This is a genomic window from Stenotrophomonas mori, assembly GCF_023556335.1.
GTDB classification, from domain to species: domain Bacteria; phylum Pseudomonadota; class Gammaproteobacteria; order Xanthomonadales; family Xanthomonadaceae; genus Stenotrophomonas; species Stenotrophomonas mori.
In genome coordinates, this window is the sequence record NZ_JAIKTS010000006.1 from 56,149 (window position 1) to 111,848 (window position 55,700).

51 protein-coding genes, 1 tRNA gene and 1 CRISPR repeat array (2 of these 53 only partly in view) are annotated in these 55,700 nt (G+C 69.3%); of the genes, 16 read left to right on the top strand and 36 right to left on the bottom strand.

The annotated features are described in order from the left end of the window. Positions 1-432, bottom strand: partial view of a uroporphyrinogen-III synthase gene (locus K5L01_RS14215; RefSeq protein ID WP_250065265.1) — the 5' portion only. The gene continues 351 nt to the left of window position 1, outside the view; only the first 432 of its 783 coding nucleotides appear in the window; its start codon is at positions 430-432; its stop codon lies beyond the left edge, outside the window. 46 nt (positions 433-478) lie between these two features. Here K5L01_RS14215 and K5L01_RS14220 point away from each other — a divergent pair, with 46 nt between their 5' ends. The 5 genes from K5L01_RS14220 (at position 479) to K5L01_RS14240 (ending at position 3,567) form a co-directional block, all read left to right on the top strand. After that, on the top strand, positions 479-937 hold the full coding sequence (locus K5L01_RS14220; RefSeq protein ID WP_250065266.1) for a YiiD C-terminal domain-containing protein: 459 nt from the start codon (positions 479-481) through the stop codon (positions 935-937). Positions 938-965: 28 nt separating this feature from the next. Then, positions 966-1,394, top strand: coding sequence for a hypothetical protein (locus tag K5L01_RS14225; protein ID WP_250065267.1), 429 nt, complete (start codon positions 966-968; stop codon positions 1,392-1,394). 67 nt (positions 1,395-1,461) lie between these two features. Next, on the top strand, positions 1,462-1,899 hold the full coding sequence (locus tag K5L01_RS14230; RefSeq protein WP_250065268.1) for a rhodanese-like domain-containing protein: 438 nt from the start codon (positions 1,462-1,464) through the stop codon (positions 1,897-1,899). Positions 1,900-2,004: 105 nt separating this feature from the next. Continuing rightward, positions 2,005-2,520, top strand: coding sequence for a protein-export chaperone SecB (secB, locus tag K5L01_RS14235; protein WP_250065269.1), 516 nt, complete (start codon positions 2,005-2,007; stop codon positions 2,518-2,520). An 18-nt stretch (positions 2,521-2,538) separates the two neighbouring features. Then, positions 2,539-3,567, top strand: coding sequence for an NAD(P)H-dependent glycerol-3-phosphate dehydrogenase (locus K5L01_RS14240; RefSeq protein WP_250065270.1), 1,029 nt, complete (start codon positions 2,539-2,541; stop codon positions 3,565-3,567). 188 nt (positions 3,568-3,755) lie between these two features. Here the strand turns inward: K5L01_RS14240 and K5L01_RS14245 are convergent, their stop codons facing one another. The 3 genes from K5L01_RS14245 to K5L01_RS14255 all read right to left on the bottom strand — a co-directional run bounded on the left by K5L01_RS14245 (position 3,756) and on the right by K5L01_RS14255 (position 5,301). After that, complete coding sequence (locus K5L01_RS14245; protein WP_250065271.1) at positions 3,756-4,328, bottom strand: OmpO family porin; 573 nt, start codon at positions 4,326-4,328, stop codon at positions 3,756-3,758. Between the two features lie 336 nt (positions 4,329-4,664). Further along, positions 4,665-4,811, bottom strand: coding sequence for a hypothetical protein (locus K5L01_RS14250; RefSeq protein WP_250065272.1), 147 nt, complete (start codon positions 4,809-4,811; stop codon positions 4,665-4,667). Continuing rightward, positions 4,792-5,301 carry a hypothetical protein gene (locus K5L01_RS14255; RefSeq protein WP_250065273.1) on the bottom strand — a complete coding sequence of 170 codons (510 nt, stop codon included), beginning with the start codon at positions 5,299-5,301 and terminating at the stop codon, positions 4,792-4,794. The genes K5L01_RS14250 and K5L01_RS14255 overlap by 20 nt, the downstream gene beginning before the upstream one ends. Positions 5,302-5,567: 266 nt before the next feature. On the opposite strand from K5L01_RS14255, the gene K5L01_RS14260 reads away from it, so the two are divergent. Further along, a complete protein-coding gene (locus tag K5L01_RS14260; RefSeq protein ID WP_250065274.1) occupies positions 5,568-5,987 on the top strand; it encodes an H-NS histone family protein in 420 nt (139 codons plus the stop codon). Positions 5,988-6,467: 480 nt separating this feature from the next. On the opposite strand, the gene K5L01_RS14265 is transcribed toward K5L01_RS14260, so the two are convergent. The 9 genes from K5L01_RS14265 to K5L01_RS14305 form a co-directional block, all read right to left on the bottom strand. Beyond that, entirely contained in the window at positions 6,468-6,899 is a 432-nt protein-coding gene (locus K5L01_RS14265; protein WP_250065275.1) for a c-type cytochrome, read from the bottom strand. 18 nt (positions 6,900-6,917) lie between these two features. Next, complete coding sequence (locus K5L01_RS14270) at positions 6,918-8,597, bottom strand: electron transfer flavoprotein-ubiquinone oxidoreductase (RefSeq protein ID WP_250065276.1); 1,680 nt, start codon at positions 8,595-8,597, stop codon at positions 6,918-6,920. A gap of 184 nt (positions 8,598-8,781) precedes the next feature. Then, positions 8,782-9,162 (bottom strand): nuclear transport factor 2 family protein, encoded by a 381-nt coding sequence (locus tag K5L01_RS14275; RefSeq protein ID WP_250065277.1) that lies wholly within the window; start codon positions 9,160-9,162, stop codon positions 8,782-8,784. Positions 9,163-9,649: 487 nt separating this feature from the next. Next, entirely contained in the window at positions 9,650-10,447 is a 798-nt protein-coding gene (locus K5L01_RS14280) for an aminoglycoside adenylyltransferase family protein (protein ID WP_250065278.1), read from the bottom strand. Positions 10,448-10,478: 31 nt separating this feature from the next. Continuing rightward, complete coding sequence (locus K5L01_RS14285; RefSeq protein WP_250065279.1) at positions 10,479-10,922, bottom strand: hypothetical protein; 444 nt, start codon at positions 10,920-10,922, stop codon at positions 10,479-10,481. A gap of 240 nt (positions 10,923-11,162) precedes the next feature. Beyond that, positions 11,163-11,837, bottom strand: coding sequence for a hypothetical protein (locus K5L01_RS14290; RefSeq protein ID WP_250065280.1), 675 nt, complete (start codon positions 11,835-11,837; stop codon positions 11,163-11,165). Further along, entirely contained in the window at positions 11,834-12,379 is a 546-nt protein-coding gene (locus K5L01_RS14295; protein WP_250065281.1) for a GNAT family N-acetyltransferase, read from the bottom strand. The genes K5L01_RS14290 and K5L01_RS14295 overlap by 4 nt, the downstream gene beginning before the upstream one ends. A 192-nt stretch (positions 12,380-12,571) precedes the next feature. Continuing rightward, positions 12,572-13,018, bottom strand: a complete 447-nt coding sequence (locus K5L01_RS14300; RefSeq protein ID WP_250065282.1) for a hypothetical protein — start codon at positions 13,016-13,018, stop codon at positions 12,572-12,574. Between the two features lie 683 nt (positions 13,019-13,701). Next, positions 13,702-14,196, bottom strand: coding sequence for a hypothetical protein (locus tag K5L01_RS14305; protein ID WP_250065283.1), 495 nt, complete (start codon positions 14,194-14,196; stop codon positions 13,702-13,704). A 217-nt stretch (positions 14,197-14,413) separates the two neighbouring features. Between K5L01_RS14305 and K5L01_RS14310 the strand changes: the two genes are divergently transcribed. Beyond that, positions 14,414-14,626, top strand: coding sequence for a hypothetical protein (locus K5L01_RS14310; protein ID WP_250065284.1), 213 nt, complete (start codon positions 14,414-14,416; stop codon positions 14,624-14,626). Between the two features lie 347 nt (positions 14,627-14,973). On the opposite strand, the gene ilvD is transcribed toward K5L01_RS14310, so the two are convergent. Beyond that, positions 14,974-16,812 (bottom strand): dihydroxy-acid dehydratase, encoded by a 1,839-nt coding sequence (gene ilvD, locus K5L01_RS14315; protein ID WP_250065285.1) that lies wholly within the window; start codon positions 16,810-16,812, stop codon positions 14,974-14,976. A 182-nt stretch (positions 16,813-16,994) separates the two neighbouring features. On the opposite strand from ilvD, the gene K5L01_RS14320 reads away from it, so the two are divergent. Both K5L01_RS14320 and K5L01_RS14325 read left to right on the top strand, forming a co-directional pair. After that, entirely contained in the window at positions 16,995-17,558 is a 564-nt protein-coding gene (locus K5L01_RS14320; protein WP_250065286.1) for a DUF1190 domain-containing protein, read from the top strand. A gap of 4 nt (positions 17,559-17,562) precedes the next feature. Continuing rightward, a complete protein-coding gene (locus K5L01_RS14325) occupies positions 17,563-18,750 on the top strand; it encodes a glutathionylspermidine synthase family protein (protein ID WP_250065287.1) in 1,188 nt (395 codons plus the stop codon). Between the two features lie 234 nt (positions 18,751-18,984). On the opposite strand, the gene K5L01_RS14330 is transcribed toward K5L01_RS14325, so the two are convergent. The 16 genes from K5L01_RS14330 to K5L01_RS14405 form a co-directional block, all read right to left on the bottom strand. Then, positions 18,985-20,283, bottom strand: a complete 1,299-nt coding sequence (locus K5L01_RS14330) for a DUF58 domain-containing protein (RefSeq protein WP_250065288.1) — start codon at positions 20,281-20,283, stop codon at positions 18,985-18,987. 681 nt (positions 20,284-20,964) lie between these two features. After that, entirely contained in the window at positions 20,965-21,984 is a 1,020-nt protein-coding gene (locus K5L01_RS14335; protein WP_250065289.1) for an AAA family ATPase, read from the bottom strand. Further along, entirely contained in the window at positions 21,981-23,135 is a 1,155-nt protein-coding gene (locus tag K5L01_RS14340; protein WP_250065290.1) for a DUF4350 domain-containing protein, read from the bottom strand. Before K5L01_RS14340 ends, K5L01_RS14335 begins: the two co-directional genes overlap by 4 nt. Further along, on the bottom strand, positions 23,132-24,712 hold the full coding sequence (locus K5L01_RS14345) for a DUF4129 domain-containing protein (RefSeq protein ID WP_250065291.1): 1,581 nt from the start codon (positions 24,710-24,712) through the stop codon (positions 23,132-23,134). The genes K5L01_RS14340 and K5L01_RS14345 overlap by 4 nt, the downstream gene beginning before the upstream one ends. Further along, complete coding sequence (locus K5L01_RS14350; RefSeq protein WP_250065292.1) at positions 24,702-25,694, bottom strand: stage II sporulation protein M; 993 nt, start codon at positions 25,692-25,694, stop codon at positions 24,702-24,704. Before K5L01_RS14350 ends, K5L01_RS14345 begins: the two co-directional genes overlap by 11 nt. Beyond that, positions 25,691-26,368, bottom strand: a complete 678-nt coding sequence (locus K5L01_RS14355) for an RDD family protein (protein WP_250065293.1) — start codon at positions 26,366-26,368, stop codon at positions 25,691-25,693. The genes K5L01_RS14350 and K5L01_RS14355 overlap by 4 nt, the downstream gene beginning before the upstream one ends. A gap of 188 nt (positions 26,369-26,556) precedes the next feature. After that, positions 26,557-27,456, bottom strand: a complete 900-nt coding sequence (locus K5L01_RS14360; RefSeq protein WP_250065294.1) for a DUF2167 domain-containing protein — start codon at positions 27,454-27,456, stop codon at positions 26,557-26,559. Between the two features lie 129 nt (positions 27,457-27,585). Further along, positions 27,586-28,125, bottom strand: a complete 540-nt coding sequence (locus K5L01_RS14365) for a gamma carbonic anhydrase family protein (protein WP_250065295.1) — start codon at positions 28,123-28,125, stop codon at positions 27,586-27,588. 2,694 nt (positions 28,126-30,819) lie between these two features. Beyond that, a CRISPR array of direct repeats spans positions 30,820-32,047; the repeat unit is 28 nt; unit sequence TTTCTGAGCTGCCTACGCGGCAGCGAAC. A 130-nt stretch (positions 32,048-32,177) separates the two neighbouring features. Beyond that, on the bottom strand, positions 32,178-32,744 hold the full coding sequence (gene cas6f / locus K5L01_RS14370) for a type I-F CRISPR-associated endoribonuclease Cas6/Csy4 (protein ID WP_250065296.1): 567 nt from the start codon (positions 32,742-32,744) through the stop codon (positions 32,178-32,180). Positions 32,745-32,749: 5 nt separating this feature from the next. Beyond that, the gene (gene csy3 / locus K5L01_RS14375; RefSeq protein WP_250065297.1) at positions 32,750-33,766 is read right to left on the bottom strand and encodes a type I-F CRISPR-associated protein Csy3; all 1,017 of its coding nucleotides are present in this window, start codon (positions 33,764-33,766) and stop codon (positions 32,750-32,752) included. A gap of 42 nt (positions 33,767-33,808) precedes the next feature. Further along, positions 33,809-34,861 (bottom strand): type I-F CRISPR-associated protein Csy2, encoded by a 1,053-nt coding sequence (csy2, locus tag K5L01_RS14380; RefSeq protein WP_250065298.1) that lies wholly within the window; start codon positions 34,859-34,861, stop codon positions 33,809-33,811. Next, positions 34,858-36,261 carry a type I-F CRISPR-associated protein Csy1 gene (csy1, locus tag K5L01_RS14385; protein ID WP_250065299.1) on the bottom strand — a complete coding sequence of 468 codons (1,404 nt, stop codon included), beginning with the start codon at positions 36,259-36,261 and terminating at the stop codon, positions 34,858-34,860. The genes csy2 and csy1 overlap by 4 nt, the downstream gene beginning before the upstream one ends. A 336-nt stretch (positions 36,262-36,597) precedes the next feature. Then, complete coding sequence (gene cas3f, locus K5L01_RS14390; RefSeq protein WP_250065300.1) at positions 36,598-40,164, bottom strand: type I-F CRISPR-associated helicase Cas3f; 3,567 nt, start codon at positions 40,162-40,164, stop codon at positions 36,598-36,600. Then, positions 40,161-41,168: a type I-F CRISPR-associated endonuclease Cas1f gene (gene cas1f, locus K5L01_RS14395; protein WP_250065301.1), complete on the bottom strand. Its 1,008-nt coding sequence runs from the start codon at positions 41,166-41,168 to the stop codon at positions 40,161-40,163. The genes cas3f and cas1f overlap by 4 nt, the downstream gene beginning before the upstream one ends. Before the next feature lie 69 nt (positions 41,169-41,237). Then, positions 41,238-43,127 (bottom strand): tRNA uridine-5-carboxymethylaminomethyl(34) synthesis enzyme MnmG, encoded by a 1,890-nt coding sequence (gene mnmG, locus K5L01_RS14400; RefSeq protein WP_250065302.1) that lies wholly within the window; start codon positions 43,125-43,127, stop codon positions 41,238-41,240. 510 nt (positions 43,128-43,637) lie between these two features. Next, positions 43,638-44,186 (bottom strand): hypothetical protein, encoded by a 549-nt coding sequence (locus K5L01_RS14405; protein ID WP_250065303.1) that lies wholly within the window; start codon positions 44,184-44,186, stop codon positions 43,638-43,640. A gap of 140 nt (positions 44,187-44,326) precedes the next feature. Between K5L01_RS14405 and K5L01_RS14410 the strand changes: the two genes are divergently transcribed. Beyond that, positions 44,327-45,289 (top strand): pyridoxal-phosphate dependent enzyme, encoded by a 963-nt coding sequence (locus K5L01_RS14410; protein ID WP_250065304.1) that lies wholly within the window; start codon positions 44,327-44,329, stop codon positions 45,287-45,289. Then, positions 45,286-45,888: a YdcF family protein gene (locus K5L01_RS14415; protein WP_272494234.1), complete on the top strand. Its 603-nt coding sequence runs from the start codon at positions 45,286-45,288 to the stop codon at positions 45,886-45,888. Before K5L01_RS14410 ends, K5L01_RS14415 begins: the two co-directional genes overlap by 4 nt. 490 nt (positions 45,889-46,378) lie before the next feature. On the opposite strand, the gene bioC is transcribed toward K5L01_RS14415, so the two are convergent. From bioC to bioB, 5 genes are all read right to left on the bottom strand, one after another. After that, a complete protein-coding gene (gene bioC / locus K5L01_RS14420; protein WP_250065306.1) occupies positions 46,379-47,266 on the bottom strand; it encodes a malonyl-ACP O-methyltransferase BioC in 888 nt (295 codons plus the stop codon). Positions 47,267-47,298: 32 nt separating this feature from the next. Continuing rightward, complete coding sequence (locus K5L01_RS14425) at positions 47,299-48,081, bottom strand: SDR family oxidoreductase (RefSeq protein ID WP_250065307.1); 783 nt, start codon at positions 48,079-48,081, stop codon at positions 47,299-47,301. A gap of 58 nt (positions 48,082-48,139) precedes the next feature. Next, positions 48,140-48,907 (bottom strand): pimeloyl-ACP methyl ester esterase BioH, encoded by a 768-nt coding sequence (gene bioH, locus K5L01_RS14430; protein WP_250065308.1) that lies wholly within the window; start codon positions 48,905-48,907, stop codon positions 48,140-48,142. A 14-nt stretch (positions 48,908-48,921) separates the two neighbouring features. After that, a complete protein-coding gene (gene bioF, locus K5L01_RS14435; RefSeq protein ID WP_250065309.1) occupies positions 48,922-50,130 on the bottom strand; it encodes an 8-amino-7-oxononanoate synthase in 1,209 nt (402 codons plus the stop codon). Positions 50,131-50,205: 75 nt separating this feature from the next. Next, positions 50,206-51,234 (bottom strand): biotin synthase BioB, encoded by a 1,029-nt coding sequence (gene bioB, locus K5L01_RS14440; protein WP_250065310.1) that lies wholly within the window; start codon positions 51,232-51,234, stop codon positions 50,206-50,208. Positions 51,235-51,325: 91 nt separating this feature from the next. Here bioB and K5L01_RS14445 point away from each other — a divergent pair, with 91 nt between their 5' ends. Continuing rightward, complete coding sequence (locus K5L01_RS14445) at positions 51,326-52,012, top strand: ComF family protein (protein WP_250065311.1); 687 nt, start codon at positions 51,326-51,328, stop codon at positions 52,010-52,012. Between the two features lie 75 nt (positions 52,013-52,087). Then, a complete protein-coding gene (locus tag K5L01_RS14450; protein WP_250065312.1) occupies positions 52,088-52,663 on the top strand; it encodes an HdeD family acid-resistance protein in 576 nt (191 codons plus the stop codon). A 52-nt stretch (positions 52,664-52,715) separates the two neighbouring features. Here K5L01_RS14450 and ubiA read toward each other — a convergent pair whose 3' ends face one another. Further along, complete coding sequence (gene ubiA / locus K5L01_RS14455) at positions 52,716-53,612, bottom strand: 4-hydroxybenzoate octaprenyltransferase (RefSeq protein ID WP_250065313.1); 897 nt, start codon at positions 53,610-53,612, stop codon at positions 52,716-52,718. Between the two features lie 132 nt (positions 53,613-53,744). Here ubiA and K5L01_RS14460 point away from each other — a divergent pair. The 3 genes from K5L01_RS14460 to lexA all read left to right on the top strand — a co-directional run. Beyond that, positions 53,745-53,821, top strand: a tRNA-Arg gene (locus K5L01_RS14460). Positions 53,822-54,733: 912 nt separating this feature from the next. After that, entirely contained in the window at positions 54,734-55,399 is a 666-nt protein-coding gene (locus K5L01_RS14465; RefSeq protein WP_250065314.1) for a CatB-related O-acetyltransferase, read from the top strand. 117 nt (positions 55,400-55,516) lie between these two features. Next, positions 55,517-55,700: the 5' end (the start) of a transcriptional repressor LexA gene (gene lexA / locus K5L01_RS14470; RefSeq protein WP_250065315.1), read on the top strand. Its footprint extends 422 nt past the window's final position; the window shows 184 of its 606 coding nt (coding positions 1-184); its start codon is at positions 55,517-55,519; its stop codon lies beyond the right edge, outside the window.

The following is a 55,700-nucleotide window of genomic DNA, read 5'->3' on the forward strand; positions in this document are numbered from 1 at the left end:
GCCACCCGGCGCGGTGATCAGGGCGACCCGCCTGCCCCGCAGGTCGGCCATCGCCGGCAGCGCCAGCAGTCCCTCGCTGTCCATGCGCGCGGGGGCGTGCACGCTGTCCACGCCCTGGCGGCGCAAGGCGCGGGCGGTGCCCTCGCCCACCGCGACCAGGGTGCCGGTGGCGTGTTGCGCCAGCGGCAGCAGGCGGCCGGCGGCGTCGGCCGCCGCGGGGCTGGTGAAGACCACGCGGTCGCTGGACAGCGCCTGCTCCAGCTGCTCGCGGGTCGCGGCCTCCCCGCGCGGCTGCAGGCGCCAGGGCGAGACCGCCACCGTGCGCGCACCGAAACGGGCGCCGGCGCGGCGCAGCGGATCGTGCGCGCCGGAGGGGCGCAGGGAAATCAGGTACCAGGCAGTGCCGGTCGGCACATGGGCGCGGGTGTTCATTCCATGCATTATGCGGGCGCTTTCCGTTTCCTGTTCCCGGCCCGCCATGCTCGACATCCCCGACCGCAGTTCCCTGTTGCAGCAGTTGCAGGCCACGCTCGACGCGATGCCGCCGGTGGCGGCGATGGGCATCCGCATCGCCGCCTGCGACCACGAGTCGCTGTGCCTGCAGGCGCCGCTGGGCGTCAACGTCAACGACAAGGGCAATGCGTTCGGCGGCAGCCTGGCGTCGGTGATGACCCTGGCCGGCTGGGCACTGGTGAGCATGCGGCTTTCCGCGTCCGGCCGCGATGCCGAGGTGTACGTGGCGGACAGCAGCATCCGCTACCGCTCGCCGGTCTATGCCGACCTGGTGGCCACCGCGCGGGCCGCGCCGGACCAGGACTGGGCGGCTTTCCTGGCACTGTTCGACAAGCGCGGCCGGGCGCGCCTGACGGTGCATGCCCGGGTCGACGGCGGCGCGGCGGAGCTGGAAGGGCGTTTCGTTGCGCTGGCAAGGGGATAGGATGGAGCCTGGCTTGGGGAGGAGCGCCATGCATCGATGTTTTCCACGGTCCGTCGCGGCCCTGCTGTTGCTTGCCGCCGTCGCGGCGCAGGCGGCCGGGCCCAGTCGCAGCCAGCGCAACAAGCTCGCGCAGACCCAGGACGCCTATGTGGCGGCGGTGCGCTGGAGCGATTTCGAGGCCGCCGAAGGCTTCATCGACCCGGAGCGCCTGCGGACGCATCCGTTGACGGACATGGAGCGCGCGCGTTACGCCCAGGTCCAGGTGTCCGGCTACCGCGAGCGCGGCAGCGGCGCGGCGGCGGACGGCAGCATCGAGCGGCGCATGGAGATCGGCGTGATCAACCGCAACACCCTGGCCGAGCGCACCGTGATGGTGAGCGAGCGCTGGCGCTGGGATCCGGAGGCGCGGCGCTGGTGGCAGGCGCAAGGGCTGCCGGACCTGTGGCAGGGCCAGTAGCCGTCGCTGGCCGTGCCGGTGCCGGCTTGTGCGACAATCGCCGCCCGCTTGTCTACCCGTGACCTGAGTGAACTACGAAGAGCTGCTGGCCTTCGCGGGCCGAAACCCGATGCTGTCGCTGGCCTTCGCCGGCCTGACCGTCGCCCTCATCGCCACCGAGGTCGCGCGCCTGTTCCGCGGCTACAAGGCGCTCAAGCCGGCCGAGCTGACCCGCCTGATCAACAGCGGCGATGCCGTGGTGATCGACCTGTCGGCCAGCAGCGACTTCGAGAAGGGCCACATCACCGGCAGCCGCAACGTGCAGGCCGCGCAGCTGGTCCCGGGCCACAGGCTGCTGGCATCGGCCCGGCAGTCGCCGGTGGTGCTGGTGTGCCGCACCGGCAACGCCTCGGCCACGGCGGCCAAGGCCTTGAAGAAAGCGGGTTTCGAGCAGGTCTTCATCCTCGACGGCGGCCTTCCCGCCTGGCAGGGCGCGGACCTGCCGCTGGTCAAGGGCCGCGGCTGATTCCCCGATTTTTCCGTTAAGCCCTTGTGCAGGGGCGCGGCAGCCCCCATCGCTGGTCGGGTAACAATCCATTCACCGAACAAACCGTTCTGGAGTCCTAGAGAAATGTCCGAAGAGAACAACAACGCGGCCGCCCCGGCCGAAGCCGCCAACGGCCCGGCGTTCACCGTCGAGAAGGTCTACGTGAAGGACGTTTCCTTTGAAGCTCCGAATTCTCCGGGCATCTTCAACGAGAACGTGCAGCCGGACCTGCAGCTGAACCTGAACCAGAAGGTGCAGCGCCTGTCCGACAACGCGTTCGAAGTGGTGCTGGGCGTGACCCTGACCTGCAAGGCCGGCGACAAGACCGCCTATGTGGCCGAAGTGGAGCAGGCCGGCGTGTTCGGCCTGATCGGCCTGGAGCCGCAGGCGATCGACGTGCTGCTCGGCACCCAGTGCCCGAACATCCTGTTCCCGTACGTGCGCTCGATGGTCAGCGACCTGATCCAGGCCGGCGGGTTCCCGCCGTTCTACCTGCAGCCGATCAATTTCGAGGGCCTGTACGCGGAAACCCTGCGCCAGCGCCAGCAGCAGACCGACGGTACCTCGCTGGCCGAATCCGAGCCGGCCGGCAACGCCTGACCGGCGCAGTCCCGACGGATGGGTACCAACGACGCGGAAAAGATCGCCGTCCTCGGCGCGGGCTCCTGGGGCACCGCGCTGGCCAGCCTGCTGGCCCGGCACGGCCACCCGACCCTGCTGTGGGGGCGCGATGCCGCGGTGATCGAGGCGATCGACCGCCGTCATGAGAATCCCCGGTACCTGCCGGGGATTCCACTGCCCGACTCCCTGCGTGCCAGTACCGACCTGGCCGACACCCTCGCCGGTGCGCGCTGGATCCTGGTGGTGGTGCCGTCGCATGCCTTCACCGAGACCGTGCGCGCCCTGGCACCGCTGCTGCCGGCCGACGCCGGCGTGGCCTGGGCGACCAAGGGCTTCGAGCCGGGCTCCGGGCGCTTCCTGCATGAAGTCGCCCGCGAGGTGCTGGGCGAGGACGTGCCGCTGGCGGTGGTCACCGGCCCGTCCTTCGCCAAGGAAGTGACCCTGGGCCTGCCCACGGCGATCACCGTCCATGGCGACGATGCCGGCTTCACCCAGCAGGTCGCCGATGCCATGCATGGCCCGGCGTTCCGCGCCTACACCGGCGACGACATGGTCGGCGCCGAACTCGGCGGTGCGATGAAGAACGTGCTGGCGGTGGCCACCGGCGTGGCCGATGGCATGCAGCTGGGCCTCAACGCCCGTGCGGGTCTGATCACCCGTGGCCTGAACGAGATGCTGCGGCTGGCCGCGGCCATCGGCGCCAAGCCGGAGACCCTGATGGGGCTGGCCGGCCTCGGCGACCTGGTGCTGACCAGTACCGGCGACCTGTCGCGCAACCGCCGCCTGGGCCTGGCGCTGGGACGCGGGCAGAGCCTGACCGATGCGGTGAAGGAGATCGGCCAGGTGGTCGAGTCGGTGCAGACCGCCGATGAAGTCATGCGCCAGGCGGACCGGCATGGCATCGACCTGCCGATCTCCAGGGCGGTGCAGGCGGTGCTGCACGGCGAATCAAGCCCGGCCGATGGGCTCAAGCAGCTGCTGGCCCGCGAACAGAAGCCGGAATACCCGCAGACCCTGTTCAAGTAACCGCGATGGCCTTCCATCCGGCGGCGTGCCGGCAGTGCCGGCGCGGCTGCCGGGTGCGCTGGCCGTCGGGTGAACAGCCCGGGTCTCCACGCATGCCTGCCGCAAAAGAAAGAGCCCGGTCGGGGAAGACCGGGCTCCGGGGGCGCGGGGGAGAGAGAGCACGCGCCCTTTGAACGCTTGCGTGCGGCTTACCAGCTGAAGCGCGGGCCGACGAACCACTCGCGGTCGCCACCCTTGCCCAGCTTCACCTCGCCATTGACGCCCCAGTTGGCGTTGAACTTGGCGGCAGCGCCGAGACGGCCGTAGAACTCGCCATCCGGGTTGTAGCCGTTCTTCTTGTTGTAGTCCTCGTACCCGGCCAGCGCATAGCCCTCGAACATCGGGGTGAAGGCGGTACGCACGCCGACTTCGGCGCTGTAGCCGTTGAAGTTGGGCGCGTGCTGCAGGTCGAAGCGCTGGTAGGCCACGCGGGCCAGCAGGTCGGTGTTCGGGGCGACGCCGTAGTTGTAGCCGAAGCCCAGGCGCCACTGGTCGACGTCCTTCTTGAAGGTGTCCGTTTCCTGGGCGCTGTAATCACCGAAGACATGGAAGTTCGGGTGCACGGCGACCGAACCCTTCACCTTCCAGCCGTCGGCGTCGCCGCCCTTGGCGTCGGTGTTCACGTAACCACCTTCCACGTAGTTGTAGGACAGGCCGTCGGTCGCCGAGGCGGCGAACGGGAGGGCGGCCAGCAGGCCCAGGGCGATCAGGGAAGTCTTCATTGCGGATTACCTTTTTTATTGGTTTGACCGGCCTGCTGGCGGGGGAGCACTGGCGGGCCGGTGGATGTGAATTATCCGTTAGCCAGCGGAATCCACCCTGAATATAAAACTGACCAGTACATAAATTAGGCGGCAGTGTCGGGAACTTGCGCCGTGACGAGGAACAGCGCGGCAGGACGGCACGTTAGCGGCTGTCCAGGCCGGGCGCGCCAAGGGGCGGTCAAGGTGTCCGGTGCACGCGGGCGCGGCCGGTGCCGTGGCGCCGCCGATGCCCGCGACGGCGATCCTCCCCGCGCCGCCGGTTGCAGGGCGATGCCTGCCCGGCTGTCGCCCCGCTCAGGGGGCGACGCGGGTTCCGTCGGTGGCCGGCATGCGGTCGGGCGCGTGGACCGCGGTCTGCAGCTTGACCTTGAACGGCGCGATGCAGCCGCCCGCGGACAGGCAGAGGGCGAGGGCGAGGAGGCTACGGCTCAGGCGGCGCATGGGCAGTTTCCGGTCGGGATGCGTGGGTGGAGGACGGCCATTGCGCGCATTGCTCGGCATCCACCCTGGCCTCGGCGACCAGGCGCACCTGCGCCGGGCGATGGACGGTGGGGACGTTGGGCCCGCGCTGGTTGTGGCGGATGCCGATGCGCTGCGGGCGATAGCCCGGGCGGCAGACCCACACGAGCGTGGCGGCGACGCCATAGTCGGCACCGGGTGCGGTCAGCGTGCGTTCGCTGCGTCCGGGGACATCGATGCGCCCGTCGGCATCGCTGATGGCCAGCGGCAATGCCGACGGTGCCTGGTTGACCCGCAGCGGGGCGGCATACATGCCAACACCGGAAAGGGGCCGCCCGTCGGCGTCGTCGACGAGGGTCGTCGCCAGGCCATCGTGCACGACCTGGGAGAGCACCACGCAGCCGCCGGAGAGCAGTGCCAGGGCCCCGGCCAGGGAGCAGCGCAGGGCGGACAGGTGTGGATGCATAGGCATGGCGAGATCGATGGAGAGGCGAGCGGCGACCGGGGACATCCAGGGCGCTGCCGGCGGCCCCTGCGCCATGATAGACCCCGTCTGCCGCTGCGCAGCCGTCGCCTGCAGGCGGGGATCGCCCATCGAAAGCACCGTGTGCTGGCAGGGCGCTGGAGGCGCCGCGGTGGGGAAGGGACTTGGCACGGCCCGCCATCGCCGGCCGGGGCAGGGCTGCTGCCGGGCCCGGTTTCTTGACAGGGCGGCGGCCGGCCACCGACGCTAATGCCATGAGCATCGACCTGACGTCCCTGTCCCTGCGTGAACTGAACACCCTGATCCGTGCCGCCCAGCAGCGGCACACGCTGCTGACCCGCCGCACGCCCGTCGCGCAGGTGCGGCGGGCGCTGGCCGCGCAGGCGCAGCGCGCCGGCTATACGCTCGCCGAACTCTTCGGCGCGGACGCGGAGCCGTCCACCGCGCCACCGAAAGCGCGCGCCAAGCACCCCCGTTCCAAGGTGGCGCCCAAGTACCGCGATCCCGACAACCGCCGCAATACCTGGAGCGGCCGTGGCCGGATGCCGCGCTGGCTGGCGGCGAAGACGAAGCACGGCCGCAGTGCGGCGGACTTCCTGATACCGGGGGTGGCCAGGCTGACGCCCAAGGCACCGGTGCCGGACGGCCGGCGCAGGCTGGTCAAGCAGGGCTGAGCCCGGGGGCTGCAGGGCACGGGGTCATCCGGAGCGATGCGGTTCGCCCGGGCCCCCGCGGTGGAACGCTGGCGGCAATCCGCGCGGCGGCCCGCCATCGGGCGAGCAGCCGGCTGTCCTGCAGGCCCCTGAAGACGTCCAGTGGCGGGGCCGTGCCGGTACCGGGACAGCCGCAGGAGCCAGGGTCGCGTGCAGCCGGCGCCGATGCCGGGCGGTCACCGCCATGCGATCCACGGGCATGGCGCGGCCGCCAGGTCCGTCGGCAAGGCCATCAGGCAGGCGATTCCGCGACAACAGGAGGAGCAGTGCCGGCGCCTCGGCTGGAAGGCCGTCCGTGCACCAGTGCCCAGGCCCGCAGCGACGCCCGTCCGATGCCGGGTCCCATACCGCCGGAAAGCCACCGTGGGCGCGGCAATGCGGAGCGGCCAGCGGAAGCACCGGCCACGGCCATGGCCGGGATGGCGGCGCCATCCGCGAGGCTCACTGCTGTTGCGTCAGGTACTCGATCACCGCCTGCCGGCGCGCCGGGTCGGAGGTCGTGTTGAGCATGCGGTTGCCGGGTACCTGCTTCTGCGGCGACGCCAGGAAGGCGTCCAGCGTCTGTGCGTCCCAGACGATGCCGCTGCGCTTCATCGCGTCCGAGTACGGATAGCCGGGAGCGCTGCCAGCGGGTCGTCCGACCACGCCATGCAGGTTCGGCCCGACGCGGTGGCCGAGATCGGCGCGGGTGTCGTGGCAGCCGGCACAGATGGCGAAGGCGCGTTCCAGCGCGCGCTGCTCCGGGCTGGCGTCGCCGGCGTGGTTGAACGCGTCGCGCTGGCCGCACGCGCTCAGCAGCAGCGCCGCGGACACCGCCAGCAGCGCACCGCGCCGGCCTACCGTCGGCGCCGGGGAAGGGGTCGGCGCGGGCATCGGGATCATCCTGCCGGCCTACATCGCCGGGTAGTTGGGGCCGCCGCCGCCCTGCGGAGTGACCCAGACGATGTTCTGGGTCGGGTCCTTGATGTCGCAGGTCTTGCAGTGCACGCAGTTCTGGGCGTTGATCTGCAGGCGGCTGTCCGCGCCCTCGCCGACGAACTCGTAGACCCCGGCCGGGCAGTAGCGTGCCTCCGGCCCGGCGTATTCGGCAAGGTTGACCTCCACCGGGATGGACGGGTCCTTCAGCGTCAGGTGGCTGGGCTGGTCCTCCTCGTGGTTGGTCGAGGACAGGAACACCGAGCTCAGGCGGTCGAAGGTCAGCACGTTGTCCGGCTTCGGGTACACGATCTTCGGCTGGGTGGCGGCCGGCTCCAGGCACTCGTGGTCGGCCTTGGCGCGGTGCAGGGTCCACGGCGCGTTGCGCAGGCCCAGCTTGGGCAGCAGCCACTGTTCGATGCCGGTCATCAGCGTGGCCAGGGTGCGGCCCTTCTTGAACCACTGCTTGAAGTTCTTGGAGTGCATCAGCTCGGCCTTGAGCCAGCTGTCCTCGAATGCCTCCGGGTAGGCGCTCAGCTCATCGCGCGCGCGGCCGGCGACCAGCGCATCGAACGCGGCATCGGCGGCCAGCATGCCGGTCTTGATCGCGGCGTGGCTGCCCTTGATGCGGCTGACGTTGAGGTAGCCGGCCTCGCAGCCGACCAGCGCGCCACCCGGGAACACCGTCTTCGGCAGCGACAGGATGCCCCCGGCGGTGATCGCGCGCGCGCCGTAGGCCACGCGTTTGCCGCCTTCCAGGTGCTTGCGGATCGCCGGGTGGGTCTTGAAGCGCTGGAATTCCTCGAACGGGCTCAGCCAGGGGTTCTTGTAGTCCAGGCCGACCACGTAGCCGATCGAGACCTTGCCGCCCTCGGCGTGGTAGAGGAACGCGCCGCCATAGGTGTCGTCGTCCAGCGGCCAGCCGGCGGCGTGCACAACCAGCCCCGGCTCGTGCTTGGCCGGATCGATCTGCCACAGCTCCTTGATGCCGATGCCGTAACTCTGCGGGTCCTTGCCGGCATCGAGCTCGAAGCGGCGGATCAGCTGGCGGCCCAGGTGGCCGCGCGAGCCTTCGGCGAAGACCGTGTACTTGGCGTGCAGCTCCATGCCGCGCTCGAAGTTCGGGCCCGGGGTGCCGTCCTTGTGGATGCCCATGTCGCCGGTGGCCACGCCCATCACCGCGCCAGTGTCGTCGTACAGCACTTCGGCGGCGGCGAAGCCCGGGAAGATCGCCACTTCCAGCGCTTCGGCCTGCTGCGCCAGCCAGCGCGTCACCTCGCCCAAGCTGACGATGTAGTTGCCGTGGTTTTGGAAGCACTCCGGCAGCAGCCAGTTCGGGGTGGTCCTGGCGCCGGTCTCGTCCAGGAACAGGAACTCGTCGCGGGTCACCGCCTGCTTCAGCGGCGCGCCTTTCGCCTGCCAGTCCGGGAACAGTTCGCCCAGCGCGCGCGGGTCCATGACCGCGCCGGAAAGGATGTGCGCGCCCGGCTCGGACCCCTTCTCCAGCACGCATACCGACAGCTCCTGCCCCTGCTCGACCGCCCGCTGGCGCAGGCGGATCGCCGTGGCCAGGCCGGCCGGGCCGGCGCCGACGATGACGACGTCGAATTCCATCGCTTCGCGCGGGGGAAGGACGGAAATGGCTTCTGTATTCATCAGGGGACTCTTGGCTGGGGCCGGCGATGGCGTGGCGATGGTCTAGCTGGAGCGCCATTTTCGCCGACCCGGCGGCGTTCTTCCAATCCGCGGTCCCGCAGGGATGGGAACGGTGCGCGCATTGCCGTGCCACGGCTGCCGCGGGCCTGCGCCGTAGGGCGCAGGCTGCGGCGTGCTCCGGACTTCAGCTGTGGTCGATCACCCGGGTGATGCGGCCGTCGCCAAAGGAAAACACGGATTGTCCGGCCAGGGCGATGAGGGTGCCCGCGCGGGTATCACCGACGTCCACGGCCAGCCGGCCCCGGTAGGCGATGTCCGCCACGAGCGTGTCCTCCACGGCCTGGAGGGACACGACGGTCTGTTCGCGCTCGGAGAACAGGCCGCAGGCCTTCTCGGCCAGGGCCCGGAACGCGTCCTTGCCGTCGGCCTGGGCGGTGACCTGCCCGGCGGAGAGGTTCTGGAACGCCACGTCCGCGGACAGCGTCGCGAGCATGCCTTCGATATCGAACGTGTTGTAAGCGGCGATATAGCGTTTGACGAGTTGTTGCTTCTCCAGGGTGTCCATGCGCAGCTCCTGTCCGGCGGGCATGTGGATGCGGGGGCGTCCTTGCAAGCGAATCTACCGGTGGCCCGGCCGGGACGGCAACCGGCCCGCCGAGCTTCGCGCCGTCGCGGCCGCCCGTGCGCAAGCGGGGCGGGGCGATTTCCCCGACGAGCCTGGCACGGGTGGGTGCAGGACCAGGCGGGAACGGCCCGCGGACGGTCACGTGTTCCGGGCTGCCGGATGATGCACCCTCGCGGCGAGGCGGGTGGGTCACCGGGGCGGAGAGGCCGCCCCGGCGGCGTGTGCCTGGGGAGGCGGAAGGCTGTGCGCACGGCAATGCCTGCCGTTGCCGTGTACCTGCCGCCGGGAAGCCTCCACATGCACGGCGGTCGGGCGGCGGGCGGGATGGGGCGCCCCGGGGAAGCGGTGCCGGGACGGTGATGGAATGCGCAGGGCAGCGCGGCCCGCCGCCGCTGCCCGGGGCGGTCGGCACGCCCCGCTCATGCCGTCAGCCAGTGCGGGAGAGCGCGTCGTGGATGCTGTCCTTGAGCGCGTGGACGAAGCCCTCCACCTGTGCCGCCTGCGCCGCGAGAAGGTCGGGGCCCTGCCCCAGGTATGCCTGCCGCGCGGCCCGGGCCACCGGTCGGTGGTGCGCGGGCAGCCGGTCCAGGGCCCACAGCGCCGCGGCATCCTTGGGCACGATCTCCCCGGTCGCGGCGGTGTACCAGATGCGACACAGGGCGAGCACCACGTTGCGCTCGTCGCCGACCCAGTCGGCCGGCCCGGCCCACAGCCGCACCAGCTGCGCCAGCGCCGCGCGCACATCGGCAGCGGGAACCGCCGCCAGCACCCGGGCGGCGGCGGGGCCGTGCAGGGCGACACTGTGCCGGTGTACCTGGGTCAGCAGGATCGCCAGGTCGGGATCGACCATTGCCGGCTCGAACACGCCGGCGAGAATATCCGCCCGCAGCCATTCGCCGAACTGCAGCTCGCGGCGTGCGGGGTGCCGCCAGGGCACCACGGCGTCGCGTGCGACCACGGTCAGCTCCAGTGCGCGCTGTCGCGGATCCTTCCCGGGTGGGGCGGAAACCGTCAACAGTGCGCGCATCAGCGCCTGCCGTGTCGCCGCGTCCGGCGGCGTGTCGACGACCGTCAGCAGGTCGATGTCGCTGAGCGGCTTCAGGCCACCCTCCAGCGCGGACCCGTACAGGTACAGCCCCTGCAGCGCGGACCCGAGATGGCGCTCGATCACCGCCTGCGCCCGTGCCACCTGCCCGGCGATGGTGGCGGGAACCGGGCCGTTCATCCGGCGGGCCGCACGTTGCGGGGTGCCCCGCTCACGGGCCGGCCGGCGTCCTGCATCCGCACAGCCGGTCCAGGAACTTGCGCTTGAGCAGGAACACGGTCAGCGCGGCGGCGCCGTTCGCACCGAAGATGTCGACGAGGGCGGCAGCGATCTCCGCGTTCTCGACCATCGGATGGTCGCGCCGTTCGCACCACCTGAAGCGCGTGCAGATCAACGTGTGCAACCGGTTGTTGAATTCCTTTACCCGCCTCTCGACACCGAGGTTCAGGGCCGAGATGATCCTGCGGACCCTGTCAGGCCCATGCTGGAGGATGAAGGCCGGGGTGAGGACGTCGTCCCCATATTGTTCCACCAGCGCCTTCCGGGTCTCGGCAAACATGCCGTTTTCGGTGAGCACGATCTGCGCAAGACGCCAGGTCTCGAGCGGACAGAACGCGTCCAGCGGTTCGTACTGTGCTTGATGCTGACCAGCCATGCGACCTCCCTGTGCGGTTCGACGGTTTGCGGCCGCAAGGGCCCCGGGCCCTGCCCCGCATGCAGCGTGTGGCCCGCGGACTATAACGGAGAACAGCGGTGTGGACGGTGCCGCGCACCGTGCGCCCGCGGCAATGCGTGGCCTGGTCCGCCGGACATCGAACCATCGCCTGCGCAGTGGCCGCCGGCGGCTTGCCGGGGAGGCCTGCCGTGGCCGACGTGCACCGCACGGCAAGGGGTCTCAGCGGAACAGGGGGGCGAACCGGGTCCGGATGTCTGCGACGATCCGGGGGTTGTGCACCTGGTCGGCGATGTCCTTGAGCGCCTTCTCGAACTCGTTCCGGTTGCGTGGCCAGTCGGTGGCATAGAGCTTGAAGATGTGCTCCGGCCCCAGGTGGATCTGCGGGGTCGTTTCGTCGAAGGGCGGCAGGTGGCGCTCGACGAGCGCGCCGAACCCGGAGTTGGCGGCGGCCGGCACTTCGAACAGCATCAGCCAGGGGGCATGCCCGGCGGCGAGCAGGGCGCGCAGCGAGGCGCGGTTGACGATGTGGTCGGCATGCAGCCCGCTCGGCAGGCGCTGGTCGATCAGCCCGCCCGTCAGGTTCCTTTGCGCCAGCGCCGTCCGGTACTTTGCCGAGCTTGCCTTGACCCATACCGCATCGATCTTCAGTTCGCGCCGGTTGTTGAAGTACCCGTGGACGCGCACCGCGTCCTCACCGCTGTCGTCCAGCAGCGGGCTCACCGACAGGCCCGTGGTGTCGGCGATCACGCGCAGACTGTGGGCGGAGCGGTGCATCACCGGGAACGGAATGCCGGCGGAAATGAACGGCGTCAGGTCGAAGCGGGCGACCGCGATGCTGGTCGCCTGTTCGCTGGCGACGATCCCGAACGGCCGCAGGCGCGGAGTGTCCTTCAACGCTCCGTCCTGCCCGCGTCCAACGGCGTGGCGGATACCCCGCTCCGGCCCAGGTCGAGTACATACAGCGCCTGGTCCTGGTAGTGCGGACCGTGCCTGACCGCCCTGGGCTCGACGCCATACAGCTGGAAGCCGCTGGAGTCGTACAACCGGCGCGCCGGGTGGTTGTCGGCCAGCACCGACAGGATCAGCGATTCGATGCCGGCACCGCGCGCGCTGTCGATGAGCCGCTGCAGCAGCTGCCGTGCCACGCCCTGGCCGCGCTGGGCCCGACGCACATAGACGCTCCGTACCTCCGCCACATGCTGCCGGGCGTGGCGGGAGAAACGCACATAGCGCATGAAGCCGACCAGCCCGTGGTCGTTGAAGGCCCCCAGGTAGTGGATGGCCGGGTCCGCCAGCTCGGTTTCCAGTGCTGCCAGCGGTGTCGCCAGGGCTTCGGCGTGGCTGGACAGGAACGCCTCCGGCGACTCCTCCAGGGCCTGCAGCCGGCAGTGCCGCAGCGCGGCGGCATCGTGGGGGTCAAGTGCGCGGATGTGCATGCCCGGTCTCCTGGCGACTGCGTTGGTCGAGCGTCGGCGGGCGGCCGCTCGCGTGCCTGTTGCCGGACGCGTGTTGGCGGCGCGCCTGGCATGCGGCGGGGATACGGTCCGCCGCGCTGCCAGCGCGCGCTGCCGGCGGCCGGCGGTGGCGGTCCGTCACGGTCGGGCCGGTTGCAGTCCGCGCGTGGGCCGTCACCGGACCAGGCTCAGCGCGCCCAGGAGCGCGCCGAGCAGGCCCAGAGCCAGACTCAGGATCGCGAGCCGGTACGGCACACGGTATTCGATGTTCGGGTGTCGCCAGTGCGCCTTGAGTTCGCCCAGGCGGCTGGCCGGTCCGACGGTGAGGCTGCAGTCATGGAAGTGGGTGGCATCGCGTGGGCCTTCGATGCCGAGTTCGAGGCGGGAGTCGTAGTCGATCTCGATGGCGTTGGCCGGCAGCCCGGTGGATGCGCCGGCACTGGCACCGGCGCCACGGACACGGCGGTACAGGACCTTGCCATTGCCGGTGTTCTCGATACGGACCCAGCTGTGCCGCCCTCCCAGGCCCTTCAGGTGCGCATTGCGCAGGCGTACCACGGAAAAAGCCAGGTAGTCGGCATCCCGGGAGAAATCCCGGGCTTTGGTGATGGAGATGGGCATCATGGCATCCAGGCGCCGTGAGGGAACGGCTGCGGTCGGTGGCGGTTGGCATGGCCGGGGGCCGGCAGTTCGCGGGGACGTTCCGGCAGGCGTGGCAAGCGGCGCCGAGTGGCTGCCAGGGGGGACTGTTCGCGCAGCCGCGAGACGAGGCACGGTGGAGGAAGCGCGTGCGGCCATTCCCGCGGACCGGCCGCGGGGAGCACGGTGGTGATGCGGCCGGCGACGCCTGCAGTGACCGGCGTGGCACCGGCAACGGGCCACGCCGGCGCCAATGCGGCCGCGGTGGCTGCGAGCGCGCTGCGCCCACGCTTCCCGGTGCCGCGGTCCTGCGCCGCGGCCTGCGGGCCCATGCGGATCCCGTCGTGTATCGACATGCGTCCTGCCTCCCTGTCGAAGCTGCCCGGCCGGAAAATCGATCGCAGCCAGGGAGGGCCGGGCCCCGGCCGTGGCGGTGGCCCTCCTGGTGCGATTGTCGATGAAACCGCGGAGATTGGAAGGGCTGATCCCGGGCCCGGGCCACCGTGCAGGAGGATGCCCGGGCGTCGGCGGGCGGCCGCTCGCGTGCCTGTTGCCGGACGCGCGCTGGCCGGGCTCCCGGTGTCTGCGGCCGCCGCCGGAGGCCGTCCCTGCCCCCTATGCCCGGGCAGACTGGAGGACCGCCTTGGCGACACCGGGCCGGGCGGTCAGCGGCGGGACAGTGCCTTCGCCGCGGCACCGCCGGCCACCAGCACCAGGCCGGCGAGGATGCCGCCGGCCACATACTTGAAGGTGGTGTTGTTGGACGCGGCGATCTGGGTATGGGTCGCATCGTTCGAGCCGGCGATCCGCTCCACCGTCTGCAGGGCTTCCAGGCGCAGCTCGTCGGATGTCGCCTGCTCGACGATCTTCTCGATCACGCTGTAGGCCGAGGCGTGGCTGGATTTCAGCGACTCGATCAGCGCCACCTGCGACTCCTTGGCATCGCTGGAGACACCCCTGAGGGCCTCGTTGGCGCCAGGCAGCACCTTGGCCAGGGCCTTGACGCGCTTTTCGGTGATCTGCCCGCTTTTCAGCAACCCGATCAGCCGTGCTTTCTGCAGCGCGAACCCGGGATGGTGCTCATCCCGGATCGCGGCCAGCGAAATGCCGTTGTCATCGAGGAGCTGGGCGAGGGAGGTGTTCTGGTCCTGGGCGGTCATGGGGGGCCTGTGGAAGGAGCGGGGGCGGAGGTGGCGGTGGGAAGCGGCGGGCGGTGCAAGGTCGTTGCATGCCGGCGTCCCCGAAGCGCCCGTGCGCAGTCTTCCATAAAGCACCGCCACCGGGGAGCCTGCGCGGGGGACTTCCCGGTGCGGGCGAGTGTCCGGCCGGGTACTGGGGGCGGGCGTGCAGGGTCTGGCAGGGGCGTCGGATGGCCCCATGACCGACCAGCAGGTCACCGGAGCGGTCGACGAGCACCGCTCCCTCCTCGTACAGCGCCATCACGCCGTCCAGGCCGTCGCCGTTGAGGCCGTCGAGAAACAGCGGCCCGGTCTGTTCGGGACGGGGGCTTTCCGGTTCATGCCGGACCCGTATGGAAGAGGGGCACCGGATGGCACCGGAGAGCGTGCATGCGTCGGTCGTGCCGCATGACCGGGGCGGCGGGAGCGGTGGTGCGGTGCGCGCCTCGCTGCGTTCCCCGGTCGGGTCAGGGGACTGCCGCTGCCCCGCCACGAGCGCGGAATCGGCCGCCGCCACGGACGCATCGCAGCCCTTCGGTACCGCGACCTGCGCCGCCAGTTGCCGCAGGTCGCCGTTCTCCGGGGCTGCTGTGGCCACAGCGACGGAGGGGGCTCCGCCGGCCGGTACCGGCGCCTGCCGCGTGGCCGCCAGCAGCCGCACCGCCGGTCGTTGCCGTACAGGAGGCCGCCCGCCGTGGCGCGGCGCCGCAGCGGGTCGGGCAATGCCTGCCGGAGACGATACGGCGGGTGCGGTGCGCCTCAGCCGTCCAGCAGCGCCTTGTCCCGCACCGCGCCCTTGTCCGCGCTGGTGGCGAGCAGGGCGTAGGCCTTCAGTGCGGTGCTGACCTTGCGCGCGCGCGCTTCGGCCGGCTTCCAGCCCTTGCGGTCCTGGGCCTCGCGGCGGCGCGCCAGTTCGGCGTCGTCCACCAGCAGGTGGATGCCACGCTGCGGGATGTCGATGCGGATGCGGTCGCCGTCCTGGACCAGGCCGATGGTGCCGCCGGCCGCCGCCTCCGGTGAGCAATGGCCGATGCTCAGGCCCGAGGTGCCGCCGGAAAAACGGCCGTCGGTGAGCAGCGCGCAGGCCTTGCCCAGGCCTTTCGATTTCAGGTAGCTGGTCGGGTACAGCATTTCCTGCATGCCCGGGCCGCCCTTCGGGCCCTCGTAGCGGATCACCACCACGTCGCCGGCCTGCACGGCGTTGCCGAGGATGCCCTTCACCGCGGCGTCCTGGCTCTCGTAGACGCGGGCGTTGCCCTCGAACACATGGATGGACTCGTCCACGCCGGCGGTCTTGACCACGCAGCCGTCGGCGGCGAGGTTGCCGTACAGCACCGCCAGGCCGCCTTCGTGGGAGAAGGCGTGGGCGACGTCGCGGATGCAGCCGTCGGCGCGGTCCAGGTCCAGCGACGGCCAGCGCGTGCTCTGGCTGAAGGCCACCTGGGTGGGAATGCCCGCCGGGCCGGCCTTGTAGAACGTATGCACCGCGGCGTCCTGCACCTGGGACACGTCCCACTGCGCGATGGCCTCGCCCAGGCTGCGGCTGTGCACCGTCGGCACGTCGGTGTTGAGCAGGCCGCCGCGGGCCAGTTCGCCCAGGATCGCGATGATGCCGCCGGCGCGGTGCACGTCCTCGATGTGGTACTTCTGCGTGTTCGGCGCCACCTTGCACAGCTGCGGCACGTGCCGCGACAGGCGGTCGATGTCGCGCTGGTCGAAGGCCACCTCGCCCTCCTGCGCGGCGGCCAGCAGGTGCAGGATGGTGTTGGTGGAACCGCCCATGGCGATGTCCAGCGTCATCGCGTTCTCGAATGCCTCGAAGGTGGCGATGCCGCGCGGCAGCGCGGTCGGGTCCTCGCCGCCGTACCAGCGGTGGCACAGCTCCACGATCAGGCGCCCGGCGCGCTTGAACAGCGCCTCGCGGTCGCTGTGGGTGGCCAGCACGGTGCCGTTGCCCGGCAGCGACAGGCCCAGCGCCTCGGTCAGGCAGTTCATCGAGTTGGCGGTGAACATGCCCGAGCAGGAGCCGCAGGTGGGGCAGGCGCTGCGCTCGATCGCGGCCACCTGCTCGTCGCTGATGGCCTCGTTGCCGGCGGCGACCATCGCGTCGATCAGGTCGAGCTTGTTCTCGGCCAGCTTGGTCTTGCCCGCTTCCATCGGCCCGCCGGACACGAACACCACCGGGATGTTCAGCCGCAGCGCGGCCATCAGCATGCCGGGGGTGATCTTGTCGCAGTTGGAGATGCACACCAGCGCATCGGCGCAGTGCGCGTTGGCCATGTACTCCACCGAGTCGGCGATGATCTCGCGGCTCGGCAGCGAATACAGCATGCCGTCGTGGCCCATGGCGATGCCGTCGTCCACGGCGATGGTGTTGAACTCCTTGGCCACTCCGCCCACGGCCTCGATCTCGCGCGCCACGAGCTGCCCCATGTCCTTCAGGTGCACGTGCCCGGGCACGAACTGGGTGAAGGAGTTGGCCACGGCGACGATCGGCTTGTGGAAGTCGCCGTCGGTCATGCCGGTGGCGCGCCACAGGGCGCGGGCGCCGGCCATGTTGCGGCCGGCGGTGGAGGTTTTCGAGCGGTATTCGGGCATGGGAACGACGTGGAATAAGGAAAATACGGCAGTCCCGATTCTGCATGAAGAACGCGGTTGCTGTTGCAACCGTCACCGCCCCCGCCGGCCGGCCGCCGCGCCCGGGGCCGGCACCGGCACAGGTGCCACGGCGCGCCGGATCGGGCATCATTCGCCAACGACTTTACAGGGAGTTACCGACGATGAAGCGTTCCCGGACCACCGCGCTGCTGCTGATGAGCACCGCGCCGCTGCTGTTCACCGCCTGCCAGAAGGAACAGGCCGTGCAGGTGCAGGAAGGGCTGTACACCTCGGTGGAAGCCTGCAGCGAGGCCACCGGCGACCCGTCCAGCTGCCGCCAGGCGTTCGCCACCGCGCAGCAGCAGTCCGCCGACGTGGCGCCGCAGTACGCCAGCCGCGAGGCATGCGCCGCCGAGTACCCGGCCGACCAGTGCGTGCAGCAGCGCACCAGCACCGGGCATTCGTTCGTGGGCCCGATGATGATGGGCTTCTTCATGTCGCAGATGCTCAACAACGGCCGTGCCGCGGCGACCCCGGCGGCGCAGCCGGCGTTCCGCGACAAGGCCAACGGCTGGGCCAAGCCGGCCGCGGCCCCGGGCGGCAGCGGTGGCCTGAACACCGGCAGCCGCATCGGCGCCGGCAAGGCCGGGCTGGCCCCGGTGGCCGCCGAACCGAACCGTGCGGTCACCGCCAGCCGTGGCGGTTTCGGCGCGCGCAGCGGCGGCCGCAGCAGCTCCGGCGGTTGATGCGGTGAAGCGGGTTGCCATCGCCGAGCGCTCCAACTGGCGCGCTCGCGCCGCCGACTGCGGCTTCCGGTTCCACACCATCGACGGCGCGCCGTACTGGGACGAAACCGCGTACTACGCCTTCACCCTGCGCCAGATCGAGAACGACCTGGAAGACCCCAGCGCCGAGCTGCATGCGATGGCGATGGACCTGGTCGGCGAGGTGGTGGCCAGCGAGGAATGGATGGAACGGCTGGCGATCCCGGCAGCGTTCCGCGACTGGATCGCCGAGAGCTGGCGCCGCCGCGATCCGCACCTCTACGGGCGCCTGGATTTCGCCTACGACGGCAACGGTCCGGCGAAGCTGTACGAACTGAACTACGACACCCCGACCTCGCTGTACGAGGCGGCGTTCTTCCAGTGGCAGTGGCTGGAGGACCAGCGCAACCGCGGCGCCCTGCCGCAGCAGGCGGACCAGTTCAACTCCGTCCATGAGGCGCTGGTCGAGCGGTTCGCCGAACTGGCCGGGCTGCTGCCGCCGCCGCTGTACTTCAGTGCGGTGCGCGAGTCGGAGGAGGACCAGGGCACGGTCGCCTACCTGCGCGACTGCGCCGCCCAGGCCGGCCTGCCGGCCGCGGCGCTGGCCATCGAGGACATCGGCCTGTCGGCCGACGGCCGCTTCACCGATCTGGACGACACCGTGATCGGCAGCCTGTTCAAGCTGTACCCGCTGGAAGACCTGATGCGCGAGGAGTTCGGTGCGGCCCTGCCGCGCGCCGGCGTACAGCTGCTGGAGCCGGCATGGAAGGCGGTGCTGAGCAACAAGGGCATCCTGCCGCTGCTGTGGCAGCGCCATCGCGGCCATCCCAACCTGCTGGAGGCGCATTTCGACGATGGCAGCGCGTTGCCCGCCGGGTGGGTGCGCAAGCCGCTGCATTCGCGCGAAGGCGCCAACGTCGCCATGCACATGGCCGATGGCCGCTGGCAGGAGAGCGAGGGCCCGTATGCCGGCCCCTGCATCCGCCAGGCGTTCCATCCGCTGCCGGGATTCGACGGCAATTACCCGATGGTCGGCAGCTGGGTGGTGGGCGACCGTGCCTGCGGCATCGGCATGCGCGAGGACGACAGCCGCATCACCCGCGACAGCGCCCGCTTCCTGCCGCACGCCATCATCGACGACGCCCCCCAGGGCAGCACCCGCATCTACGTCTGATCGCGGATCGCCGGTAGAGCGGGGCCCGCGCCCACCTGGTAGAGCGGGGCCGTGCCCCGCTGAAGCCTTGCCGGGCATGCCCCGCCGGGCAAGGCCCGGCGCTACACCGCGCCGGGATGGATGGGTGCCAATCGCAGGGAAGCACACTCCCGATACCGTCGCCGTCCGCCGCTCGCGCCCACCCGGTAGAGCGGGGCCGTGCCCCGCTGGAGCCTTGCCGGCAATGCCCCGGCGCTACAGCAATCCGTCGCGCTTGACCGCGAGGTAGCGTTCGACCAGCGCGGCCGGCAGTGCGTCGGCGGTCACGTCGAGCACCATCACCCGATGGCTGCGCAGGGCGTCGTGGGCGGCGGCGCGCTGCTGCAGGTAGCGGGCGATGGCGCCGGCCTGGAGCGCGTCGGGCAGGGTGCTGGCCGGGCGGGCCAGGGCATCGTCCAGTTCGCGCTCGCGCAGGCTGGCCACGCAGACCAGGTGCCGCTTCTGCAGCAGGCGCACGGCGGCCAACAGATCCTCGATGTCCTCGTCGCGGACGTTGGTCACCAGCATCACCAGGCAGCGCCGCGAGTGCCGCAGCGCAAGCTCGGAGGCCGCGGCGAGGTAGTCGGTGGCCACCGGCCGTGGCTGCAGGTCGTAGCTGGCACGCAGCAGGGTGTCGAGGGTGCCGAGGCCGCGTTGCGGCGCGACCCAGCGGGTATCGCCGCCACGGGCGAACAGGCCCACGCCGTCGCCCTGGCGCAGCGCCAGGTAGGACACCACCAGCGCGGCGTTGAGGGCGTGGTCGAAATGCGACAGCCCGCCTTCGTCGGCCATCATCCGCCGTCCGGTGTCGACCAGCATCAGCACCTGCTGGTTCTTTTCGTCCTGGTACTCGCGCGAGATCAGCTTGCGCGCGCGGGAGGTGGCTTTCCAGTCGATCTGGCGCAGGCTGTCGCCGACGCGGTACTCGCGCATCTGGTGGAAATCGGTCCCCTCGCCGCGGCGCCGCTTGAGGTGCGCGCCGACCAGGCGCGAGGCCATTTCCGCGCTGAGCAGGGCCAGGCGTGTCAGTGGCACGAAGTTCGGATAGACCCGCACCTTCTGCGCTTGCCCGGCGATGCGCGATTGCCGCCACAGCCGCAGCGGCGAATGCAGGCGCAGCTGGATGCCGTCGAAGACGAACGCACCGCGCGCGCCAGGGGTGAAGTGGTAGCTGAAGCGGGATTCGCTGGCGCGCGACAGGCGCAGTGTGCGCGGCAGCCCGCGCGTGCTCCAGCCGCCGGGCACGAGGTCGAATACGTCCACGCGCTGCCGGCCGAAGCTGTCCAGCTGCAACCAGGTCTCGCGTTCTACGCCCAGAGCCAGGGTTTCAGGCAATTCGCGCCGTACTGTGGGGGTGGGGCGGCGTCGCAGCCATAGTGCGTCTGCCAGGGCGGGCAGGGCGATCGCGCAGGCCATGGCCGTCCAGATTCCGGTGGGCAGCAGGTGCAGGGCGACGGGGATGCCGAGCAGGCCCCACAGGGCGAGCAGTGCGATCAGCAGGGGGGTGGGCCTCACGCGGTGACCTTCATGACGGGTTCGTTGCCTGCAGGCAGATGCGGAAGCACGAAGATTTTTGCGGTTTCGGTTGCCCGTGACTTTGCTGCCGATTTTGGTTTTTGACCTTCGGGCCCCCTTTTGCAGCGACGGAGCCGGCGGGAAAAACCCGAAGGGCGGCGTGCAGGGATGCACGCCGTTTTTCGACGAGACAGGGATGTCTCGTCGAAAAATCCCGCCGGCGGAGTGGACCCGGCGCGCGCAGCGCGTCGGGCGCGTAGGCACGGGCGTGTTTCCTTGGGCCACGTTTCTTTGCTCGTGCAACGAAAAGATAGCCAAAAGAAACACGCGCCGGACGCGATCCGATGCGGCTGTGCCGCATCGGTTCCCTGCGCTCCCCGCGTGCCGAGGGGACGGCGCACAACTCGCTCCGCTCAGGCACGTGCGCCTCTTCGCCCTTCGGCCCGCCGCGGTACTCGGCTCGCTCTACGGCGGTGGGAGTCAAGGGCTGGAAAGCAGAAGCAAGATCACGGGCAACCGCAACCGCAACCGCAACCGCAACCGCAACCGCAATTCCTGCCTGTGCGGCGACCTCGATGGATGCACACATGGCAGTGACGGCAACAGCAGCCCACCCAGAACCCTCCCCCCGCACCGTGTACGAGGGAGCAGGTACCGAAGTTGCATGGCCGCCCACAACCCTCACTTGCGCGGCGCCTCCACCTTCGCCAACAGCGCGGTCAACGCATCGTCCGCCGACTGCCCTTCGATCTGCAGTTCCGGCGCCAGCGCGATGCGGTGCCGCAGCGCCGGCCTGGCGATCTCGCGCACGTCGTCGGGGGTGACGAAATCGCGTCCGGCCAGCACCGCCTGCGCACGCGCCGCGCGGACCAGCGCAAGGCTGCCGCGCGGACCGGCGCCGAGGGCGATGCCCGGCCAGTTGCGGGTGGCGGCCACGATCCGTACCGCGTAGTCGATGACCTGCGGGTCGACGGTGATGGCCGCCACCGCCTGCTGCAGGCGCACGACGTCGGGCCCGTTCATCACCCGCGGTACCTGCGACAGGTCGAAGTCGCCGGCACTGCGGCCGGCGGTGATCGCCGCGACCATGCGCTTTTCGTCGTCCAGCTGGGGATAGTCGATCAGCACCTTGAGCAGGAACCGGTCCAGCTGGGCTTCGGGCAGCGGGTAGGTGCCTTCCTGTTCCAGCGGATTCTGGGTGGCCAGGGTGAGGAACGGCGGGTCGAGCGGAAAGCCGCGGCCTTCGATGGTGACCTGGCCTTCCTGCATCACCTCCAGCAGCGCCGACTGGGTCTTGGCCGGGGCACGGTTGATCTCGTCGGCCAGCAGCAGGTGGGTGAACACCGGGCCGCGGCGGATCTTGAAGCTCTCGGTCTTGGGGTCGTACACCGCGTGGCCGCTGACGTCGCTGGGCATCAGGTCCGGGGTGAACTGCACGCGCGCGTAGTCCAGCTCCAGTGCCTGCGCCAGGGCGCGCACCAGCAGGGTCTTGCCGAGGCCGGGCACGCCCTCGATCAGCACGTGGCCGCCGGCCAGCAGCGCGACCAGGATCTGGTCGAGCACCTCGGCCTGGCCGATGAAGGCCTGGCCGATCGCGTCGCGCAGCCGTTCGACCCGGGCGAGCAGGTCGGTCGGGGCGGATGCAGGCGGCGGCACGGGGGCCTCGCCGGGCAGGGCGGGGGGAGAAGGCTGGTCGGTCATAGCTGGTTTCTCATCTGGATCAGCAGGGCGATGCGCTCGCGCAGCGCGGTGTCGTCGCGTGGGGAGGGTACCTGCAGGGCAGTGCGCACGCGCTCCAGCGGCCACCGCAGATGGTCGGCGATGGCCTGCAGGTGGGCGTCGCCTTCCAGCGCGGCGGCCAGCGGCGCGCGCCGCCGCAGGCGGGCGAGGAACGCGGTGCGCATCGCCTCATGCAGCAGTGCGCTCCTGCCATGGCGGTGCAGGTGCTCGCCGCTGGCCCGCACGTGTTCGAGCAGCGAGCGGCGTTCCTGCCGCGGCGACGGCAGCCATGGACCGAAGCGCTGGGCGCGCATCCACAGCCAGGCCAGCAGCGCCAGCAGCATCGGCCCGCCTATCGGCCAGCCGCGCTGCAGCAGGGTCTTCCACAGCGAGGGGGCATCCACCGCGTAGACCAGGTGCATGCGGCCCTTGCCGTAGTTGGGTGCGAGCACAAGCCGGGCGAGGTCGCGGTGCACGGGATCGCGCAGGCCGGTGTCCGTGGCACCGTCGCGGTTGGCACCGTTGCGCAGGAAGCCGGTGTCGCCCAGTACGTCGACGCGGCCGCTGCCGAAGCGCAGCCGCGCATAGGCCAGGGTCGCGTCGGCGCCATCGCCCCAGCGGCGCTCGGCGCGGCTGTTCGCGGCCAGGGTGAACCGGGTGCCGCCGCAGAACTCGTCGTGCGCGGCCTCTCCCGGCACCCGCCAGCGCTGGCAACGGGGCGGCGTGCTGTCGGGGAGGATGCCCAGGCGGTCGAGCAGGGTCCGTTGGCCGTCCAGGGCAGGATCCGCAGGCGGCACGGCCAGCAGCAGGTGGCCGCCGTGCTCCACCCACTCCAGCAGCTGCTCGACCTCGGCGGGCGGGAGCCCGCGCGGGTCGTCCAGCATCAACAGGGTGTCGCGTGGCTGCAGGCGCATCGCCGGCAGGTCCAGCGTCCGCCGCGATTCGGCCTCCAGGCCATCGCGGCGCAGCGTCTCGCGCAGGGCGAACACGGGGTTGAAGCTGGGTTCGCCATAGACCGGCAGCGGCGCCGGCCCGCATACGCGCTGGTAGCTGCGCAGGAACCAGGTGACGGCGAGGGTGGCAAGCAGCAGCGCGGCCAGCGCGATCAGTGCATTGCGCAGACGGATGCTCATGCCGGCCATCCGTAATGCCGCTGCAGATCATCGAGCAGCGCCTGGAAATCGGCATCGGCCGGCAGCCGGCCGGCATAGGCCGCGTACTGCCAGGTGCGCACCATGCGCGCGAACAGGCGCCGGTCCGCCTCTTCCGGCATGCGCCGGGACGCGCGCAGGCACTGCGCCTCGGTGCTGCCGGGCGGCAGCACGATCCCGGCCCGTCGCGACAGTTCGTCCAGGCTGGCGCGGTATAGCAGGGCCAACGCGTGCCGGGGCCTGCCTTCCTGCCACAGCCGGCGGGCGCTGGCGAGGATGTCCGGCGGCAGGACCTCGGGCAGTTGCAGCGCGGTGTGGGCGACCGGGGTCGCCGCGCCGTGCCGCGGCAGGCGTCCGCCGCCGCGCAGCCAAGGCAGCCACCTGCGCATGGTCAGCAGCAGCGCCAACAGCAGTGCGCCGACCACGATCCACAGCGCGCCGCGGCTGAGCAGCGCCAGCAGGTCGCCGATGCCGCGCAAGATCCCGTCGGCGGGGAAATCCCAGTCCTTCGGGGGCCTGGCGGTTGCCGGTTCCCTGCGCTCCCAGTGGCACAGCGTATGGCTGGCGCCCAGCTGCGGGTCCTCGTAGGCCCGCGCCGCGGCCTGGCGGAAGCCGGCGGTGTCCACCGGCGCCGGCCCGAAGATCGCCGCCGGGGTGGGGTCGCCGGGCGCCCGGAGGGTGGCGCCCTTGCGGTTGTCGTCGGCTGCCGTCTGCGGGTTGGCGGCGTTCTGCGCCCGCCCGGGCACGGGCGGCAGCAGGCCGGCCAGGAGCAGCAACGCCAGCGCCAGCAAGGGCGCGCCGCCCTGCAGGCGCTGGCGCAGCCGGCGGAAGGCGATCTCCACGTCCCAGGCTTCCAGCTGGGTACGGCGGTTGAGGTACAGGCCGAAGCCGGCGCCGCTGTAGAACGGCCCGATGAGCGTCAGTGCCGCCCAGGCCAGCAGGTTCAGGCCGAGCCAGACCCAGGCCGGCGTATCGCTGCCGATCAGCGAGACCGCGATGCGCAGCGATTCCGGCAGCGCGTCCAGCGGCACGAACAGGAACACCAGGGCGATGCCGGCCAGCTGCAGCATCGCCTCGAAGTGCCAGAACACCAGCGTCAGCAGCGAGGCATGGCCATAGGCCGCGCCGCCCAGCACGCGCCGCCGGGCACGCCGTTGCCGGGCATCGCCGCCTTCGAGCAGGTCCACCGGCATCAGCAGCGCCCGTGCCGGGCTCAGCCGGCGCCAGCCCAGGTAGGGCAGCAGGCCGCGCCAGCCCCAGTGCCACTGCGCGCGCAGGGTGGCGGCGGGCGCGGGTTCGGCGCCGAACGCACCGCGCGAGATCACGTACAGCGGGATGCGCTCGAACGCCGGTTTCAGCCACCACATCAGCAGTGCCGGCAACCAGTAGTTGTCCAGCCACCAGCCCGCGCCGTTGAGCAGCGCGAACAGCGGCAGGGTCAGCAGTACCCATGGAACCCAGATGGCCCTGGCGTGGCGCCGCACCAGCGCCGTGCCCAGCTCCATCGCCTCCCACTGCGAGCGCGCGCGCAGCACCACGTCGAGCTGGTCAATGCGCATCGCCGCTCCCGTGCCCGCCGCGCCACAGCCAGGTGAGCACCAGCGCCCACAGCACGCCGGACACGGTGAACTTGCCCCATGCCGGGACCCAGGCGATGGACGACCAGAAGGCCTCGATGAAGGCGGCCACCAGCAGCATGAAGGCCACGCCCAGGCACAGCCGCGCGCCGATCGCCCCGCCCTCCACCAAGGCATCGATGCGCCGCCTGCGGCCGGGGGCGATCAGGCGCAGGCCCAGTTGCAGGCCGGCGCCACCGGCAATCACGATGGCGGTCAGCTCGAACGGCGCATGCCCGACCACGAAGCGCCAGAACGGGTCGCCATGGCCGATCTGGTGCAGGTGGCCGGCCACCGCGCCGATGGTCAGGCCGTTGAACAGCAGCACCAGCACCGTGCCGAGGCCCGCCAGCAGGCCGCTGGCGAACGTGCGCAGGCCGATGCTGATGTTGTTCATGATGTAGTGGCCGAACATCGCCCAGTCGGTGCCGCTGTCGCGGCCCAGGTGTTCGGCGGCGGGGTCGTACATCTTCTCCATCTGTGCGACCTGGCGCGGATCGAGCAGCAGGTGGACCAGGTCGGGGCGGTACTGCAGCAGCACGAACACGCCGATCAGCGGCAGCGCGAACAGTGCGCAGGCCACCCACATCGTCGCCGCCTGGCTGCGCACCAGCTGCGGGAAATCGGCGAACAGGAACTCGGCGGCACGCCGCCAGCGCGGCGGCGGTGCGCGGTACAGCAGGTTGTGGCCGCGCTGCATCAGCTGCTGCAGGCGCTCGACCAGCTGCGGGCTGTAGCCGCGGTGGCGCGCCAGTGCCAACTGCTGGCACAGGCGCCGGTAGCGTTCGGGAATGGTCTCGTCGCCCGGCAGGTCCGCGGCCGGTGCACGCCGCGCGCGGCGTACACGCTCGCCGCGCTGTTCCAGCCAGTCCTCGAACTGCCGCCACTCGTGCTGGTGGCGGTCGACGAATTGCGCCTGCTTCATCGCCGTCCCTGCAGCCAGTTGGCCATGGCATACAGGCGCAGCACGCCGGTCCGGCCCCGGGCACCGCTCAGGCCGTCGACGATGTCGGCCAGTTCGCGCTGGCGCGGCTCCGACAGCCCCGGCGCACGGTCGGCGAACGCGATCAGCGCCTGTTGCTCTTCCAGCTGCAGCGGCCGCGGCGGTGGCTGCACGGCATCGATCCGGGCCGGCGCCAGGCTCGGGGGCACCGGCACGTGCACCACCAGGCTGCCGGCGACCAGGTCGCCGAGCCGGCGCCCGTGGGCGTCGCCCAGGCAGGTCAGCAGCCCCAGCGCATAGCCGAACGGCAGCATGTCCACCGTGCGCAGCAGGTTGCGCACGATCGCCGGCATCCAGCCCAGCGGCGCACCGTCGCGCGCCACCACACGCAGGCCGAGCGCACGCTTGCCCAGGGTGCGCCCGAACCAGACCTCCAGCACGATCGGGTAACCCCAGAACAGCAGGAACATCAGCCCCAGGTAGAGGCCCTGGCCGAGCCCGCCCAGGGCCATCAGCAGCGGGCTCATCAGCACCAGCACGCCGAACCGCACCGCCAGGTCGATCAGCCACGCCAGCGCACGCGGCACCGGGCCGGCCGCAGGCAGCTGCAGCGGCACGCCCTCGGGCGTGATCACTTCGCGGTGGGTGTCGAGCATGCGGGTATCTGGCATCGGCGGTGCTGCGCTCTGTGGCCGGGTCGCGCCCACCGCCTGAGGCGGGGAGGATCGCGGACCGCGGCCCGCCCCAGGCAGGGCCGCGGCCGGCCGCGCGGCCGGGCGAGGTCCGGCCAGCGACCGACTTTACCCGCCGCGGCCCGCGCTGCCCAGCCCGCGACTGGCCGCTGTCAGCGGTCGCCGCCGTCTTTGCGCCGGCCTCCCAGCAGCTTCCTGCCCAGGCCCACCAGTGCGACCACGCCGATCAGCAGCAGCTTCCAGAACTTGGCGAAGATCAGACCGAGCTTGGCGAACAGCCCGGCCTTGGCCGCCAGCCCGCCGCCGATCAGCGTCGCCACGCCGTAGGCGGCGATCCGGTCGGTCTTGGGGTTGTGGTCGGCATAGCGCGCGCCGGGCTCGAACTCGGCCATCGCCAGCAGCCGCTCCATGCCGGTGCGCACCAGCGGCAGCTCGTCCATGGCCGATACCGCGTTCAGGCTCAGGTAGCCGTGGCGGCCGAGCACGCGGATGCCGTAATTGAGCACATGGCCGGACTGGCCGTTGAACTCCAGCTCCTTGGCCCAGTACAGCTTGTTGTTGCCGGCGTCGTAGCGCGGCGGCACCGCCCAGCCCACCAGCTTCAGCGTGCCGTAGCCGGCCTTCTCGCGTTCCGGATTGGCCTCGTCGATCTGCTCCTGCATGTCGCGGAGCAGCTTGCGGTAGTTGATGCCGGCGGCATCCTCGTCGGACACGTAGCCATCGTCGGCATAGGTGACCACCACCGCCCAGCTGTCATCGTCGGCCAGGCCCGGCGAACGCGGCACGATCAGGCCCAGCACGTCCTCGTCGGGCGGGTTGCCCCACATGTCCTCCAGCACGCGCCGCGCATCGGCCTGGTCCAGGTAACGGAACTCCGGGCCCAGGTTGAAGCGCGCCTTGGCGGCGGGCACCTCGATGGTGCCGGAGCGGAAATGCAGCGACTGCACGAACGCCGCGGCGTCCTGCTCCTCCTGCGCCAGCGCGGCCGGCGAAGCGGCGCAGAACAGCGTCGCGCCGGCCAGCAGGCCCAGCGCCATGGATCTGATCGACATGAAAGGGTTTCCTTCCCTGGAGGGCGTCCCAACGCCCGGGGCCGGCAGTGTGAGGCAGCGTGGATCCGGCGGCAACGGGAAACGCGGGTGGCGCCCTGTAGAGCGGGACAACGCCCCGCCGGCCTGACGTCAGCCCGCCATCCCCAGGTACCGGTCCTTCAACCGCACATAGTGGTCCGCCGAATAGCGCAGCCCCTCGATGTCCTTCGCGCTCAAGGTGCGCACCGGCCGCGCCGGGTTGCCCACCCACAACTCGCCGCGCGCCACCCGCTTGCCCGGCCCCACCACCGCACCGGCGCCGATGAACGCCTCGTCCTCGATCACCGCGCCATCGAGCACGCACGCGCCCATGCCGATCAGGCAGTAATCGCCGATGCTGCACGCATGGATGATGCAGCCATGCCCCACGGTCACGCCCTCGCCGATCAGCGTGGGGTAGCCGCCCTTGTTGTACGGGCTCTCGTGGCTGACATGGATGATGGTGCCGTCCTGCACATTGGTGCGCGCGCCGATGCGCACATGGTTCACATCGCCCCGGATCACCGTGCCCGGCCACACCGACACGTCATCGCCCAGCACCACGTCGCCGATGATGGTGCAGGCAGGGTCGATGTAGACGCCTTGGCCGAGGGTGGGGGATTTGTCGAGGAAGGGGCGGAGGGGAGGCATGGGGAACTCCAGTGGGGGAAACAGGAAGGTGCACTATGGACATGCAGTCGGTCGGCACTGCAGGCCGCCCATTGTCGCCCTGTCCTGGTGCCAAGGGGAGCGGCAGTGCCACAGCCGCCCCGCGTAGCCGGATGTGCGGGGCCACCCCCCGGCTCCCGGTCGCCTTCGGCGTTGGAGGATGGGCAGGGCGCCCGACGGATGGGAAGTTGATGGCGATTGTTGGTCTGCCACTGCGGCAGTGACCATCACCGCTTTCCTGCGTTCCGCCCGGGAGTTTTCTGAGCTGCCTACGCGGCAGCGAATGCAATCGTCCAGGCCGGCAAGAACTTGGCGAATTTCTGAGCTGCCTACGCGGCAGCGAACCAAGATTTGGCCGAGCTCTACGACCACTACATGGGGGGCATCCGCAGCGGGCGTGCCGATGGGCAGGGGGACATGCTCACGCCGGCTGAGACCTTCAACCAGGCTGGCAAGGCGGCCAAGTCCGCGGCGGACAGTGGTATCGGCCAACTGACCGATGCGCAGGTGGAGCTTTTGCGGTCGCTCGGGCTACTATCCGCGCAACAGGAGGCCGAACTATCCGGCCAGGGTGTGCAGGATGAGCAACCGCGAAATCATTGGGGCGAACGGCTCACGTCCGAGGCGGAAAAGTCTGCATTCCTATCCGCTTTCCCAGAGGGACAATCCTTCTCCGGGAAACGAGTTGATTCCGATGACGGCCGAGCAACGAGCCGCGTACTCCAAGTGGTACGCCGACTTTCGGAATCCGCATCGGATGAGTTTGGAGGAGTTCCTGAAGCACAACGGGATCTCGCAACGCCCATAGGGCCGTTCAGCGACTTTCTGAGCTGGCGAACCTTGCCGAGCAGATGGCATCGGGTGAGCTGTCTTTCTGAGCTGCCTACGCGGCAGCGAACGACCGCAACGTAGTGACCGCGGTCGCATCGTCGTTTCTGAGCTGCCTACGCGGCAGCGAACGGGAGTGCGGCCGCCTCCCCCTTTTTTTTGGATTTCTGAGCTGCCTACGCGGCAGCGAACCATTTCAAGGAAATGCAGGAATGGCTTAACGATTTCTGAGCTGCCTACGCGGCAGCGAACCAGCAGATCCGCGCGGAGCTGGAGATGATCTGTTTCTGAGCTGCCGCGTAGGCAGCTCAGAAACAGGAATTCGCGTGCCTCTTTCGCTGCCTTCCAGTTCGCTGCCGCGTAGGCAGCTCAGAAAGTGGGTGGCGCTGATGATTTGTCGAAGCTAAAGTTCGCTGCCGCGTAGGCAGCTCAGAAAGTTGCCCGGCATATGCGAAGCGTCCGGCTCATCGTTCGCTGCCGCGTAGGCAGCTCAGAAAGTCCTGTTCCGGCGATGGATGCAAACCCATGGGTTCGCTGCCGCGTAGGCAGCTCAGAAACCATTGACGACCATCGGATCGGCGCCGGCAACGTTCGCTGCCGCGTAGGCAGCTCAGAAATGATGTCTGGCGGCCTGGCCACGCCGATGATGGGTTCGCTGCCGCGTAGGCAGCTCAGAAATCAAGCTCGGCAATCGGATCGGGCGGGGTGATGTTCGCTGCCGCGTAGGCAGCTCAGAAATGATCGTCACGAGTCCGCGCATCTGCGCCGCGGTTCGCTGCCGCGTAGGCAGCTCAGAAATCAAGGAACTGCTGCGCGTACTGGGTGAAGGCGTTCGCTGCCGCGTAGGCAGCTCAGAAATGCAGGCCCGCTCTTGCTCCAGGAGTACCTGGGTTCGCTGCCGCGTAGGCAGCTCAGAAATTGTGCGCGGTCAGGTTGTGATCTGCACAAGCGTTCGCTGCCGCGTAGGCAGCTCAGAAAGACAAACCGTTGGGCGCGGGCTCGAGCGCGATGTTCGCTGCCGCGTAGGCAGCTCAGAAAGCACCGAGGAAGTCGTTGGTGCTGACTGGGGGGTTCGCTGCCGCGTAGGCAGCTCAGAAAATTCGCCGTGATGGCACCTACACCGCCCGCCTGTTCGCTGCCGCGTAGGCAGCTCAGAAAAGGAGGTGCGGCTGCTTGGCATCGCAGGCCCGGTTCGCTGCCGCGTAGGCAGCTCAGAAAGACGGTGCTTACAAGTCCGGGTTCGGGCTGGAGTTCGCTGCCGCGTAGGCAGCTCAGAAATCAGCGACTACCTTGGCGTACTCCTTAGCGCTGTTCGCTGCCGCGTAGGCAGCTCAGAAAGACACCGCGGCGAACGAGGACAGAGGTTGCCGGTTCGCTGCCGCGTAGGCAGCTCAGAAATCCCCAGTACCGCCGCCGGGATCAGTCCCGCCGTTCGCTGCCGCGTAGGCAGCTCAGAAAAGCTGCTGTGGCCGCATCGTGTCGGACTTGGAGTTCGCTGCCGCGTAGGCAGCTCAGAAAGCCAGCCGGGGCACGGCAAAACTCTTCATGCGGTTCGCTGCCGCGTAGGCAGCTCAGAAACTACCCCGCCGCGGCGGCCCGTACCGGCCGCCGTTCGCTGCCGCGTAGGCAGCTCAGAAAACGCCGCTGGCGTTGGTGGTGCTCGATGCCGCGTTCGCTGCCGCGTAGGCAGCTCAGAAATTGCGCTCGGCTTCGGCCTGCTGCTGGCGCTCGTTCGCTGCCGCGTAGGCAGCTCAGAAAGGGCACATCCCGCTGGAGAAGTGCTGCCATCACGTTCGCTGCCTACGCGGCAGCGAACCCGGAGTGGACCAAGGTTGGTGGCATGAATCATTTCTGAGCTGCCTACGCGGCAGCGAACGCGCTGGCGTCGCCGATGGCGATGGCGGATGATTTCTGAGCTGCCTACGCGGCAGCGAACAATCTGTGATTTCTTCCTTGGATGAGGGTTTTTTTCTGAGCTGCCTACGCGGCAGCGAACCGTCGCCATCGTTACCGCCCCTAAACTCACGTTTTCTGAGCTGCCTACGCGGCAGCGAACGTTCTTACGCGTGTTGCAATCAATGCGCCACTTTTCTGAGCTGCCTACGCGGCAGCGAACGAGTGCGAACGCATCGATCTCAAGCGCCAGATTTTCTGAGCTGCCTACGCGGCAGCGAACCCTGCGAATAGGAAACGACTGCGCCGGGCGAATTTCTGAGCTGCCTACGCGGCAGCGAACACGGTGCAAATGCTGCAACGGGATCGGCTGGATTTCTGAGCTGCCTACGCGGCAGCGAACGACGAATTCGACGCCAGCGTCGCTCAGTTGCATTTCTGAGCTGCCTACGCGGCAGCGAACCCTATCGGTTAATCACCACAAGCGCTCGGCGATTTCTGAGCTGCCTACGCGGCAGCGAACCTCTCGTTTGGCAACAACATTGGAGCACTGACTTTCTGAGCTGCCTACGCGGCAGCGAACAAGCCCTTGGGAAACATGCCGGCAACCAAGCTTTTCTGAGCTGCCTACGCGGCAGCGAACATTGAGCGTCGCATTGCCATCGTGTGTGGCGATTTCTGAGCTGCCTACGCGGCAGCGAACGATGACTTCGACGGCGTGCGCAATCTCGCCCTTTTCTGAGCTGCCTACGCGGCAGCGAACTCGAGCACATGTGATCCTCCGGACATTCACCATTTCTGAGCTGCCTACGCGGCAGCGAACGCGCCGAGCACGTACATAAAGCCGCGCACCCATTTCTGAGCTGCCTACGCGGCAGCGAACGTCGTCGTCAGTACCGCGTCGTCTCGGTGCTGTTTCTGAGCTGCCTACGCGGCAGCGAACTTTTCTGGCTTTCTGCGCATACGCGCAGAGGCTTTCTGAGCTGCCTACGCGGCAGCGAACAGTTCATGCGCACGCAAGTTGGTACGCACTTCTTTCTGAGCTGCCTACGCGGCAGCGAACAGCGTGTCGCGGCTGCGCAACCGGAACTGGGATTTCTGAGCTGCCTACGCGGCAGCGAACCCGAGGGTGAGGGGTTTCAGTCCACGCAACATTTTCTGAGCTGCCTACGCGGCAGCGAACTAGACAAAAACAATCGTAAGCTATTGTATCCATTGAAGAAAAATCGATTGGAAGGCCCCGCCCCCTATTCCAGGGGACGGGGCCAAGTGATTGATTTTCAAAGAGCGTTTGGGGTGCCTGGGGAAAAGGATCAGAACCAGGGAATGGTGGTCCTGGAGCTCAGTCCATACGTATTGAAATGGCCGTCCACCGCGGTGGGCGATGGCGGTCCCACGTAGATGAACAAGCAGTAGGACTGCCCGCTGCTGCGACTGTGGAGATGCAGGTAGGGCAGGTCGGGTTGGCGTTCCACGGTGGCCGGAATGGCCTGTTGCACCTGCTGCTCGGTCTCTCCCTTGCGACGCATGCGACGGCGGCGCAGGCGTTCGACGCTGGTCTTGAACTGGCGACGTTGCACGGTGCGCTGGGGCGCACCCTCGGGTGCGGGCTTGATATCGGTCAGGCGGACATGGTCCCGCAGCCCCTTGAGCCAGTCGTCCTGCAGGAAGTGGCGAAGTCCGGCCTCGCTGCCGTGCAGGCGCAGCACCCGACCCAAAGTGCGGGGCATGGTGCTGTAGCCGGGAAAACTTACGCCGATGTCCTCGACACGGTGCCGGACCAACGCAAGGTGCACGCGGTCGTACAGCGCTCCCAGCAACTGGGTGGGCGTGGTTTCGGGGTCGGGGACGACCCGGATGTCGACATGGTGGCTGGTCACGGCATTCAGCTCGCTTCACCGAACACGCCACCACGTACCAGCGTGGCAATGACGAAGTGTTGCTGCTCCACTTCGGGGGCCTTGTCCTTCAATACCCAGGCATCGAGTAGGTTGTAGAAGTCCTGCTTCTCCTTGGGCTGGCGGTAAGCCTTGCCCTGGGTGGTGACCGATCCGTACGGCTCCACCGCGATGGGGCCGTTGTCGGCGGCCTCCGGATACCAGGTGTCGATGGTGCGCAGTGCATTGCCGATCTTCTGCGAGTGGATGGCTGCAACGCCGTCCACGTCGTACAAGGTCTTGCTCTTGTCGCCACGACCGCGGTCGAGGATGAGTTCCTGCGAGGGGAAGACTTCCTGCCCGGCACCGGCGCGGACGAATGCGGTGACCTGCAGCAACACATGCGTCCTGCCGGCAAGGCCATCAGCAATGGCCTGTGCGAGCGCATTGATGTCTGCATTGCCACTATCAAAGCTGCGCAGGCTCAGGGCGAGCGCGTCGAACGTCCACGTCTGTTTGGCGGCACCGTTCTCCCATTGCGCCACACGGACTTCCACTTCCTCGGCGCCGATGCGGTTGCGCCACAGGAAGCGACCGTTGGCGAGGTTGGCCGCGTAACGCGAAGTCAGTTCGGAGAATCCGTTTTGCGCGACGTAGTCGGCAACGGTCTGCATCAGTTTGGCTTGGTAGCTGGCATTGTTGCAGGCTGATGGCGTGCCGGTGCCGGCCAGCACGCGCAAGGTGAACTGTACTTTTAGGGTGTCGGCGTTAGCGGGCAGCATTGCGACATCGACGGTTTGCAGGTTGGGCTTCTCGATCGCAGCATCGAGTTTGGCCGGGTCCTGGTCCTTGGTCTTGAGCCGGTTGGAGATCGTGCCGCGCACGGATTTTTCGCGCAGGGTTACCGGCTGCCACTGATCGGCGTTGCTGCGATCATTCCAGTTGCCGGCATGCAGCACAGCATCGGACGGGTCCAGCTTGCGCTCGAAGGCGAGGACAGAGGCGGTTTTGATTTCGTTGGCCATGATGGAACTCCTTTTCAGAACGTTGAATGGGTTTGGGACGTTTCAGTCGTAAGCGTAGAAGTCGTCATCGATTTCACCGGGTCCATCGGATGCGATGTAGCCGTTGCGGCAGCGGTAAACGCCGCGCTCCAGGTCGGTTTCGGCCTGCCATAGCAGGGCATCGAGGTGGTCCAGGCGATGTGGTCCAATCCATTCCCCCATGGAATAGATCGATTCCACGAAGCGCATGGGCGTGTCACCGTCACGTGCGTTCAACACCTTCCCGGGTTCGTGAAGATCTGAGAGGCTGGCGTAGCCGACCGGAATCGGCACGATCCAGCCCGAGCCTTTTCCACGATCAGGGTCGTGCCAATGCACGCGCGAACCCGTGGCGCCGTCGCTGTCCTGCATGGCGCGGTAGTTGAAACGCGACATGTCCAGCCAGGCATCCAGTGTGGTGGCGTCGGGGCGTTTCTGGCGCAAACGCTCCAGCCGTACGGGCATCAGATCATCACGGCCAACCAGGGCGTAGCCGGGCAGCCATTGGCGCCGCCAGGCGCGGAAGTTCCGGTTGAGTTCCTCGGAGTCGTCAGGCAACACGGCCAGCCACGGCCGGGTGAAACGGCCCGGGGCGGGCCGCGATGGCAGCACGCTGCCGCCGGCGACACGCATGTTGGCGAGGGTCTGCAATGCCTTTGTGGCGAGTTTTGCCAAGGCGTCGTCATTGCCTTGGATGAGTAGCGGCATGTCGTCTCCGTGTCCGGCTTTCTGCTGGACCTGGAATACCAGCGTCAGGTCGAGATGGGTCCGGCCTTCCTCGACGATGGCGGCGGTGCCACCGGTTCTATCGACCGGGTTGCGGGTCAGGCGGAAAGTTTTCATATAGCCATCGTTGACCTGTTCCTGGTGGTGATGGCAGATCACCCCCACTTTCTGCAAACGCAATGGCACGCCGGTGTTGGTGAGCTTTCGTTCCAGCGCCCACATCAGGCCGGTGAAGGCGGTGATTGACGGAAAGCCGTGGGTCATCTGGCTGGAGATGGCATTGGCGCTCTGCACGCGCAGGTGCGGGAGCACCAGCAGACCCTTGGCGGAATAGGGCAGGGCACTGCTCATGCCTGGACCTCCCGAGCGACGGGTCCATCGTGGGTGTTGTGCGTGGGAATGCAGGTGGGAGCTTCCAGTTTTTTGCGAAGCCGATGCAACTGCTTCGCCCAGCCGTCCTCGCTTTCATCCACCCGCAACAGTTTCTTCCATTGCCTGTGCTCGGCGTCGCCGACCGGGAAGCGGCCTTGCAGGCGAGCGTTGAGCCAGTGGGCAAAGCGTTTGCCGATGGCAGCAGGCCAGTCCATCCACAACCAATCGTGAGCGAAGACGTGTTCCTCGGCCAGCTCGGCGCGTAGCGGATCGAGCCAGAGTTTTTCTTCCATGGCCAGCTCGGTGTACTGTTCGTCCCTGCTCCAGCCGCCGGGCAGGGCGCGGTGGAAACCACCCGCCATGATCGTGGCCTCGTCAATCAGGCGCTCGACGAAGGCATCCACCCGATCGCGGGTTTCCATGGTTTCATCGGGCTTGCTGGCAAGAAAGGCGCTGAACCGGCGCAGCGTGCGGTGGACTTCGGGGCGGGCCGAAAAGAGCCGGTCGAATACCGAGGTGGTACGGGCCGGGAGGCGGAAGTCGCTGGATTTCCAGACCGGTGGCAGAGAGGAAAGCAGGTAGTTGATACCGCCACGCTCACTATTGAGTTGCGAGATATTCTGGGGTTTCGTTCCCCCCAGCTTTTGTACCGCAAGGTCGGGATAGTGGTGGTGGATGCCGTCGTGCACCTTGCCGTCGCGCCGTGCCTGCCGTGCCTCCTTGTTGGCTTCGCCAAAGCGATGCTCCTGCAGCTCACGGTGCACGACGTGGGCGAGCGAGGTGGCGTACAGCGGTGCAAGCAGGTGGTAGTGCCTGTCCTCGCATGGGTCATCGCCGGCCAGCCAGTAGAGCTGCTTGGCCCGCTCGTGTGAGCTGGCGGGTCCATCGCGTTCACCGATCAGGCTCACGAAGGCATCCCGCCAGGCCTTTGCCAGCTCCACGTTGTCACTCAATGCGGCCAGGGCATCGGCCTGGCACTGTGCCAGCGCATCGAGCAGGGTCTGTCCGTTGACCTGCAGTTTCAGCAGCTTGTAGACGTCAAGGGCTGCCGCATTGCCCACCACGTCGGCATCGAAGCGGTTGCCGAGCACATGGCTGCCAACCTCGTCGAGCTGCCGCATGTGCGTGGGAGGCAGGTAGAGATTGGTGCCACGCGCATCGGGATGGATGGGCTTGAGCGAGTGGGTGACGGCCTGGATCTGCCGGACGCGGCGGGCGGCATCCTCCAGCCAGGTGGCGCGTTGGTGCTGGGCAAAAAGCTCGGTGCGCTTCGGATCGTCGTCGGCAAGCTTGTCGAGCTTGGCGACTAGTCGATCCTGGATGAACTGATCAATGGCTGCACGGAACCCGGAAGGGGCGTGCGCAGGATTGCTTTGCATGGGAATTCATTTCCATAGAGTTGGAAGTTGCTAGAATTCCCGGGCGACACACGACGCCCGGGTCTTCCTCTGGTCGGTTTCGTTTGCTCATATCGTGGGCGTGCGAGTGCCAATCACTGAACTACCCTCCACCGTCTACTCGACGGTCGTTGACAGCCTCCACAGCTGTGTTGCTGGCCAGATCGGGCCGCAATCCCGATCTGGTCATTAAAATCTAGCATGCATCCATAGTACTTACAGAATTATCGAGGTGCAAGTGGGTGGTCGTGGCCGTGCTTTTCTGCTGAAAAGCAGCTTAGAAAATAGTGCTTACAAATCGCTGCCGCACAGGCAGCTCTAGAACTTCTTGTTGAAACCCAGCACGGGATGGAACCGCCAGCCGCGCTCCGTATGGGGCAGGCTGGCGGTGGTGAAGGATTGGGCGCAGTCGCGCAGGCTTTCGCCACGCGTTTCGGCCAGGTCTGTGAGCAGGGTGAGCAGGTCATCATCTCCCCAGGGCGCAATGCCGGGGCCGTGTACGGCACTGTCGGGCAGGCGGGTGCAGGCGCTTTCTTCCATGAGGACGTAAAGCGAGGCTCCAGGCCGTCCGCCCTCCACCACGCGGTGCAGAAGCAGCACTTCTTCGTCCTCGTCGGGCAGCAGCACGACATCGACACGGCGCATCGGGTCATCACGGAACCGCTGGGTCTGCGGCAAAACGCCGGTGAGCCAGGGCTGTGGGCCCTTCCAGTGGGTGCTGGCATTGATCATCCACGGTGTCATGCCCTGCCGTGGGGGCTTTCCGGCAACCTTGGGCAGGTCGGCGCGCATGGTGTGGCGCAGGCGTGCATGTTCCAGATCAACAAGCCTGCGCGTGGGGTTGACCGGTCGGCCTTCCGGCAGCCGCAGGCGGGGGCGGGCGTCCAGCGTCCAGCGCTGATCCGCATCGAGCAGGTCTGCGAGCAGCTCGCCAAGCCGGTGACTGTGCAGATGGAAGTTCGGCTTCCGCGCCTTGTCTTCATCGCTGCGGCGCTCGGGCAGCCCGTCCTGCTCGAATCCCGGCCGGCAGTAGGCCGCCTCGTCCGGTTTGCGGCGCTCGATGGCACGCAGATTGGTGTCGAGCACGCGCACATTGGGCGTGGTGACAGGCTCCGGTCGATGGCGGCGCACGCGCCCGGCTAGTTGAATCAGCGAGCGCAACGAGGAGGGTTCCACCACCGCCCAGTCGTAGTCGTGGTCCCTTCCGACCTCTGTTACCGGACTGCCGAGCACGATGAAAAGCTGGTCGTGTTCCGGGTGGGCGTCAAGTGCGCGGCGCACCACCGGTTGGGCGAAGACCGGGTCCGGGTCGCTGGAATGTTTGCGACGGCGATCCAGCGCGGTGTCGAGCCGGTGTTCGATGGCCGAGCGTATCAGTAGTGGATGCTGCGAGTGGTACACGCACAGATGGATGCGCATGCCTTCGGGAGCGCCCAGCTTGAACAGCACCAATGCGGTATCGAACAGCGGGTCGATGTTGGCCATGCGGATCAGGCCGAAGCTGACACGTTTGCCGCTGCGTGAATCGACCACGTGGTTCTGCGGGTTGCTGTGCAATTGCAACGCGGCCTCGCGCAGAAGTGCGGCCCATTCGTGGCGCCTTTCCTCCTTGTCGTGGGCCGTGGTGGCGACGGGCAGCAATTCGGCAATGCGGCGCACGGGGGCTTTGGCCAACCGCTCGCAACGTGCCTTGGCGAAGTCGTCGTGTGCCTGCTGGAACGCGGGCACGTCGGTACAGTCGGCATGGGCCTGTTTGAATTCGTCGATCCACAGGCAGGTGATGCGCGGGGGTTCCGACGGGCGTTCACCGCGATTGCGTTGCCAGTGCTGGCGACCGTCGCGATAGGCCTCGTACAGACCCTGGACCAGTGCCGGTGGCAGGGTGGCCGAGGACAGCAGCACGCGTGACCCCAGCAGGCCGGCCCAGTGCACCAGCCGGGTCAGTGCGGGCAGGTCGGCAAGGTCGAAATCGTCCGGCTCGTCGAGTACCAGGTCACCGGTCATCAGGCGCAGCATGGGTGCGATCTGGCGGCCGCCACGCAGGCTTTCGGTGGCCGGGGTGAGGTGATCGACCGTGCAGGCCAGCACCGGGGCGGCAATCAGGCGGCGTGCGCGGGCATCGCCGGTGAGTCGTTGCAGCAGCGGATGGCGGTCGTCGCCGTCGTAGAGAATGTGGCTGTCCTCTTCCAGCAGGGACTGCCGCGACGCCGAACCGCTGGCTTCGGCCTTGGCCTGGTAATGCTCGAACAGTGCCCGACTTGCGCCGCCGCCGACGAGAATGGCCAGTTCGTCATCGCCCAGGTGGAGGTCGCGCTGGAAGGCGCGGCCGGTCTGCTGGGTAAGCGTGCGCAGGCCGATGGCGAACGCGCAGCGCATGCCGTGGGAGGGATCGGCCAGTGCGTTCATGATGCGGGCATTGCCCAGGGTCTTGCCGCAGCCGGTCGAGGCCATGTTGACAATGAACGCGCCGTGCTCGGCGCTGCGCTCGCGCACCGAACGCGCCAGATCGGCAGCCTTGTCCTGCCAGCGGAAGGCATCGTGGCTGCTGCGCTTGTTCAGTGCGCGATGCCGCTGAAGGGCCGGAAGGCTGCGGGTGAGGGCCGGCAGGGCATGCATCACGTGGCTGGCGTTGGCCTGTACGCCCAGCAGATGCTCGTCCAGGGTCTGGTTGGGCTGGGTTTTGCCGTTATGGCGGGCCGTGTTGGCCAGCAACTTGCCGCCGGGTTGCAGGTAGGGTTTGCGTTCCGCCACGGGATGCCTGGCGTTGGCTTCGGCGCTCTGCTGGAAGGTCAGGCTGGAGTAGTAATGGTCGGCCAGCATCAGGCACAGCCGCGACACGTGCATGACGAACGGATCATGCAGCCACGGTTGGCTGGCCGGCGCAGATGGCAGGGCCAGCAGGGTTTGAGCCTGGCGCGCGGCCTGTTTGCGCCAGGCCGGGTTGGTGACGGGCAGGCCGTGCGGAAAACGCCAGTAGGAAGAAATATCCGCATTGGTACGGTCGCGGGCAGGTTCGTTCCAGTCGGCGTTGATCCGTTCCAACAGGGCATTCAGGTCGTCGGGGTTGAGAGGTGCTGCCTTTGCACCGTAACGCCGCAACGGATCATCCGAGTGATCCGTTTCCTCACCTGTATCCCCGGAAGTGCGTGGTCGCTGGACGGGCAACGTCGGCAACCGATGGTGGGTTAGCACCAGCCAGGCGATGGCGTTTGCCAATGGCCGTTGGGAGCAGAACGGTGAGGTGAGACGGGTGCGTGATCCCAGCGGCATGCCATCGCATTGCAGGCGATCATCGGCCAGCCACTCCGCCAGCCAGGCGTCCATGTCCTGCCGTTCCACGGCGTCGATCAGCCGCTGCAGCCAGCTGGCGTCGTCATCGTTGCCGACAAACGCCTGGAACAGACGCACGGAGACCCACTCATGCCGATAGTGCGTTTTGGGGAACGAGGCGCCGAACTGGCCGCGTGAGGCCAGATCAAGCATGGACTGGAACGCCGTCGTGGCCTTGCCGAGGTCATGCAGCAGCGCCGCCAACGCCGTGATGGCCTTCATACAGGGCAGGTGGTGCCAGGTGTTCTCGTCGCCCTTGCGCAGCACATCGCGGGTAGTGGTGTTGGTCGGTACCGCGCCCTGGTCATTGAAGCGGCGTGCATCGCCGACGATCCACAGCAATTCGCTGTGATCCATGCCGCGAATCCAGTGGCAGGCCACGGACGTGTTCTTGCGGGCGGTCCTGCGCAGCAGTTTGCGCAGGGTGTCCAGGCCGGCCTGGGTGATCGGGGTCTGCCAGGTGCGATCGCCGCGCCGCTCGGCGAACTGGTCGAGGATGCGGCGGGTTTCGGTGAGGGCGCGTTTGTCGCACTGGCTGACCAACAGGATGTTCAAGGTTCCACCTGCCCGGCGGTGTCCATCGCCACGGCCTTGAGCGTGTCGATCATGAAGTCGAGCGATTCGCTGCGGGTCAGGGCTTCGATGCAGTTGCGGCGGAACTGTTGTTCGTCATCGCCGCGCATGGCGGAGAGGAACGCCTGCGGCAGGATGCTGGCATCCTTGGCCAGGTCGGCCACGTCGAACACCAGTCCGCCGCGACGGGTCTTGCCGTGCAGTACCGCAAGGCCATGTGGCAGGCCGAGTACCCAGGTAGCGGTGGCGCCGAGTCCGTAGGCCAGATAGTTGCCGTGGTCGAGGAAGCGGTTGGCCGGGTCGGTGCCGCTGCCGCGCTTGGCGCGGGTGAAGTCGCCGTAGCCGACGGTGTCAACGGCGAGCTTGAACAGGGCCTTGGTGAGGCGCGCTTCTTCGGTCAGCAGGTGGGTATTGTCCTGCGCCAGGTCGATCTGCCTGCCGGTGCGCGCCAACAGTTCGTCCAGCCGCTTTGCGTCCACGGGGAATCCCGCATCACGCAGTGCACGGTGCAGCCATTGTTCGCGGATACGCGCGCTGCGGGCGTGCTGGAACGCCTTGGCGGCGGCCAGGCGCAAGTCGTCATCGAACCAGAAACGCACCCATGCCTGCAGGTATTCGGTGGGACGGTATTCGCTTTGCGGCGAGAACCACGCGACTTCGATATCCACTTCATTGGCGGAAAACAACGGCGTGCCGCCACCGCCGCAGAAGCCGACCAGTACGCCGGCCTTGGCCAGTTCGCGCATCGCCGCCTGGGTGACCGAGGTGCCGGTGCCCAGCAGCACCGTGGTGGTGTTGGCGATGGGAATGTTCCAGTACAGCGAACGCTTTCCCGCATCGGTGACATATTCGACGCGGCCACCATTGACCAGTACCCGGCAGTGCTGCAGGTAGTAGATGTTGGCACGCTTGGAATGCAGGATCGTTTTCAGATCCGACGACGGCAACGGCTCCATGTTGTCCCCCTGTACATGTCGGACCTGCATGCATGCCAGGTCCGGATCTCACAGAGGGAGACTGTAGCGTCTATTCGTACAAGGATGACTATGGAGTGATCACGCCACCTTCCCGCGCCGCGCCCGTTCCAGGTGCACCAGCAGCAGCGAGATCGCGGCCGGGGTCACGCCGGGGATGCGCTGCGCCTGGCCGACGGTCCGGGGCCGGGTGCGTTCGAGTTTCTGCAGCACCTCGGCGGACAGGCCGCGCACCGCGGCGAAATCGAAGTCGTCGCCGATGGCCGTGTGCTCGTGGCGCTGCCGGCGCTCGATCTCCTCGCGCTGGCGCTCGACGTAGCCGGCGTACTTGACGCTGATTTCCACCTGTTCGGCCACGCGCGCGTCGCTTACCCCGGGGCCGAGTGAGGGCACCTGCATCAGCTTGGCGTAGTCCAGTTCGGGGCGTTTGATCAGGTCGAGCACGTTGGTTTCGCGGCTCACCGCCACGCCGGTGGTTGCCTGCACCTCGCGGCCCAGGGCGTTGGCGGGGGTGGCCCACAGGCCACGCAGGCGCGCGCTTTCCGCGGCCACGGCGGCCTGTTTGGTTTCGAACGCCTGCCAGCGGCGGTCGTCGACCAGGCCCAGTTCGCGGCCGGTGGGGGTCAGGCGCGCGTCGGCGTTGTCCTCGCGCAGCTGCAGCCGGTATTCGGCGCGGCTGGTGAACATGCGGTAGGGCTCGCTGGTGCCGTGGGTGATCAGGTCGTCCACCAGCACGCCGATGTAGGCCTCGTCGCGGCGTGGGCACCAGCCGTCGCGGCCCTGCACGAACAGCGCGGCGTTGACGCCGGCCAGCAGTCCCTGTGCGCCGGCTTCCTCGTAGCCGGTGGTGCCGTTGATCTGGCCGGCGAAGAACAGCCCGGCGACCTGGCGCGTTTCCAGCGTGTTCTTCAGCCCGCGCGGATCGAAGAAGTCGTACTCGATGGCGTAGCCGGGGCGGGTGATGCGCGCGTGCTCGAAGCCGCGGATGCTGCGCACCAGTTCCAGCTGCACGTCGAACGGCAGCGAGGTGGAGATGCCGTTGGGGTAGATCTCCACCACGTCCAGGCCTTCGGGCTCGACGAAGATCTGGTGGCTGTCCTTCTCGGCGAAGCGCACCACCTTGTCCTCGATGGAGGGGCAGTAGCGCGGGCCGATGCCTTCGATCTGGCCGCTGTACAGCGGCGAGCGGTGCAGTGCGTTGCGGATCACCGCGTGGGTGCGCTCGCTGGTGTGGGTGATCCAGCAGCTCACCTGCCGCGGGTGCTCGGCGACGTTGCCCAGGTAGGACATCACCGGCAGCGGGTCGTCGCCGGGCTGTTCGTCCATGACGCTGTAGTCGAGCGAGCGGCCGTCGATGCGCGGCGGCGTGCCGGTCTTGAGGCGGTCGATGGCGAACGGGCGCTCGCGCAGGCGCGCGGCCAGCGTGGTAGCCGGCGGGTCGCCCATGCGCCCGGCGGTGTACTGGGTTTCGCCGATGTGGATCTTGCCGGCGAGGAAGGTGCCGGCGGTGAGCACCACGGCCGGCGCATGGAAGGTCAGCCCGGTCTGGGTGATGGCGCCGCGCACGGCGTCGCCGTCGATCACGAGATCGTCCACCGCCGCCTGGAATACGGTCAGGTCGGGCTGCGATTCGACGATGCGGCGGATCGCCATGCGGTACAGGTTGCGGTCGGCCTGGCAGCGGGTGGCGCGCACCGCCGGGCCCTTGGAGGCGTTGAGCGTGCGCCACTGGATGCCGGCCAGGTCGGCGGCGTGAGCCATGGCCCCGCCCAGGGCGTCGATCTCCTTGACCAGGTGGCCCTTGCCGATGCCGCCGATGGCCGGGTTGCAGCTCATCGCGCCCACCGTTTCCACGTTGTGGGTCAGCAGCAGGGTGCGGGCGCCGCCGCGCGCCGCGGCCAGTGCGGCCTCGGTGCCGGCGTGGCCGCCGCCGATGACGATGACGTCGTAACGGTAGAAGGAGTCGCTCATGGGCAGGAAAAGCCTGGGGACGGGGCGGCGCACCGCGGTCGAGCGTGCGCGACGGGACAGGGGGTGGCGATTTTACCGCCAATGGCGTCAGGCCAGGCGCGGCGGCGACCGAGGTTGGCACGCAAACTGCAACCCGGGTAACCGCACCCGGTGTGGCACGCGCACGCTGGTGCGCGAATGGCTGGAATTGGAACAGGGGCCGGCCAGCGCGCATACCGGGGAAGCAGGGGGCCGGCAGTCGGAGGACTGCCGGCCCTGGTTTGCAGGCTGCCGGCGTCCTTCGCGGTAGCATCCCGATACGACAACGCCCCGGCATGGCCGGGGCGTTGTCGTATCAGGCGCCGATGCCCAACAGGGCCGGAACAGGGGGGATCCAGAGTTCCTGAAGGGCATCGACATGGAGCGGGTCGGGGGACTGGCCGTTCGTGTCAGTTATCGACGCTGCGGGTCACCCAATGCGACAAGATTGCCTGGATTGCCGGCAAATGCAAGGCCTGGACGTCGAACGGCCTAAAGCTGCACACGCCGGGTCGCGGCCGGGGATGGCCGTTTTGCCGGTGCCGGCCGCTGCATCGCCGGCGGCCGCTGCATGGCCGGGGGCGGGGAGCGGGTGGCCTGCGGGGCGGGTGTGGCGCGCGTGGCCGGCGGTGCCGGGCGGGGCGGCGGCCGGCCCACGCGGTCCATGTCGCGCCATGGCGACTTGCCGCTGCCGCCGTTTGCCGGCGGGCGGGGCGGCGGCGGTGGGCGGTGGCCATCGTTGCCCTGGCCCGGCGGCCGCGGACGGTGGCCGTTCCAGTTGCCGCCATGCGGTGGCCGCGGCGGCGGCACGTAGCCCGGGCGATAGCCCGGATAGGGATAGCGGTAGTCGTAGCGGCCATAGCTGCCATAGCCGTAGGCGCCATAGCCGTAGTTGCCGTACGGGTAGCCATACGGGTAGGTGCGCTGCACGCTCGGTGCGCCGTGGTAATAGCCGCCCGAGCTGCTGCCGACATAGTCGTAGGTGGCGCAACCGGAGAGGCCGAGCAGCAGGCCGAAGGACAGGATCAGGTGCTTGTTCATGCGGTTCCCCCAGTTGGGCACGAAGTCAGCTTCGGGTTCAGGCATTGAATCCGCCCTTAATCCTCAGGCCGGGAGCTGAACGCCACGCGCGTGGCAGCGGGTGATGGTCCGCTACCGGAGCCTTACGTTAACCTTTTGGCATGAGCGAATCCTCCTTGCCGGAAACGACGGATGTGCTGGCCGCGGCGGCCCGCATCGCCTCCCATGCCACGGTCACGCCGATCCTGCGTTCGCGGGAACTGGACGCCCTGGCAGGTGCCCGCCTGTACTTCAAGGGCGAGCACCTGCAGCGTGGCGGCGCGTTCAAGTTCCGGGGCGCCTGCAACGCGGTGTGGGCGCTGGACGAGGCGCAGGCGCGCCGGGGCGTGGTGACGCATTCGTCGGGCAACCACGGTGCGGCGCTGGCGTTGGCGGCGCGCTCGCGCGGCATTCCCTGCCATGTCGTGGTGCCCGAGGGCGCGGTCGCGGCCAAGCTGGCCAACATCGCCCGCCACGGTGCGACGCTGTGGCGCTGCGCGCCGACCCAGGCCGCGCGCGAGGCCGAATGCGCGCGCGTGCAGCAGGAAACCGGGGCCACGCTGGTGCACCCCTATACCGATGCGCGGGTGATCGCGGGGCAGGGCACCGCCACGCTGGAGCTGCTGCGGCAGGTCGAGGCGCCGCTGGACCTGCTGGTGGCGCCGGTCGGCGGCGGGGGCCTGGCCTCGGGCAGCCTGCTGGCCCTGCGGCAGGCCGCCCCGGCATGCGCGCTGGTGCTGGCCGAGCCGGCCGGGGCCGCCGATACCGCGCGTTCGCTGCATGCCGGGCAGCGGCAGGTCGACTTCGTGCCGGACACCCTGTGCGATGGCCTGCGCGGCGCACTGGGCGCGCCGAATTTCGCGCTGCTCAACGGCAGCGCCAGCGTCGTCACGGTGGACGATGCCGCCACCGTGGCGGCGATGCGCCTGCTGTGGCAGGTGCTCAAGCAGGTGGTGGAACCGTCGTCGGCGGTGGCGCTGGCGGCGGTGCTGGCGCAGCCGCAGCGTTTCGCCGGGCGCAACGTGGGCGTGATCCTGTCCGGCGGCAACGTCGACCTGGACGCGTTGCCGTGGATGGCGGCATGACCCGCAGGCGCGTCGGCCTGGTCGGTTGGCTGTGGCGCCTGTGCGTGCTGGTACTGCTGTGGTTGCTGGGGGTGGCCGCCTGGATCATCTGGGTGGGCGACCGCGACCAGGCCGCGCCGGCCGATGCGATCATCGTGCTCGGTGCGGCGGCCTACGATGCCCGGCCTTCGCCGGTGTTCGAGGAGCGCATCCGCCATGGCTTGGACCTGTACCGCCAGGGCCTGGCACCGACGCTGATCTTCACCGGCGGCTTCGGCGGCGCCGGGGCCCGGTTCTCCGAATCGCAGGTGGCGCGCCGCTATGCGTTGCGGCAGTCGATTCCCGCCGAGGACATCCTGATCGAGACCCGCTCGCGCACCACCCGCCAGAACCTGGTCGAGGCGCGGCGCCTGATGCAGGCGCACGGCATGCACCGGGTGATCCTGGTCAGCGATCCGCTGCACATGGCGCGCGCGCTGCGGCTGTCCGACGAGCTGGGCATCGACGCGCTGGCGTCCTCCACGCCGAGCACGCGCTTCCGCAGCCTCCACACCAGCTGGCGCTTCCTGGCGCAGGAGATCTATTTTTTCCACCGCGACCTGTTCGCCGGCGGCAACTGAGGCAGGGCACCCTGCCTGGCGTGCAGCGCGGGGCGGGACAGTGCAGCAGTCCTGTCCAGGGGGGCCGCGGTGACGGAGTGGGCCGGCCTTCCGGCCCGTGTGTCCCCTGCACCCCGTCGCAGGGAGCAGGCGGCCGCCGGTCCGCAGCGGCTGCGACGTTCCGATCGCGCTGGGGCTGGACGACAGCGTGCGGACGTCAGGGCATCCACGCATGCGGAGGCGGCTGTGCGATGGGGGACGGCCCGCCCGCCCCGTGATGGGCGGGGCCGGGCTGCGGCCGCCTTCCCCCGCGGTCCGTGGCGACCGTATCGCACGGGCCGGAAACCGCGGCACGCGGCGGTGGGATCGCCGCGAAAGGGCTGCGGCAGCGGTCCGCGCTCGCCCGCCATGCTGGCCACCGGCCGGGCTGCTTCCAAAAGACGGGGAGTACCGGATTCGGCGACGGTGCCGATGGGCTCGCCGGCCGGGGCCGTGCGCGGGCGGGCGGGTGTCAGTCCCGCGGCTTGCGCCGGATCGGGATCGCCGAAAGCGGAACCGCGGCGACATCGTGGCCCTGCTCGCGGATCGGTGCGCCCGGTGCCGGCGCCCAGGCCTGGGCATAGATCACCTCCCAGCTGCTGGGCAGTTTGCCGTCGGCGCGGCGCAGCGGTTCGTAGGCGCTGCGGGCGGCCGCGAAGCGGCCACGTCCGGTCAGGGTGTGGCGACGGTTGCGTACTGCATTGGTCGCGCCGATCGCCTTGAGCTCGCGCATCAGGGCGGGCACGTCGTCGTAGGTCAGGGTGAACAGGTCGCGGTCCAGCACCGGGTCGCGGAAGCCGGCCATCATCAGCGCGTCGCCGAACTGTGCGATCGGGACGAAGGGGCTCACGTGCGGCGCGTCGTCGGCCTGCGAGAACGCGTCGCGCAGTTCCACCAGGGTCTCGGGGCCGAAGGTGGAGCACACCAGCAGGCCGCCCGGCTTGAGTACCCGGCGGAACCCGGCGAACACCGCGGGCAGGTCGTCCAGCCATTGCAGGCACAGGTTGCTGAAGATCACGTCCACGCTGTTGTCGGCCAGCGGCAGCGCGCCCGCATCGGCGCACACGCGCGCGAACGGCCGCCACCAGCCGGCCTGCTTGCGGGCCTCGACGAGCATCGGCAGGGCCAGGTCCAGGGCGATCACCTGGGCCTTCGGCCAGCGTTTCTTCATGGCCGCGGTGGCATGCGCCGGGCCGCTGCCGACATCCAGCACCACCTGCGGCTGCCGGTTGTCCAGGTAGTCCAGCGATTCCTGCAGGCGCTTGCCCACCTCCTGCTGCAGCGCGGCCGCGGCGTGGTAGCTGGACGCGGCGCGGGCGAAGGCGCGGCGGACGTGCTTGGCATCGAACAGGACGGGCATGGGGCGTGTGCGGGTGGTTGCGGAAGGGTCGGTCAGAAGGTGCCGGGGTAGGCGCCGCCGTCGATCAGCAGGTTCTGGCCGGTGATGTAGCCGGCCTGCGTGCTGCACAGGAAGGCGCAGGCGGCGCCGAATTCCTCGGGCGTGCCGAACCGGCCGGCGGGGATGGCGCTGCGGCGGTGGGCGGCGGCGTCGTCCAGGGATTGCTGCTGGCGGCGCGCGCTGGCCTCCAGGGTGCCGCGCAGGCGGTCGGTATCGAAGGCGCCGGGCAGCAGGTTGTTGAGGGTGACATTGCGTGCCAAGTGGGTGCGGGCGATGCCGGCGATGACCCCGGTCAGGCCGGAGCGCGCGCCGTTGGACAGGCCGAGGATGTCGATCGGCGCCTTCACCGCGCTGGAGGTGATGTTGACCACGCGGCCGAAGCCGCGCGCGGCCATCGTGTCGACGGTGGCACGGATCAGCTCGATCGGCGTCAGCATGTTGGCGTCGACCGCGGCCAGCCACTGGTCGCGGTCCCAGTCGCGGAAATCGCCCGGTGGCGGGCCGCCGGCGTTGGTCACCAGGATGTCCACCTGCGGGCAGGCGGCGAGCGCGGCCTCGCGGCCGGCGGCGGTGGTGATGTCGGTGGCGACGGTGACGACCCGGCCGGCACCGGTCAGGGCGCGCAGTCCGGCGGCCGCGGTCTCCAGCGCCTCGGCGCCGCGGGCGACGATCACCACGTTCGCGCCTTCACTGGCCAGCGCCCGTGCGCAGCCCAGCCCCAGGCCCTTGCTGGCGCCGCATACCAGGGCCCAGCGTCCGGCGATTCCAAGGTCCATCGAATTCCTCCAGGGGTTCCAGCGCCGCACATGATCGGCGATGTGGGGTGGCGACGGGTCAGGCGTGGTCCGCAACGAAGCGTTGCAGCAGCCCGGCGACGGTGTCGGCGTGGCCGAGGAAGGGCGCGTGCCCGCCACCGGCGAGGGTGTGTGCGGCATGCAGGCCCTCCGGGGCCAGGGCCGCGGCCTGGTGCAGGGCGGCGGCCGGCACCAGGCGGTCGCGTTGCCCGCCGATCCACAGCCCGGGCGTGCGCAGGGTGGGCAGCGCGCCGCGCAGGTCGCTGCGGTCCAACAGCGCCAGGCCCTCGTGCAGCGCCCGCGGTGCCGGCTCGCCGCGGGCGGTCAGGGCCTCGCGCAGCTCACGCAGTTCGCTGCGGGCATGCTGCGAACCGATCACGTCCAGGGCGAGGAAGCGCTCCAGCGTGCCGCGGTAATCCTGCTCCAGGTCCTGGCCGAACTGCGCGAACACCGAGCGCTCGACGGCATCGGGCCAGTCGCTGCCGCGCACGAACCGCGGCGTGGCCGCGAGCATCGCCACGCCGCGCACCTGCGGCAGCGTCGCCGCGGCATGCAGCGCCACCAGCCCGCCCAGCGACCAGCCGCACCAGACCGCCGGCGGCGTGGCGGCGGCGATGGCGTTGACCAGGTAGGGCAGCCGCAAGGGCGTGGTGTCGTCGCGGCTGAAGCCGTGGCCGGGCAGGTCCACCACGTGCAGCTGGAATCGCGACGAGAGCCGTTCCACCAGCGGCGCGAAGATGCCGCCGTGCAGGGCCCAGCCGTGGATCAGGACCAGTGCCGGTCCGCTGCCGGTGACATGGATGTGCATGGGTGGGGACGTGCTCAGGGGCCGGCGGGGCGGGACGGGGGCGGTGGCAGGTTGTCGCGCGCGTGCGCGACGGCATCCACCAGCGCCGAGACCTGGTCGGCACCGTGCAGCGCCGACAGGGTGATGCGCAGCCTTGCCTTGCCGTCGGGCACGGTCGGCGGGCGGATGGTCCCCACCAGGTAGCCGGCCTGCTCCAGCGCCGCACCCAGCGCCAGGGCGGTGGCCTCGTCGCCGCACAGCAGCGGCTGGATCGGGGTGTCCGAGGGCAGAAGTTCCAGCCCGTGGCGGCGCGCACCGTCGCGGAAGGTGGCGACCAGCTCGGCCAGCTTGTCGCGGCGCCACTGGTCGCGCCGTGCCAGTTTCACGGCCGCCAGCGAAGCGGCCGCCTGCGCGGGCGGCAGTGCGGTGGTGTAGATGTAGGGGCGCGCGGTTTCGGCCAGGTGGCCGATCAGGCGCTCCTCGCCCAGCACCACCGCGCCGTGGCCGCCGAGCGCCTTGCCCAGCGTGGCCAACTGCAGCGGCACCTCGTCCACGCCCAGCCCGGCCTCGGCGACGCAACCGCGGCCGTGTTCGCCGACCACGCCGATGCCGTGCGCATCGTCGACATAGAACAGGGCCTCCTGCAGGCGCGCCACCAGCGACAGCGAGCGCAGCGGGGCGATGTCGCCGTCCATGCTGAATACCCCGTCGGTGGCGAGCATGGCGGCGCCGTCGGCGGCGTTCTTCAGCTGGCGCAGGGCGCCTTCGCTGTCCAGGTGCGGGTAGCGGCGCAGGCGGCAGCCGGCCAGCCGGGTGGCGTCGAGCAGGCTGGCGTGGTTGAGGCGGTCCTGGACGCAGACGTCGCCGTCCTCGGACAGCAGTGCCTGCTGCACGGCGAGGTTGGCGACGAAGCCGCTGTCGAACAGCAGCGCGCGCGGATAACCGAGCCAGTCGGCCATCTCGCGCTCCAGCTGCCCGTGCAGGGCATGGTGGCCGCAGACCAGCGGCGAGCCGGTACTGCCGACGCCCTCGCGCGCGGCGGCGTCCTGCAGCGCGGCGACCACCTCGAACTGCTGCGACAGGCCCAGGTAGTCGTTGCTGCAGAAGCCGGTGAGCCAGTGGCCGTCGACCTCCAGGCGTACGCCGTCGCGCCGCGTTATGCGGCGGCGGGTGCGGACGCGCTGCTGCGCCTGGCGCAGCTGGCGCTGGTCGTGCAGGCGGGTGAAAAGGTCGGGGCGGGCCATGGTGCCGGGATCATGCGCGGATGGACGGAGGGGCGGTTAGCGTACCCGCTTGCCGCCGGCATCGCTTGCCGTGCGTCACGCGGACGCCGCGCACTGCGGGGCGATGTCCAGGTGCACCGTGCCGGGGTGGTCGTGGTCGTCGGCATCGACATTCACCTCCATCGGGCGGATGCCCAGCCGCGCGAACAGCGCCTGGTCATGCGCGGTGTCCGGGTTGCCGGTGGTCAGCAGCTTCTCGCCATGGAAGATGGAGTTGGCGCCGGCGCTGAAGCACAGCGCCTGCAGTTCGTCGCTCATGCTCTCGCGCCCGGCCGACAGCCGCACCATCGAGCGGGGCATGACGATCCGCGCCACGGCGATCATGCGCACGAACTCGAAGGGGTCCAGCTCGGCGCTGCCGTGCAGCGGCGTGCCGGCGACCTGCACCAGGCGGTTGATGGGCACCGAATCCGGGTGCGCCGGCAGGTTGGCCAGCGCCAGCAGCAGGCCGGCCCGGTGCTCGCGGGTCTCGCCCATGCCGACGATGCCGCCGCAGCAGGTCTTCAGGCCGGCCTCGCGGACGTGCTCGAGCGTATCCAGCCGATCCTGGTACTGGCGGGTATGGATGATCGAGTCGTAATAGTCCTGCGCGGTGTCCAGGTTGTGGTTGTAGTAGTCCAGCCCGGCCTCCTTGAGCGCCTGGGCCTGGTGGCCTTCGAGCATGCCCAGGGTGGCGCAGGTCTCCAGGCCCAGCGCCTTCACCTCGCGGATCATCGCCGCCACCTTCGGGATGTCGCGGTCCTTCGGCGAACGCCAGGCCGCGCCCATGCAGAAGCGCGAGGCACCGGCCTGCTTGGCCGCGCGCGCGCGCGCCACGACCGCGCCGGTGTCCATCAGCTTCTGTGCGTTGACGCCGGTGTCGTAGCGCTGGGCCTGCGGGCAGTAGGCGCAGTCCTCCGGGCAGCCACCGGTCTTGACCGACAGCAGGGTCGAGACCTGCACCTGGGCCGGGTCGAAGTGTTCGCGGTGGACGCGGGCGGCCTGGAACAGCAGTTCCGGGAAGGGCAGGTCGAACAGCGCCAGCAGTTCCTCGCGGCGCCAGTCATGACGGATGACGGCGGGCATCGATGTTTCCTGACAGATCAGACGGCGGAAGCGGGGCAGTCTGGTGAGCATGCGCACGCCTGTCAACAAAACCATCTCAGATATTGTTTACATGGCCGGCGGGTGCCTGTCCGACCTGCTGTTCCCGCCCCGCTGCCTGGTCTGCGCCGAACCGGGGCAGCCGCGGCGCGACCTGTGCCGCGCGTGTGCGGCCGGGCTGCCGGTGGCGGCGCGCGCCTGCATCCACTGCGGCCTGCCGCTGCCGGCCTCCGAGGTGCCGGGCGGGTGCTGCGGGGGATGCCGCTCCCGCCGCTCGCCGCTGACCGAGGTGCACGCCGGCTTCCTGTATGCGGCTCCCGTGGACGGGCTGCTGCGCCGCTTCAAGTTCCACCGCGACCTTGCCGCCGGGCGCCTGCTGACGCAGCTGATGGCCGGGCGGCTGGCCAGCGTTCCCCGCCCGCAGGCGCTGGTGGCGGTGCCCCTGCACCGGCCGCGGCTGCGCCAGCGCGGCTACGACCAGGCGCTGGAGCTGGCGCGGCCGCTGGCACGCCGGTTCCGGCTGCCGCTGGCGACGGGCCTGCGGCGCCTCCATGCCACCGCCGCGCAATCGGTGCTGGACGCCCCCGCGCGCCGCCGCAACCTGCGCGGCGCGTTCGTTGCCTGCGGCCGCCTGCCGCCGCATGTGGCCCTGGTGGACGATGTGATGACCACCGGCGCCACCCTGGAGGCCGCCGCCCGCGCGTTGCGCCGTGCCGGTGTGCAGCGGGTCGATGCCTGGGTGTGCGCGCGGGCACCCTGAATACGGCACGACGACAGCGCAGCGACTATGCTCGGCGGGCACTGTCCGCATTCGACCATGGCAAGGAGTGATGACATGAGTGGAACACCGAATTTCCCGCCGATGTCCCTGTTCGGCGCCCTGTCCCGCCACTGGTGGGTCGTGCTCCTGTTCGGCCTGTTCGCGGTGGCCTTCGGCATCCTGGCGCTGATGGCGCCGATGCGTACGGCTGCGGTGCTGGCGATCTGGCTGGGGGCGATGGCCCTGGTCGAAGGCGTGGTGGCGCTGGCCGCGGCGATCGGCGGCTCGGCCCCGGTATCGCGTGGCTGGACGGTGTTCTACGCGCTGGTCTCGATCGCCTTCGGCCTGCTGGCGCTGTTCAACCCGCTGGCCACGGCCAGCATCCTGCTGCTGTTCGTCGCCGCCTGGCTGATCGTCGGCGGCATCTACCGCATCGTCTTCGCCATGCGCGTGCGCAGGCACATCCGCGGCGAATGGCTGCTGGTCCTCAGCGGCCTGCTGGCGGTGGCGCTGGGCGTGCTGTTCGCGCTCAATCCCCTGGCCGGCTTGGTGGTCACGTCGTTGTGGATCGGTGCGATGGCCCTGGTCTACGGCGTGCTGCAGGTGGTGGTGGCGTTCCGCCTGCGTGCGCTCGGCAGGGCCGCGGCCTGAGCGGCGGCCGCATCCTTGCGGACGGCCCGCGGCGAAGCGGGCCGTCCGCGGCTCAGTCCAGGTACTGGCTGGCGACGATGCCGGCGAACAGCGCCGCACCGACCCAGTTGTTGTGCAGGAAGGCGCGGAAGCAGGCGTCGCGCCCGCGCCCGCGGCACAGCCGGAATTCCCAGGCCACCAGGGCCACGGCCACGGCCAGCCCGGTCCAGTACAGGAGGCCGAGTCCGGCGCGCTGCCCGGCGAGGGCCATCGTCGCGAAGAACAGCGCATAGAGGATGCCCTGGATCACCAGGTCCAGGTCGCCGAACAGGATGGCGGTGGAGCGCGCGCCGACCTTGAGGTCGTCGTCGCGGTCCACCATGGCGTACCAGGTGTCGTAGGCGGTGGACCAGAGGATGTTGGCCGCATACAGCAGCCAGCCCAGTGGCGGCACCTCGCCCTGCACCGCGGCGAAGGCCATGGGGATGCCCCAGCCGAAGGCCATGCCCAGGTAGACCTGCGGCAGGTGGGTATGGCGCTTGAGGTACGGGTAGGTGGCGGCCAGGAACACCCCGACCACGCTCAGGCCGATGGTCAGCCGGTTCAGGGTCAGCACCAGCGCGAAGGCGACCAGCATCAGCCCGGCGAACAGCGCCAGCGCTCCGCGCCCGGACACCGCACCGGTGGCCAGCGGGCGATCCTTGGTGCGCTTGACGTGCGGGTCCAGCCAGCGGTCGGCGTAGTCGTTGATCACGCAGCCGGCCGAGCGGGTCAGCCAGACCCCGGCGGTGAACACGAACAGGATCCACAGCGGCGGCCGCCCGCCGGCCGCCAGCCACAGCGCCCACCAGGTCGGCCACAGCAGCAGCAGGGTGCCGATCGGGCGGTCGGCGCGCATCAGTTTCCAGTAGTGGGACAGCCGCGAAGGCGCATGCGCCGGCGGCTGGCGGTCGTGTCGTTCGTCACCCATGTGCACAGGTTACCAGCAGCGCATGGCGGGCCATCGCTCGTGGGGGCAGACCTGCGCATGCATTTGCCGTTAGAATGCGCGTCCGCCCGGCAGCGCCGGTCGGCAGGGGCATTGCCCCATGCAGCAGACAACGCGCCTGTAGCTCAGCCGGATAGAGTAGTGGCTTCCGAAGCCATTGGTCGGGGGTTCGAATCCCTCCAGGCGCGCCAGACAGCAGTCCGAGCCTGTCTCGAGACGTCCAGGAACCCCGGGGAAACCCGGGGTTTTTGCGGCTTTGCGTCCGGCTCGGCCTAGAGGCATCCATTGCAATCCGGCCCTGCCCGGGAGCCCATGCGGCATGTCGGCGGTGTTCAAGGGTAACGGGCTGGGTCTGTTCCATCCGTCGGCGGGCCAGGGTCCCGGGGGCGGGGTTGGCCGGGGGAGCGACGGCCAGTACGTGAGCGCCGCCACGGGCCACCCGGGGCGGCACAGCGCGGACGAGCACCTGGTGTTCCGCGGCATCCGTTGGCCGCTACGGGGACCAAGGAGAATGGCTCCATCCTGGTCAATGACCCGCATGAAGCGACGGTTGGCCTGCTTGCTGCCAATCCGGCCTGACTCCGTGACCTGTCGGTCGGGTTTCGGGCGGTCGGATTTCGTATGTGGCCGCCATTGGCCGAAATGCCGGCTGCATGCATCGACCTGCCAGCAGAGGAGCCCCTGCTGTCCGCAACCCTCTCGCGCTGTCCTGCCTGAACGTCGCGCCACCGCGGCCGCCCTGGCATCCTGCCGCAACGGTTTTCAAGCATGCCGCCGCGACCGCTGCACAAGCTTGGGCCGACAACGGGAATCCCTCCAGGGCAGGCCTCGCATCTCCCGGACGCCTCTGCCAGCCTGGCGGCCGATTGACCGCCGGCATGCCACGGGCGGGAGAGTGCGGCAGTGCCCGCAACGGGGGCTTGCCTGCTAGGCTGCTGCGGGCCCTGCGCCGGCAATGCTTCCCATGCCTGTGGAAGCGGCCGGTGCCGCGGTCGTCGATGGCGGTCGCCACCCGTGCCCGCGCCTGTCCGCGCGACGGCGCTCTGCCGGCACCTGTGGCCGCCCTCTTCCGCCCCCATACCCCGATGGAGAAACATCGCCTCATGACAACGGAACAGATCCCGGCCCGGCACTGGTCGATGGTGGAGCTGCTGCACCAGACGGTGCGCAATCCGAACATCCATGTCCGCGGTACCCACAGTTACTACAGCAACGCCTGGACCGGCAGCTTCGAGGAAAGCGTGGTCCGCTATCACTACGGTGATGCGTACAGCCTCAAGACCTGGGAGCCGCAGTGGCCCATCGACCAGCTGTACATCGGCGACTACGTCTGCATCGGGGCCGAGGCGGTCATCCTGATGGGCGGCAACCACACCCACCGCACCGACTGGTTCAGCCTGTATCCGTTCGCCGACAAGGTGTGCGAGGCCTATGTCGGCAAGGGCGACACGGTGATCGGCGACGGCGCCTGGATCGGCATGCGGGCGATGATCATGCCCGGCGTGAGCATCGGCGAGGGAGCGGTCGTCGCTTCCGGGGCGATCGTGACCAAGGACGTGGCGCCCTACACGATCGTCGCCGGCAATCCGGCCGTGCCCCTCCGCCAGCGGTTCCCCGCCGGGACGGTGCAGCGGCTCCTGGCGCTGGGCATCTACCAGTGGCCGGAGGCGAAGTTCGAGGCCTTGAAGGCGCTGATCACGGCTGCTGACATCGAGGCGCTGACCGCCGCGGCGGCCGACCACGACCGCGCCCAGGGCGACGCGGGCTGACGGACAGGGCCGGGCCGGCCCGGTAGCCGGCGGCGGACGGCGGGAGCGGCGCGCCGCCGCCGGGCATGCGGCGGACCGCTGGCGTGATCCGCCGCCAGGGTGTACATATGTACACCCATGATCCCCGCCGACCTGCCACCGCAACGCGCCGCCGTCCTCGCCTATCTGCGCCGGGAGCTGGCGGCCGGGCATGCGCCCAGCCTGGCCGAGATCGCCGCGGCGTTCGGCTTTTCCTCGCGCAATGCCGCGCAGAAGCATGTGCAGGCGCTGCTGGCCGAGGGCCTGCTGGAGCAGGTGCCGG

Coding starts and splice junctions, on each gene's coding strand:
- K5L01_RS14220 (WP_250065266.1), top strand. CDS start 479: ATGCTCGACATCCCCGACCGCAGTTCCCTGTTGCAGCAGTTGCAGGCC.
- K5L01_RS14225 (WP_250065267.1), top strand. CDS start 966: ATGCATCGATGTTTTCCACGGTCCGTCGCGGCCCTGCTGTTGCTTGCC.
- secB (WP_250065269.1), top strand. CDS start 2,005: ATGTCCGAAGAGAACAACAACGCGGCCGCCCCGGCCGAAGCCGCCAAC.
- K5L01_RS14240 (WP_250065270.1), top strand. CDS start 2,539: ATGGGTACCAACGACGCGGAAAAGATCGCCGTCCTCGGCGCGGGCTCC.
- K5L01_RS14245 (WP_250065271.1), bottom strand. CDS start 4,328: ATGAAGACTTCCCTGATCGCCCTGGGCCTGCTGGCCGCCCTCCCGTTC.
- K5L01_RS14250 (WP_250065272.1), bottom strand. CDS start 4,811: ATGCGCCGCCTGAGCCGTAGCCTCCTCGCCCTCGCCCTCTGCCTGTCC.
- K5L01_RS14255 (WP_250065273.1), bottom strand. CDS start 5,301: ATGCCTATGCATCCACACCTGTCCGCCCTGCGCTGCTCCCTGGCCGGG.
- K5L01_RS14260 (WP_250065274.1), top strand. CDS start 5,568: ATGAGCATCGACCTGACGTCCCTGTCCCTGCGTGAACTGAACACCCTG.
- K5L01_RS14265 (WP_250065275.1), bottom strand. CDS start 6,899: ATGCCCGCGCCGACCCCTTCCCCGGCGCCGACGGTAGGCCGGCGCGGT.
- K5L01_RS14270 (WP_250065276.1), bottom strand. CDS start 8,597: ATGAATACAGAAGCCATTTCCGTCCTTCCCCCGCGCGAAGCGATGGAA.
- K5L01_RS14275 (WP_250065277.1), bottom strand. CDS start 9,162: ATGGACACCCTGGAGAAGCAACAACTCGTCAAACGCTATATCGCCGCT.
- K5L01_RS14280 (WP_250065278.1), bottom strand. CDS start 10,447: ATGAACGGCCCGGTTCCCGCCACCATCGCCGGGCAGGTGGCACGGGCG.
- K5L01_RS14285 (WP_250065279.1), bottom strand. CDS start 10,922: ATGGCTGGTCAGCATCAAGCACAGTACGAACCGCTGGACGCGTTCTGT.
- K5L01_RS14295 (WP_250065281.1), bottom strand. CDS start 12,379: ATGCACATCCGCGCACTTGACCCCCACGATGCCGCCGCGCTGCGGCAC.
- K5L01_RS14300 (WP_250065282.1), bottom strand. CDS start 13,018: ATGCCCATCTCCATCACCAAAGCCCGGGATTTCTCCCGGGATGCCGAC.
- K5L01_RS14305 (WP_250065283.1), bottom strand. CDS start 14,196: ATGACCGCCCAGGACCAGAACACCTCCCTCGCCCAGCTCCTCGATGAC.
- K5L01_RS14310 (WP_250065284.1), top strand. CDS start 14,414: ATGACCGACCAGCAGGTCACCGGAGCGGTCGACGAGCACCGCTCCCTC.
- ilvD (WP_250065285.1), bottom strand. CDS start 16,812: ATGCCCGAATACCGCTCGAAAACCTCCACCGCCGGCCGCAACATGGCC.
- K5L01_RS14320 (WP_250065286.1), top strand. CDS start 16,995: ATGAAGCGTTCCCGGACCACCGCGCTGCTGCTGATGAGCACCGCGCCG.
- K5L01_RS14335 (WP_250065289.1), bottom strand. CDS start 21,984: ATGACCGACCAGCCTTCTCCCCCCGCCCTGCCCGGCGAGGCCCCCGTG.
- K5L01_RS14340 (WP_250065290.1), bottom strand. CDS start 23,135: ATGAGCATCCGTCTGCGCAATGCACTGATCGCGCTGGCCGCGCTGCTG.
- K5L01_RS14345 (WP_250065291.1), bottom strand. CDS start 24,712: ATGCGCATTGACCAGCTCGACGTGGTGCTGCGCGCGCGCTCGCAGTGG.
- K5L01_RS14350 (WP_250065292.1), bottom strand. CDS start 25,694: ATGAAGCAGGCGCAATTCGTCGACCGCCACCAGCACGAGTGGCGGCAG.
- K5L01_RS14355 (WP_250065293.1), bottom strand. CDS start 26,368: ATGCTCGACACCCACCGCGAAGTGATCACGCCCGAGGGCGTGCCGCTG.
- K5L01_RS14360 (WP_250065294.1), bottom strand. CDS start 27,456: ATGTCGATCAGATCCATGGCGCTGGGCCTGCTGGCCGGCGCGACGCTG.
- K5L01_RS14365 (WP_250065295.1), bottom strand. CDS start 28,125: ATGCCTCCCCTCCGCCCCTTCCTCGACAAATCCCCCACCCTCGGCCAA.
- csy3 (WP_250065297.1), bottom strand. CDS start 33,766: ATGGCCAACGAAATCAAAACCGCCTCTGTCCTCGCCTTCGAGCGCAAG.
- csy2 (WP_250065298.1), bottom strand. CDS start 34,861: ATGAGCAGTGCCCTGCCCTATTCCGCCAAGGGTCTGCTGGTGCTCCCG.
- csy1 (WP_250065299.1), bottom strand. CDS start 36,261: ATGCAAAGCAATCCTGCGCACGCCCCTTCCGGGTTCCGTGCAGCCATT.
- cas1f (WP_250065301.1), bottom strand. CDS start 41,168: ATGCAGGTCCGACATGTACAGGGGGACAACATGGAGCCGTTGCCGTCG.
- mnmG (WP_250065302.1), bottom strand. CDS start 43,127: ATGAGCGACTCCTTCTACCGTTACGACGTCATCGTCATCGGCGGCGGC.
- K5L01_RS14405 (WP_250065303.1), bottom strand. CDS start 44,186: ATGAACAAGCACCTGATCCTGTCCTTCGGCCTGCTGCTCGGCCTCTCC.
- K5L01_RS14410 (WP_250065304.1), top strand. CDS start 44,327: ATGAGCGAATCCTCCTTGCCGGAAACGACGGATGTGCTGGCCGCGGCG.
- K5L01_RS14415 (WP_272494234.1), top strand. CDS start 45,286: ATGACCCGCAGGCGCGTCGGCCTGGTCGGTTGGCTGTGGCGCCTGTGC.
- bioC (WP_250065306.1), bottom strand. CDS start 47,266: ATGCCCGTCCTGTTCGATGCCAAGCACGTCCGCCGCGCCTTCGCCCGC.
- K5L01_RS14425 (WP_250065307.1), bottom strand. CDS start 48,081: ATGGACCTTGGAATCGCCGGACGCTGGGCCCTGGTATGCGGCGCCAGC.
- bioH (WP_250065308.1), bottom strand. CDS start 48,907: ATGCACATCCATGTCACCGGCAGCGGACCGGCACTGGTCCTGATCCAC.
- bioF (WP_250065309.1), bottom strand. CDS start 50,130: ATGGCCCGCCCCGACCTTTTCACCCGCCTGCACGACCAGCGCCAGCTG.
- bioB (WP_250065310.1), bottom strand. CDS start 51,234: ATGCCCGCCGTCATCCGTCATGACTGGCGCCGCGAGGAACTGCTGGCG.
- K5L01_RS14445 (WP_250065311.1), top strand. CDS start 51,326: ATGGCCGGCGGGTGCCTGTCCGACCTGCTGTTCCCGCCCCGCTGCCTG.
- K5L01_RS14450 (WP_250065312.1), top strand. CDS start 52,088: ATGAGTGGAACACCGAATTTCCCGCCGATGTCCCTGTTCGGCGCCCTG.
- ubiA (WP_250065313.1), bottom strand. CDS start 53,612: ATGGGTGACGAACGACACGACCGCCAGCCGCCGGCGCATGCGCCTTCG.
- K5L01_RS14465 (WP_250065314.1), top strand. CDS start 54,734: ATGACAACGGAACAGATCCCGGCCCGGCACTGGTCGATGGTGGAGCTG.